This window comes from Leptothrix discophora, from assembly GCF_030705305.1.
GTDB lineage: Bacteria > Pseudomonadota > Gammaproteobacteria > Burkholderiales > Burkholderiaceae_C > Sphaerotilus > Sphaerotilus discophorus.
Genome location: NZ_JAUZEE010000007.1, coordinates 1 through 55243 on the forward strand (window position 1 = coordinate 1; position 55243 = coordinate 55243).

Consider the following 55243-nt stretch of genomic DNA (forward strand, 5'->3'; position numbering starts at 1 on the left):
CTGGGACCTGAGCGCCGGCCGTGCCGGGGTCAAGGTGACTTTGGCGGACGCTTACGTCCGGTGCGCCACGTGTCGTGGTGCGCATGAAAAAGGGCCGGCAGAGCCGGCCCTTCGGGCGTTGCAGGCCACATGCCCGGGAGGGCTGTCGCCAGACGCGGGCTTATTCAGCCGCGGTCGGCACTTCGGCGCTGGTGTCTTCGCGGTCCACCAGTTCGACGAAGGCCATCGGCGCGTTGTCGCCGACGCGGAAACCCATCTTCAGGATGCGGGTGTAGCCGCCCGGACGCGCCTTGAAGCGCGGACCCAGCACGTCAAACAGCTTGACCACGTTGTCGCGGTTGCGCAGGCGATCGAACGCCAGGCGACGATTGGCGACGGTCGGCTCCTTGGCCAGCGTGATCAGCGGCTCGACGACGCGACGCAGTTCCTTGGCCTTGGGGACCGTGGTCTTGATGGCCTCGTGCTCGATGAGCGAGTTGGCCATGTTGCGCAGCATCGCCTGACGGTGGGCGGAGGTGCGGTTGAGTTTGCGGAGGCCGTTGCCGTGACGCATGGTGCTTTCCTTTCCTTATGAATACCGGCGGCCGGATCAGGTACCGCCGGGTGCACCGGAGGGCGGTCGTTGCCGCCACTCCACTTTCAAAAAATCAACGCTTGTCGAGGCCTTGGGGCGGCCAGTTCTCGAGACGGGCACCCAGGGTGAGGCCACGCGAGGCCAGCACTTCCTTGATCTCGTTGAGCGACTTGCGACCCAGGTTCGGGGTCTTCAGCAGCTCGGTCTCGGTACGCTGGATCAGGTCGCCGATGTAGTAGATGTTCTCGGCCTTCAGGCAGTTCGCCGAACGGACCGTCAGTTCGAGCTCATCGACCGGACGCAGCAGGATCGGGTCGAAGTGCTGGGCGCGCGGCTGCGGCGAATCGATGATCGAGGCGATGTCGCCCGGATCGATCTGCGTGAACACCACCAGCTGCTCGACCAGGATCTTTGCCGAGGCGCGGATGGCCTCTTCCGGCGAGATCGAACCGTTGGTCTCGATCTCCATGACCAGCTTGTCGAGGTCGGTGCGCTGCTCGACGCGGGCGTTCTCGACCGCATAGCTCACGCGCTTGACCGGCGAGAACGAGGCGTCCAGGACGATGCGGCCGATCGACTTGGTCGGCTCGTCCGCATACCGGCGCATGCTGCCGGGCACGTAGCCGCGGCCCTTCTCGACCTTGATCTGCATGTCGAGCTTGCCACCCTGGGCCAGGTGAGCGATCACGTGGTCCGGGTTGATGATCTCGACGTCATGCGGCGTCTGGATGTCGCTGGCCTTGACCGGGCCTTCGCCTTCCTTGCGCAGCACCAGCGTCACTTCGTCGCGGTTGTGCAGACGGAACACCACGCCCTTGAGGTTGAGCATGATGTGGACCACGTCTTCCTGCACACCGTCAACGGTGGAGTACTCGTGCAGCACGCCGGCGATCGTCACTTCGGTGGGCGCGTAGCCGACCATCGACGACAGCAGCACGCGACGCAGCGCGTTGCCCAGCGTGTGCCCGTAGCCACGCTCGAACGGCTCCAGCGTCACCTTGGCACGGTGACCGCCGAGCGGGTCGACGTTGATGGCTTTGGGCTTCAGCAGATTGGTTTGCATCGAAAGTTCCTGTCAATACCCTCGGCTCGTTACACCGATAAGGCTGCGGGACCGACCGCAGGTCCGGATCAGGCCGGGCCCGCGGCAAAGGCAGAACGGCGAAGCGGCCCAGCTGGTCAGACGTCGCGAAGGATGTCTGACCAGGGGCCGCATCGACCGATCAGCGCGAATACAGTTCGACGATCAGCGATTCGTTGATGTCGGCGCCGAACTCGTCGCGGTCGGGGGTCTTCTTGAAGACACCTTCCATCTTGCTGATGTCGACCGAGACCCAGGCAGGCAGGCCGATCGAGTCGGCGAGCTTGAGCGCATCGGCAATGCGCAGCTGCTTGCGGGCCTTCTCGCGAACGGCCACCACGTCACCAGCCTTGACCAGGTAGGACGGGATGTTCACGACTTCGCCGTTGACCGTGACCGACTTGTGCGACACCAGCTGGCGCGCTTCGGCACGGGTGGAGCCGAAGCCCATGCGATAGACGACGTTGTCCAGGCGGGATTCCAGCAAGAACAGCAGGTTCGCGCCGGTGTTGCCCTTGCGGCGCTCGGCTTCGGCGAAGTAGCGGCGGAACTGGCGCTCGAGGACGCCGTACATGCGCTTGACCTTCTGCTTTTCACGCAGCTGCAGACCGAAGTCCGAGGTCCGCGAGCCCGAGGTGCGGCCGTGCTGGCCAGGCTTGGATTCGAACTTCGCCTTGTCGCTGATCGAGCGGCGTGCGCTCTTCAGGAACAGGTCGGTGCCTTCACGGCGGGAAAGTTTGGCCTTCGGGCCGAGGTAACGTGCCACAGTGTTGTCCTTGTGTCAGTGCTGACGCGGCATCGAACGGAGCGACACCACGCGAGTCGGGCTCAACGCATGAACGGACACGACCGTGCGCGCCATGCGAGGCAGCCCGACAGTGGGCTTATCAACGAGACGGCTCCGGGCGCGATCAGGGATCGCTGCACCGCACACCTTCCGGCAAGGAGATACGCGCCTCAATGGAAAATCCGGCGACGCACGAGGGCTTCGCCGGACAGCCGGAAATTATAGACCGGGCAAGCAGCTGGCGGCTGCAGGTCGAATCGAACGATCCGACCGGTCGCGCATCCGGATCAGATGCGGCGACGCTTCTGGGGACGGCAGCCGTTGTGCGGGACCGGCGTCACGTCGGAGATCGACGCGATGCGGATGCCCAGCGAGGCCAGCGCGCGAACCGAAGACTCGCGACCCGGGCCGGGGCCCTTGATCTTGACGTCGAGGTTCTTGATGCCTTGTTCCTGAGCAGCACGACCAGCGACTTCAGCAGCGACCTGCGCAGCGAACGGGGTCGACTTGCGCGAGCCCTTGAAGCCCTGACCACCACTCGAAGCCCACGACAGCGCGTTGCCCTGACGGTCGGTGATCGTGATGATCGTGTTGTTGAAGGACGCGTGCACGTGAGCGACGCCGTCGGCAATGTTCTTGCGAACCTTCTTGCTGACGCGACGAGCTGCGTTGTTGACGGGTGCTTTAGCCATGAATCATGTTCTCCGGGGCGACGCCTCGATTATTTCTTCAGCGCCTGCGGGCCCTTCTTCGGACCCTTTCGGGTGCGGGAGTTGGTGCGCGTGCGCTGGCCGCGAACCGGCAGACCACGGCGATGACGGAAGCCGCGGTAGCAGCCCAGGTCCATCAGTCGCTTGATGTTGATCGAGATCTCGCGGCGCAGGTCACCTTCGATGGTCAGGCGGCCGACCTCGTCGCGGATCTTCTCGAGATCGGCGTCGGTCAGATCCTTCACCTTCTTGTTGAAGGGGATGCTGCAGGCCTCACAGATTTTCTGAGCCGTCGTGCGGCCCACGCCGTAGATCGACGTCAGGCCGATCTCGGTGTGCTTGTGAGGCGGAATGTTGATACCAGCAATACGTGCCATGTGCGTCCTCTATTCGGTGACAGCCCAGGAAGGCTCAGCCCTGGCGCTGCTTGTGGCGCGGGTCGGTGCAAATGACACGGACCACACCCTTGCGGCGGATGATCTTGCAATTGCGGCAGATCTTCTTGACGGATGCGGAGACTTTCATGGTCTTCTCCTTGATCGGCTTAGGCGCTTTTGTCTTCCGGGACTCTACGGCTATCGCTCACTTCGCCCGGAAAACGATGCGAGCACGGGAAAGATCGTACGGTGTCAGCTCCACTGTCACCTTGTCGCCAGGCAGGATGCGGATGTAGTGCATGCGCATCTTGCCGGAGATGTGGCCGAGCACCAGGTGCCCGTTTTCCAGCTTCACTCTGAACGTCGCGTTGGGGAGGTTTTCAACAACCTCTCCATGCATCTGGATGACGTCGTCCTTGGCCATCGCACAACCGACGACTCATCCAGCTTTGAAGCTCGCCTTCTTGAGCAAAGCTTCGTATTGCTGAGACATCACGTAGGACTGCACTTGGGCCCAGAAGTCCATCGTCACGACCACGATGATCAGCAGCGAGGTGCCACCGAAATAGAACGGGACGTTGTACTTCAGAACCAGGAATTCGGGCAGCAGACACACCAGAGTGATGTAGGCCGCACCGCCCAGCGTCAGACGCGCCAGGATCTTGTCGATGTGTCGAGCGGTCTGGTCACCCGGGCGTATGCCAGGGATGAACGCACCGCTTTTCTTCAGGTTCTCTGCGGTCTCACGGCTGTTGAACACCAGTGCCGTGTAGAAGAAGCAGAAGAAGACAATCATGGCCGCGTACAGCAGGACGTAGATCGGCTGACCGGGGGACAGGGCCGACGAGATGTCCTTCAACCAGGTCAGCTTGTCGCCTGTGGCGAACCAGCCGACCACCGTCGCGGGCAGCAGGATGATCGAAGAGGCAAAGATCGGCGGAATCACGCCCGACATGTTGATCTTCAGCGGCAGGTGCGATGACTGGCCGCCATAGACCTTGTTGCCGACCTGACGCTTGGCGTAGTTAACCAGGATTTTGCGCTGGCCGCGTTCGACGAACACCACGGCAAACGTCACGCCGACGACCAGCAGCACGATGAAAAGTGCCACGATGATGCTCATCGAACCCGTGTTCACCAGGTTCAGAAGTCCGCCGATCGCGCTGGGAAGCCCCGCTGCGATGCCCGCGAAGATCAGGATCGAGATGCCGTTGCCCAAACCGCGCTCGGTGATCTGCTCACCCAGCCACATCAGGAACATCGTGCCCGCCGTCAGGCTGGCCATCGCGCCGATCCGGAACATCGGACCGGGGTTGACCACCAAGCCGGCCGAGCCCTCCAAGGCGAGCGCAATGCCCAGCGACTGGAAGATGGCCAGAGCCAGCGTGCCATAGCGCGTGTACTGCGTGATCTTGCGACGACCGGCTTCGCCTTCCTTCTTCAACGCCTCCAGCGTCGGCACCACGTAGCCCATCAGCTGCATGATGATCGATGCAGAGATGTACGGCATGATGCCGAGCGCAAAGACGGTGAAGCGAGACAGCGCACCACCCGAGAACATGTTGAACAGGTTCAGGATGCCGCCTTGTTGGCCCTTGAACAGTTCCGCAAGTTGATCGGGGTTGATGCCCGGAACAGGGATGTGAGCCCCGATCCGATACACCACCAGCGCCAGCAAAAGAAAGACCAGCCGGCGACGGAGGTCACCGAACTTGCCGCTCTTCGCCAGTTGATTCGCGTTGGTTGCCACGGAGTGCCTGTGCTTGCCTGCGTAGGGACGTTCAGTCGACCAGCGAACCGCCAGCGGCTTCGATGATCGCCTTGGCACCGGCAGTGGCGCCGATGCCCTTGAGCACGACCTTTCGGGTCAGCTCGCCAGACTTGACGACCTTGACGTTGCGGACGAGCTCGCCGACCAGGCCGACAGCCTTCAACATGAGCACGTCGACTTCATCGGCGCCCAGCGCATTCAGTTCGCTGAGGTTGATCTCTGCGTTGAACTTCAGCAGGTGCGACTTGAAGCCACGCTTGGGCAGGCGACGCTGCAGCGGCATCTGACCGCCCTCGAAGCCGACCTTGTGGTAGCCGCCAGCACGCGACTTCTGGCCCTTGTGACCACGACCTGCGGTCTTGCCCAGGCCGGAGCCGATGCCACGACCGACGCGACGCTTGGCGTGCTTGGCACCCGTGCTCGGCTTGATCGAATTCAGTTCCATGTCATTCTTCCTTGATGACGCGCGCCGCTCAGAGCACGCGCACCAGGTAGGCGATCTTGTTGATCATGCCGCGCACGGCCGGGGTGTCCTGCAGTTCGGACACGCTGTTCAGCTTGCGCAGGCCCAGGCCACGAACGGTGGCGCGATGCGATTCCTGGGTGCCGATCGGGCTGCGAACCAGTTGCACCTTGAGGGTCTTTTGTTCAGCCATGGTGGGCTCCCGACGCTCAGTTGAAGATCTGTTCGATGGTCAGACCACGCTTGGCCGCGACTTCCGAAGCCGTGGTCATGCGCGACAGCGCGTCGAACGTGGCGCGAACCATGTTGTACGGGTTCGACGAACCGAGGCTCTTCGCCACGATGTCGGTGATGCCCATCACTTCGAAGATCGCGCGCATCGGGCCGCCAGCGATGATGCCGGTACCGGCCGGCGCCGGCGCGAGCAGCACCTTCGCAGCACCGTGTTCGCCGGTCGCGTTGTGCGGTACCGTGCCGTTGCGCAGCGGGACCTTCACGAGATTGCGACGCGCCTGCTCCATTGCCTTGGTCACGGACACCGGCACTTCACGCGCCTTGCCCTTGCCCATGCCAACGCGACCATCGCCGTCGCCGACGACAGTCAGTGCTGCGAAAGCCATGATCCGACCGCCCTTGACCACCTTGGTCACGCGGTTGACCTGGATCATCTTCTCGCGCATCCCATCGTCGCGACCTTCGTCAGCCACCTTGGGTTGAAACTTAGCCATTTGATGTTCCTTGGTTTGCCGACGCGCGGATCAGAACTGCAGACCCGCTTCGCGGGCAGCTTCGGCCAGGGCCTTGACACGACCGTGGTACGCGAAGCCCGAGCGGTCGAAAGCGACCTTCTCGACGCCTGCTGCCTTGGCACGTTCCGCGATGCGCTTGCCAATCACCTGGGCCGCATTGACGTTGCCGCCCTTGCCAGCGCCCAGTTCGGCACGAAAGTCCTTCTCGGCCGTCGAAGCCGAAGCCAGCACCTTGCCGCCGTCGGCGGAAATCACGCTGGCATAGATGTGCAGGTTGCTGCGGAAGACGGTCAGACGCTCCACGCCTTGCAGTGCAATGCGGGCGCGGGTCTGACGGGAGCGACGCAGCCGCTGTTCCTTCTTGTTCAACATGGTGCGGCTCCTTACTTCTTCTTGGTCTCTTTGAGCGTGACCTTCTCATCCGAATAACGGATGCCCTTGCCCTTGTAAGGCTCGGGAGGACGGAAGGCGCGCACCTCGGCAGCGATCTGGCCGACGACCTGGCGATCGGAACCCTTGATCAGGATTTCGGTCTGGGTCGGGCATTCGACCTTGATGCCGGCCGGCATGTCCTTGACGACAGGGTGCGAGAACCCGATCTGCAGGTTGAGCTTCTGGCCCTGGGCCTGGGCGCGGAAGCCCACGCCGACCAGGTTCAGCTTGCGCTCGAAGCCCTTGCTCACGCCGGTGACCATGTTGGCGACCAGCGCCCGCACGGTGCCCGACATCGCGTTCGCTTCGGCCGACTCGTTGGTCGGGGCGAAGGTCAGCTTGCCAGCTTCATTCTTGACTTCGACCAGGGCGTGCGCCGGGCGCACCAGGGTACCAAGGGCACCCTTCACGCTGATCTGGTCCGGGGTGACCGACACGTCCACGCCTTGCGGGACGGCGATCGGCATCTTTCCAACGCGGGACATCTGCTGCTCCTGTCCTTAAGCGACGTAGCAGAGCACTTCGCCGCCGATACCGGCAGCGCGCGCCTTGCGGTCGGTCATGACGCCCTGGGGGGTCGTGACGATGGCCACACCAAGGCCGTTCATGACATGGGGGATGTCGTGACGGCCCTTGTAGATGCGCAGGCCAGGACGGCTGACGCGCTCGATGCGTTCGATCACCGGGCGACCGGCGTAATACTTCAACGCGATCTGCAGCTCGGCCTTGCCGCCCTCTGCCTTGACGGCGAACCCGTCGATGTAACCCTCATCCTTCAAGACCTGCGCGATGGCAGCCTTGAGCTTGGATGACGGCATCACAACGCTGGCCTTCTCGACCATCTGGGCGTTGCGGATGCGGGTCAGCATGTCCGCGATCGGATCACTCATGCTCATGGAATCACTCCTGTTCGTGCCCTGGGGCCGATTTACCAGCTCGCCTTGACGACACCGGGGATGTCGCCGCGGAAGGCCAGTTCACGAATCTTGGTGCGGCCCAGTCCGAACTTGCGGAAGGTGCCACGCGGACGACCGGTGATCTCGCAGCGGCTGCGCAGGCGCGTGGGGTTCGCGTTGCGGGGCAGCTTCTGCAGCGCCAGACGCGCCAGGTAACGCTCGTCTTCCGACTTGCCCTGGTCGTCGATGATGGCCTTCAGTTCCGCGTACTTCTTCGCGAACTTGGCAACCAGCTTCTCGCGCTTTTCTTCACGTTGGATCAAAGAGAGTTTTGCCACCGTGCACCTCAGTTCTTGAACGGGAAGCGGAAGGCCGACAGCAGCGCCTTGCACTCGTCATCGGTCTTGGCCGTCGTCGTGATGCTGATGTTCAGACCACGCAGAGCATCCACCTTGTCGTACTCGATTTCGGGGAAGATGATCTGTTCCTTGACGCCGATGTTGTAGTTGCCGCGACCATCGAACGAACGACCGGAGATGCCGCGGAAGTCACGAACGCGCGGCAGCGCGATGGTGACGAAACGGTCCAGGAATTCGAACATGCGCGCACCACGCAGCGTGACCATGCAGCCGATGGGCACGTTCTCGCGGATCTTGAAACCCGCGATAGCCTTGCGCGACTTGGTGATGACAGGCTTCTGGCCTGCGATCTTGGTCAGGTCGCCGACGGCGTGATCCATGACCTTCTTGTCCGACACCGCTTCCGAGACACCCATGTTCAGGGTGATCTTCTGGAAACGCGGCACTTCCATCACCGACTTGTAGCCGAACTTCTCAACCAGCGACGGCACGACGGTGTCGTTGTAGAAGGCTTGCAGGCGAGCTTGTTGTTGAGCCATTTCAGGTTCCTGCCTCAGGCCTTGATCTCGTCGCCGCTGGACTTGAAGACGCGCACTTTCTTGCCGTCAGCCAGGAGCTTGATGCCCACGCGGTCGGCCTTGCCGGTCGCGGGGTTGAAGATCGCCACATTCGATTGATGAATCGGCATGGTCTTGTCGACGATGCCACCGGTCGTGCCCTTCAGCGGGTTCGGGCGGACGTGCTTCTTGACGACATTGACGCCGTCAACGACCAGATGGTCCTCGTCCACGCGCAGCGAAACCTGGCCGCGCTTGCCCTTGTCGCGACCGGTCAGCACGATGACCTCGTCGCCTTTGCGAATCTTGTTCATGGCCTGTCCTTCGCCGTCGGCTTAGAGCACTTCAGGAGCGAGCGACACGATCTTCATGAAGCGCTCGGTCCGCAGTTCGCGGGTGACCGGGCCGAAGATGCGCGTGCCGATCGGCTCGAGCTTGGCATTGAGCAACACCGCAGCGTTGCCATCGAACTTGACGAGCGAACCGTCCTGGCGGCGCACACCCTTGGCGGTGCGAACGACCACAGCGTTGTAGACCTCGCCCTTCTTGACGCGACCACGCGGCGCAGCTTCCTTGATGCTGACCTTGATCACATCGCCAATACTGGCGTAACGACGCTTCGAACCGCCAAGCACCTTGATGCACATGACGGACTTCGCACCCGTGTTGTCCGCGACGTCGAGTCGCGATTGCATTTGGATCATGTCTATCCCCAACTTGTCCCGCTCTGGCTGCAGCCGAATGGCCACCGCCGCGGTCAGTCTTGGGCCCGTCGTGCAACCTGTTCGAGAACTCGACTCAGGTCGCAGCTGGGGGCGAAACCGACTTGCGCAGCGGGCGGCTAGGCACGCGCTCAAGCCAGCAGAGTCAGCGATTATGCACGAGGCTCGAACGCCGCGTCAACACGCTGTGCAAAAAGATTCGGGGCGGCCGATCCGGAAGGAACGAGCCGCCCCGATGTGATGTCGTGACGAGCCCGCGCAGCGCGCGGCGCGTCACCTGGGCATCAGTCGTAGACCTCGGCGTCCGGGTCGGTGGCCTCCAGCTCGTAGCTGGCCGCCAGCATCGCCAGGCGGGCGATCACGCCGTACATGTAGAACCGGTTGGGCGCGCTCTGACCGGGCTTGGCGCCGACGCGCGGCAGGTGGTGGCTCTCCGCGAAGGCCAGCGGCACGAACTGGGCGCCGGGCGCGTTGAGGTTCTCGTCGATGCCGCGGTCGGCGTGGACGCGGTAGAAGCCGCCCACGACGTAGCGGTCCATCATGTAGACGACGGGTTCGGCGACCGCGTCGTTCATCCGCTCGTAGGTCGGGACGCCTTCCTGGATGATGACTTCGGAGACCTCCTGGCCGTCCTTCACGACGCTCATCTTGTTTCGGGTGCGACGGTTCAGCTCGTCGAGTTCCTTCGGATCGCGCACGGTCATGATGCCCATGCCATAGGTCCCGTTGTCGGCCTTGACGATCACGAACGGCTTCTCGTTGATGCCGTATTCCTTGTACTTGCGGCGGATCTTGGCGATCAGCGCCTCGGCGTTCGACTTGATGCACTCGATGCCGTCACCTTCGCCGAAGTTGACCTTGCCGCACTGCGTGTACATCGGGTTGATCAGCCACGGGTCCATGCCCAGCAGCTTGGCGAACTTCTTGGCCACTTCCTCGTAGGACTGGAAGTGGTTGGTCTTGCGCCGCACCGCCCAGCCGGCATGCAGCGGCGGCAGCAGGTACTGCTCGTGCAGGTCTTCGAGCATGCCGGGGATGCCCGCCGACAGGTCGTTGTTGAGCAGGATGGTGCAGGGATCGAAGCCCTTCAGGCCGAGGCGACGTTGGGTCCGCACCAGCGGCTCCATCAGGAGCTCGCTGCCGTCGGGCAGTGCCACCGGGGTCGGCTTGTCGATCGCCGGATCGAGCGTGCCGAGCCGCACATTCAGGCCGGCCAGCGTGAAGATCTCCTGCAGCCGCGCGACGTTCAGCAGGTAGAACGGGTTGCGCGTGTGCTTCTCGGGGATCAGCAGCAGGTTCTTGGCCTCGGGGCAGATCTTCTCGATCGCCGCCATGGCCGCCTGCACCGCCAGCGGCAGCATCTCGGGCGTCAGGTTGTTCCAGCCGCCCGGATAGAGGTTGGTGTCAACCGGTGCCAGCTTGAAGCCGGCGTTGCGCACGTCGACCGACGAGTAGAACGGTGGCGTGTGCTCCATCCACTCGAGGCGGAACCAGCGCTCGATCGCCGGCATCGACTCCAGGATGCGGGCCTCCAGTTCGTTGATGGGGCCGTTGAGGGCGGTGACGAGGTGGGGAACCATGCGCGTGTCCTGGCGTAGCCGGCGGGTGGAATCGATTCTAAGGATCGACGCATCTGGGGTCGTCGCGCCAAATGAAAAGGGGCCGCCAGCGGCGACCCCTCGATTCAGGCCGGAATCCGGCTCAGATCACTTGTGATACGCGGTCTCGCCGTGCGAGCTGATGTCCAGGCCCTCGCGCTCTTCCTCTTCGGTCACGCGCAGGCCGATCACCAGGTCGACGATCTTGTAGGCGATCACCGACACCACGCCGGAGACGACGATGGTCAGCAGCACGGCCTTGGCCTGGATCCACACCTGCGAGGCGATCGAGTAGGCGTCCGGGGCGACCATGCCCACGGTGACCCAGTCGGCGACGGCGCTCGGGCCGCCCAGGTTCGGCGAGTTGAAGACACCGGTCAGCAGGGCTCCCAGGATGCCGCCGACGCCGTGCACGCCGAACACGTCGAGCGAGTCGTCCGCGCCGAGCATCTTCTTCAGGCCGTTGACGCCCCACAGGCAGGCGAAGCCGGCGATGAAGCCGATCAGGATGCCGCCCAGGATGCCGACGTTGCCGGCGGCCGGGGTGATGGCGACCAGGCCGGCGACTGCACCGGAGGCAGCGCCCAGCATCGAGGCCTTGCCCTTCATCAGGGCCTCGCCGATGCACCAGGCCAGCACGGCCGCCGCGGTGGCGAACAGCGTGTTGACGAAGGCCAGGCCGGCGTAGCCGTTGGCTTCCAGTGCCGAGCCGGCATTGAAGCCGAACCAGCCCACCCACAGCAGCGAGGCACCGACCATCGTCAGCGTCAGCGAGTGCGGCGTGAAGGCTTCCTTGCCGTAGCCGACGCGCTTGCCAACCATGAAGGCGCCGACCAGGCCAGCGACCGCGGCGTTGATGTGCACGACGGTGCCGCCGGCGAAGTCCAGGGCGCCCATCTGCCAGATGTAGCCGGCCTTGCCGTTCATCGCGTCGACGACGTCAGCCGAGGCGTAGGCATCCGGGCCCATCCAGAACCACACCATGTGTGCGACCGGGATGTAGCTGAAGGTGAACCACAGCGCGGTGAACAGCAGCACGGCCGAGAACTTGATGCGCTCGGCGAAGGCACCGACGATCAGGCAGCAGGTGATGCCCGCGAACGTGGCCTGGAAGGCCGCAAACACGATCTCGGGGATGTAGACGCCCTTGCTGAAGGTGGCAGCCGGTGCGAAGGTGCCCGCGACGTTGTCCCAGACGCCCTTCAGGAACAGCCGGTCGAAGCTGCCGAAGAAGGCGTTGCCCTCGGTGAAGGCCAGGCTGTAGCCGTAGATGGCCCACAGCACCAGGATCATCGAGAACGTGACCATCACCTGCATCAGCACGGACAGCATGTTCTTGGCGCGCACCAAGCCGCCGTAGAACAGTGCCAGGCCAGGCACCGTCATCATGATGACGAGCAGCGTGGACAGCAGCATCCAGGCGGTGTCGCCCTTGTTGGGCACCGGTGCGGCGACTGCGGAAGCGGCCTCGGCCACGGCAGAGGCGGCCTCGACAACGGCAGAAGCGGCCGCAGCCGGTTCAGAAGCAGCCTGGGCGAACGCAGCGCCGGTGGATCCCAGCACCGCCAAGCCCAGAGCCAGGGTGGCAAGCAGTTTTTTCATGGTTTTTCTCGGGGTGAGGGAAATCAGAGGGCGTCCTTGCCGGTCTCGCCGGTCCGGATGCGCAGCACCTGCTCAAGGGCGGTGATGAAGATCTTTCCGTCGCCGATCTTCCCGGTGCGCGCGGCGCCCTCGATCGCCTCGATCACGCGGTCGACGATGGCGTCGTCCACGGCGGCTTCGATCTTCACCTTGGGCAGGAAGTCCACGACGTACTCGGCACCCCGGTACAGCTCGGTGTGGCCCTTCTGTCGGCCGAAGCCCTTGACCTCGGTGACGGTGATCCCTTGCACGCCGATGTTGCTGAGGGCTTCGCGCACCTCGTCGAGCTTGAAGGGTTTGATGATGGCGGTGACCATTTTCATGGCGGCCTCCGGAAGGTTGATGGCGTTGGAAGGCGAAAACAGCGGATAGCTGAGCAGCAGCTGAGCCTTCTTTCTGCAGCTTCCATGCCAGCCTTGCGCGGCACACATCGGCGAGCCACCGCCCCAAAGCGGCGCGGCCGTCGCCCCGACCCCAGGCGCGACGCACGGAAGCACCCTCAAACGCACCAGGTCGGTGCAACCCCCATCAGAGGGTGTCAGCAGTTGTGACGGGCTGCCCAGAATCCGGCCCCTCTGCGCCCACCGGGCGCCCCCTGGAGCGCCCCGAGATGACCCTTGCGACCGTCCACAGCCGAGCCCTGCTGGGGCTGCAGGCCCCCGAAGTCACCGTCGAGGTGCATCTGGCCAACGGCCTGCCCAGCTTCACGCTGGTCGGACTGGCCGACACCGAGGTCAAGGAATCACGCGAGCGGGTCCGGGCCGCCGTGCTCAACAGCGGGCTGACCTTCCCGCACGACAAGCGCATCACCGTCAACCTCGGCCCGGCCGACCTGCCCAAGGAAGGCTGCCGCTTCGACCTGCCGATCGCGCTGGGCATCCTCGCGGCCAGCGGCCAGATCGATGCCAGCCGGCTCGACCGCCACGAGTTCGCCGGCGAGCTGTCGCTGGCCGGCGACCTGCGGCCGGTCCACGGCGCGCTGGCCATGGCCCTGGCGATGCGGCGCGCGCCGACCGGCCGCTGCCTGGTGCTGCCCGAGGCCAGTGCACAGGAGGCGGCACGCGTTCCGGACCTGCCGCTGCGCTGCGCACGTCACCTGCTCGACGTGGTCGCCGCGCTGCGCGACGAGGACGACGCGCCACCGCTGGCCGAGCCGCCCGCGCCGATCCCGCAGCCCCCGCCGCGCTGGCCCGACCTGGTCGACGTGCGCGGCCAGGTCGGCGCCCGTCGCGCGCTGGAGATCGCCGCGGCCGGTGCGCACAGCCTGCTGTTCGTCGGTCCACCTGGCACCGGCAAGTCGATGCTGGCCCAGCGTCTGACCGGCCTGCTGCCGCCGATGACCGAGGACGAGGCGCTCGAATCCGCCGCCGTCCTGAGCCTCGCCGGTCCTTTCGACGCCAGCCGCTGGTCGCAACGCACGGTGCGCTCGCCGCACCACAGCGCGTCGTCGGTCGCGCTGGTCGGCGGCGGATCGCCACCGAGGCCGGGCGAGGTCTCGCTCGCGCACCACGGTGTGCTGTTCATGGACGAGCTGCCGGAGTTCCCGCGTGCCGCGCTTGAAGCCCTGCGCGAGCCGCTGGAGAACGGCCGCATCACGATCTCGCGCGCGGCTCGCCAGGCCGAGTTCCCGGCACGCTGCCTGCTGGTCGCGGCCATGAACCCCTGCCCCTGCGGCCACCTGGGCGCCATCCGGCCAGCCTGCCGCTGCACGCCCGAGCAGGTGCGGCGCTACCAGGGCCGCATTTCCGGCCCGCTGCTGGACCGCATCGACCTGCGCGTGGAGGTGCTCGCGCTGGCGCCGCAGGCCTTGTCCGGTCGACGCGACGGCGAGGACAGCACCACCGTCGCGGCGCGCGTGGCCGTCGCCCGGCAGCGCCAGCTCGACCGGCAGGGCTGCACGAATGCCGTCGTCGACGCGGGTCGGCTCGATGACGTCGTCCAGCTGCAGGACGGTGCACGCGAGTTCCTCGACGGCGCAGCCAGCCGGCTCGGCTGGTCCGGCCGCAGCCTGCACCGCGTGCTGCGCGTGGCCCGCACGCTGGCCGACCTGGACGACACGGACGCGATCACGCTGGGTCACGTCGCCGAGGCGATCCAGCTGCGGCGCGGACTGCCGGGCGCCTGAGCCCGTCCCAGGCGGCGGCTGCGGCACACTGCGGGCCGCCTTCAAGTTGCCGACGCCGCTCACCGCCATGCCCGCCCGCCTTCACGTCGACGCCCCGCTGCAAGCCGGCCTCGAATTCGACCTGCCCGCCGGCGCCGCACGCCATGTCCAGGTCCTGCGCCACCAGCCCGGTGACCTGCTGATCCTGTTCAACGGCCAGGGCGGCGAGTGGCAGGCCCGGGTCGTCCGGATGGGCCGCAGCGACGTGCGCGTGCAGGTCGGCGAGCACGACCCGGTCGAGCGCGAGCTGCCGCTGGCGGTGACGCTGGCCGCGGTCATGCCGGCCAATGACCGGTTCGACTGGCTGATCGAGAAGGCGACCGAGCTGGGTGCGGCCGTGATCGAGCCGCTGATGAGCGAGCGCTCGGTGCTGCGCCTGAACGCCGAGCGAGCCGACAAGAAGCGCGCCCACTGGCAGGCCATCGCGGTGGCCGCCGCCGAGCAGTGCGGACGCACCCGCGTGCCGCACATCGCGGCGCCGCGCACGCTGGCGGCCGCACTGGCCGGCCCCGACGGTGGCCCCGACACGGTGACCACCCTGGCGCTGAGCCTGTCCGAGGCCCGCCCGCTGGCCGAACGCCTGGCGCAGGCGCGCGCACGTGCCCCGTCGCCGCTGCCCGCGCTGCGCCTCTACAGCGGCCCGGAGGGCGGCTTCAGCCCCGCCGAGGAAGACGCGCTGCGCCGCGCCGGCGCCTTGCCCACGACGCTCGGACCGCGCGTGCTGCGTGCCGAGACCGCGCCGCTGGCCGCACTGGGTTACATCGGGCTCACAGCCGGTCTGGGCGACTTAGCCGACTGCGGCGATCCGGCAACACCCCCAAAAGCGGGTGTCGGGTTCTCCCGAAGACCTGAACGCCTGCTGCGCGCCTGAAGACGGTGACGCCCTCGCGCCACCGAGACGGATCGCACGACCGTTCGTGACGCTGCATCCGGTCATGCTGAATGCGCATGTAATCGCTTTGTAATCGGCTGGGCGGAAGCTCAAACTGGTTTTGGGGGCATCCCGAGAGCACCGCAACGCGGCGCTGTCGAGATGCCTTTTTCAACCTTGGAGCCTGTCCGATGAACCATCCCGCCATGGTCGGCGTGAGCGTGAATGCGCCCGCCCACGTCAAGAACGCCCAGCTGATTGCCTGGGTCTCCGAGATCGCCGCGCTGACACAACCGGCCGCGATCCACTGGTGCGACGGCTCGCAGGACGAGTACGACCGCCTCTGCCAGAAGCTGGTCGACGCCGGTACCTTCCGCAAGCTCGATCCGGTCAAGCGCCCGAACAGCTTCCTGGCCTGCTCCGACCCGAGCGACGTCGCCCGCGTCGAGGACCGCACCTACATCTGCTCGCAGCAGAAGGAACATGCCGGCCCGACCAACAACTGGATGGCCCCGTCCGAGATGCGCGCGCTGCTTCAGACCGGCGCGGCCGACGGCACGCCGGCGCTGTTCGCCGGCTCGATGCGTGGCCGCACGATGTACGTGGTGCCCTTCTCGATGGGCCCGCTGGGTTCGCCGATCGCGCACATCGGCATCGAGCTGTCCGACAGCCCCTACGTGGCCGTCAACATGCGGATCATGACCCGCATGGGCAAGGCGGTGTACGACGTGCTGGGCGTGGACGGCGAGTTCGTGCCCTGCGTGCACACCGTCGGCGCGCCGCTGACGGCCGGCCAGGACGACGTCGCCTGGCCCTGCAACAAGACCAAGTACATCGTCCACTACCCCGAGACGCGCGAGATCTGGTCCTACGGCTCGGGCTACGGCGGCAACGCGCTGCTGGGCAAGAAGTGCTTCGCGCTGCGCATCGCCTCGACCATGGGCCGTGACCAGGGCTGGCTGGCCGAGCACATGCTCGTGCTGGGCGTGACCTCGCCGGAAGGCCGCAAGAGCCACGTCGCCGCCGCCTTCCCGAGCGCCTGCGGCAAGACCAACTTCGCGATGCTGATCCCGCCGGCCGCGCTGGGCGACTGGAAGGTCACCACCATCGGCGACGACATCGCCTGGATCAAGCCGGGCGCCGACGGCCGCCTCTACGCGATCAACCCGGAAGCCGGCTACTTCGGTGTCGCCCCTGGCACCAACCACCAGACCAACCCGAACTGCATGGCCTCGCTGGACCGCGACGTCATCTTCACCAACGTCGCGCTGACCGACGACGGCGACGTCTGGTGGGAAGGCATGACCGACACCCCGCCGGCCCACCTGATCGACTGGCAGGGCAAGGACTGGACGCCCGAGACCGCGCGACTGCCCGACGGCAAGCTGCGTCCGGCCGCGCACCCGAACGCGCGCTTCACGGTCGCCGCGACCAACAACCCGGCGCTGGACCCGGAGTGGGACAACCCGGCTGGCGTGGCGATCGACGCCTTCATCTTCGGCGGCCGCCGCTCGACCACCGTGCCGCTGGTGACCGAGGCCCGCGACTGGACCGAGGGTGTCTACATGGCCGCGACCATGGGCTCCGAGACCACCGCCGCCGCCGCCGGACAGCAGGGCGTGGTGCGCCGCGATCCGTTCGCGATGCTGCCCTTCATGGGCTACAACATGTCGGACTACTTCCAGCACTGGCTGGACCTGGGCGCGAAGCTGCAGGGCCAGGGCACGAAGCTGCCGGCGATCTTCTGCGTCAACTGGTTCCGCAAGGGCGCGAACGGCAAGTTCGTCTGGCCCGGCTACGGCGACAACATGCGCGTGCTCAAGTGGATGCTGGGCCGCCTCGACGGCAGCGCCGCCGGCACCGAGAACGCCTTCGGCGTCAGCCCGGGCTACGCAGACCTGGACTGGTCCGGCCTGGACTTCAGCGCCGAGCAGTTCCAGAGCGTCATCGGCATCGACCGCGCCGCCTGGCAGCAGGAGATGACGCTGCACGGCGAGCTGTTCCAGCAGCTGGCCCATCACCTGCCGCAAGCCCTGCGCGACACCAAGGCCGCCATCGAGGCGCGCCTGGAGCGCTGACCCGGTCGGCTCGGGGGATGGTGGCCTGGGCCACCGTCGCCGGAAACGACGAAGCCCGCCGAGTTGGCGGGCTTCGTCGTTTCCGGGCAGCGATCGCGTGGGGTGTTGCGTCGTGCCCGTCAGGCCGTTCATCGACCGGCGGTGGTGCGCCGGCCGGTGACGATCAGTTCATGTGGCGACGGGCGATCGCACGCAGGTCGGCGGCGTAGGACGGCTGGGTCGCCTCGTACTGCTCGGCCCAGGCCAGCAGTTCCTGCGCGGTGCGCGGCTCACGCTGGGAGCCCTCGGCCAGCCAGGTGGCGACGGCCGAGGCAGCGCGGGAAGTCCAGCCCGCCACGCGTGCGATCAGCACGTCGATGGGCGAGGCATGGTGGAAGGTCATCGTGTGAGCGGTCATGGATAGCTCCTGGATACGGTGTGTGTGAGGTACGGATCGGTCGGAATCGGGACGGCGGCAACGGGTGTGCGCGGGAACATCCACTCGGCTTCAACGGGGAGGCGTGACCAGGTCTTCCTGGCACGCCCCGCGCTGCACCCGGGGCCGTCGTCTCGGATTCACTGGCCGAGGTGGCGCTGAGCTGCGGCGCGCAGGTCAGCGGCGTAGGAAGGCTGGGTCGCTTCGTACTGGTCAGCCCAGTCGAGCAGTTCCTGCGCCGTGCGCGGCTCGGCCGCAGCGTCGGTCGCGAACAGGTTCGCCACCGAACGCAGGGCGTTGCCGACCGCTGCGCCTGCCTGCGCCATCAGGGCGTCAAAGGCGTTCACGTGCTGGAAGGTCATGGTGGTCACGGTCATTTCTAACTCCTTGGATCTAGGGTTTACCCCAGTGCTTCGCAGTCTAGGGTAAACCCGTGTTATGCGCCAAGCAGCATTTGTGAATCACCATCATTCACGTTGTTTATGATTGCAGGCCGTTCCAGGGGCCGCCATGAACTTCCGCACACTCGACCTGAACCTGCTGCGCGTGTTCGACACGGTGATGGCCGAACGCAACCTGACGCGCGCCGCCGAGCAGCTCGCGATGACGCAGCCGGCCGTGAGCAATGCCCTGCGCCGGCTGCGCGACAGCGTCGGCGAGACGCTCTTCACCCGCAGCGCCTACGGCGTCAAGCCGACGGCGCGGGCCGAGGCGCTGTGGCCGACGGTGCAGCAGGCGCTGACGCTGCTGCGCGAGAACCTCGATCCGAGCCACTACGACCCGCAGGAGCAAGGCCACGAGTTCCTGCTGGCCATGGCCGACGCGACCGCTGCGCTGATCCTGCCGCCGCTGCTGCGCCAGCTGCAGGACGGCCAGGCCCGCGCGGGCCTGCGGGTCCAGCCGCTGGCCACGCGCGATCCGAGCGAACTGCTGGAGCAAGGCGATGCCGACATCGCCATCGGCCACTTCCCGGAGGTCGTCGCGCGCCAGTCCGGCCTGGGGCTGCAGGCGCCGATCCTGCACCGCGAGCTCTACCTGAGCGAGTACGTCTGCGTGATGCGGCGCGGCCATCCGCTGGCCGAGGTCGAGCTGACGCTGGACAACTACTGCGCCGCGCAGCACCTGCTGGTGAGCTTCTCCGGCCGCGGCCAGGGCCTGATCGACGAGGCGCTCGCCGCCGTGCAGCGCCAGCGCCAGCGGGTGCTGACGGTCAACCAGTTCTTCACCGCCGGCCGGGTGGTGGCCGAGACCGACCTGCTGACCGTGCTGCCCAAGGCCTTCCTGCCGGTGACGGGCTCGCAGGGCGAGCTGGTGGTGCGGGCCTTGCCGCTGCCGCTGGCCGCCCTGCACGTCCACATGCTGTGGCATCGGCGGCTGGACCGGCATCCGGCCCAGCAGTGGCTGCGCGACCAGATCCTGACGGTGGTGACGCACACGCCGGCCTGAGCGGCGCGACCGGGTTCAGGCGCGGTCGATGGCCTCAGGCCGCTTCGGCCGGGTCCGCGTAGGGATCGGGAAAACCGAGCGCGGCCAGCACCTCGCGCTCGCGCGCTTCCATGTGCTCGGCCTCGGCCTCGTCGTCCTCGTGGTCGTAGCCCTGCGCGTGCAGCGTGCCGTGCACCAGCAGGTGGGCGTAGTGGGCCAGCAGCGGCTTGCCGGCGGCCTGCGCCTCGGACTCGACCACCGGCGCGCACAGCACCAGGTCGGCGCTGACCACCGGCTCCTGGGTGTAGTCGAAGGTCAGCACGTTGGTGGCGTAGGCCTTGCCGCGGTATTCGGTGTTCAGGCTCAGGCCCTCGTCGGCATCGACGATGCGGACCGTGATCTCGCCGGGCGCCTCCAGCGCGGCGCGGATCCAGCGCTGCACCAGGTGGCGCTTGAGCACCTCGCGGTGGCGCGGATCGGCGAACTGCAGCGACAGCGACAACGTCGGCGCGGCCGCTCGACGGGTGGTGCGCTCAGCGGCCATCGCGGGCTCCGGGCCTGGACGAGCGCGCAGCAGCGGCATCGAGGGCGGCCTCCGCTTCCGCCTCGGCCTGTCGGCGCGCCGAATCGGGCACCGCGTCATAGGCCTCGACGATGCGGGCGACCAGCGGATGGCGCACCACGTCGGCCGAGGTGAAGCGGGTGTGGGCGATGCCGCGCACCCGGCGCAGCACCTGGGCGGCGTCGACCAGGCCGCTCTTGCTGCCCTTGGGCAGGTCGATCTGGCTGATGTCGCCGGTGACGACCGCACGGCTGCCAAAGCCGATGCGGGTCAGGAACATCTTCATCTGCTCGGGCGTGGTGTTCTGCGCCTCGTCGAGGATCACGAAGGCATGGTTGAGCGTGCGTCCGCGCATGAAGGCGAGCGGCGCGATCTCGATCAGGCCCTTCTCGAAGGCCTTGCCGACGCGCTCCAGCCCCATCAGGTCGTACAGCGCGTCATAGAGCGGGCGCAGGTAGGGATCGACCTTCTGTGCCAGGTCGCCGGGCAGGAAACCGAGCCGCTCGCCGGCCTCGACCGCCGGACGTGTGAGCACGATGCGCTGGACCTGGTTGCGCTCCAGCGCGTCGACCGCGCAGGCCACCGCCAGGAAGGTCTTGCCGGTGCCGGCCGGGCCGATGCCGAAGGTGATGTCGTGGCCGAGGATGTGGCGCAGGTACTCGACCTGGTTGGCGGTGCGCCCGACCAGGTCGCTGCGGCGGGTGCGCAGCACGATCTCGTCGGCAGGGCGCTCGACGGCACCGATCACGTCCAGGCCGTCGAGCCGCTCGGGCATCGCGGTGGTGGGCGGCAAGGGCGGCAAGGGCGACAGCGTTGCCGGGGAGGCCGAAGGCGCGGCGGCGGGCGCCTGCATCACCTGGATCAGCTCCAGCTGCAGGCGGGCCGGCTCGATCGGCACGCTGGCCTGGTCGTAGAGCTGCTGCAGCAGCGCCACGGCCCGTTCCGCGCCGCGCTTCGGGCCGTCGACCCGGAAGGACTCATGGCGACGCTGAATGCTGACCTCGAGGGCTGCCTCGATGGTGCGAAGGTTCTGGTCGAGCGAGCCGCAGACATGGGCCAGTCGGCGGTTGTCGGGCGGGATGAAGGCGTGGCGCAGGATCAAGGCAAGCGTGCATCTTTCGGGCTGGGCCCGGAAACGTGATTGTCGCGCCGACGCGGCGGGCGGTGCGCGCCTTCAGAATCGGGCGCTTTCGGCCGAAAGGCTGTCGAGGACGCCCGACAGGGCCTGCAACGCCCGATCGTCACCGAGCCGCCGTTGCCCGTCCATCGCCCGGATCGGCGGTGGGTCATCGTCCCGAAGCCGACCGATCCACCCGCAGCCGACTCCGCCGCCTTGTCCGTGAACCCGTCTCCCGAGACCGTCGTCCTGGCCCCCGAAGTGCCGTCCTCCCGGCCGCCGGCCGAGTCCGCCACGTCGCTGGCCGCGCGTCTGCGCCAGCCGCTGCGCGCCATCGCCCAGAACCTCCACCCGGCCCGCTGGGGACTGCTGCTGACCACCCTGGTGCTGGTCGTCCTGTGGGGCCTGGAGGTCGCCGCCAGCGGCAGCACGGCCGGCAGCGTCCTGCTGACCCAGGCCAGCATGGTCCGCATCGGCAGCGACGGCCGTCCGGTCGAGGCCGAAGCCCGCCCCGTGACGTTGCCGCACCTGCGCGAACGCCCGGCCCGCGACGAGAGCGGCGTGCACGAGTACCGGCTCGCCTTCGCCGCGCCCAGCTCGCCCAGGGCCAGCGCCGGCGAGATGCTGGCGGCCTTCCTGCCGCAGGTCTGCGCATCCTTCGAGGTGCGCCTGAACGGCCAGCTGATCGATGCCCGCGGCAAGCTGGCCGACCCGCATCCGGGCGATTGCTACGAGCCGGCGCTGACGCCGTTGCCGCCCGGCCTGCTCAAGCCCGAGGGCAACCGGCTGGACGTGCGCGTCGCCGGCCAGGCGCTGACCCAAGTGGCCAGCCGCGAACGCGCCGCGCAGCTCGCGCCGGTGCGCATCGGGCCGCATGCGGCGCTCGATCCGCTGCACCGCCAGACACTGGCCTTCAACCTCGGCGCGACCCATGCGCTGGCCACCGTGGCCGCCGTCGTCGGACTGGCCGCGCTGGTGCTGCGGGCGTCGAGCCAGCTGCCCTACTTCGGCTATTTCGGTGCCGCCGCGCTGGGCTGGGCCCTGCTGGCCGCGCTGCTGACGGGTGCCGCGCTGCCGCTGCCGGGCATCTGGACCGAGCTGCTGATCGCCGCCTTCGCCCCGCCGGTCGCCCTCGCCGCGATGCTCTACCTGCTGCGCTACTGCGGCCTGCGGGTGGTCTGGCTGGAAGTGGCCGTGGCGCTGCAGTGCGTGGTCGTGCCGGCCAGCCTGGCACTGGCCGCGCCGGACCGCATCCACAGCGTCGCCCTGCCGTGGGTCACGATCCTGGTGCTGGAGGTGATCGGCGTCGGCATGGTCTTCCTGCAGCGCGCCTGGCGCTATTCGCGCAACGACTTCTGGATCGGCGCGGTCGCGCTGTCGGCCTTCGTCGTGACGATGGCCGCCGAGCTGCTGGGCAGTCCCGGCGCGGTGCTGCTGCCGGGCAAGCACGCGATCAGCGTCGCGCTGGTGGTGATGTTCGCCGGCATGGTCGGCCGCATGCACCAGCTCTTCCAGGGCGCGATCGCCGCTGCCGAGCAGGGCCGCGTGCAGGCCGAGCGCCGGCTGCTGCAGGCCACCGCCGACATGGAGCAGAACTACGGCCAGATGGCCGAGCTGCGGGTCGAGCAGGTCACCGCCAAGGAGCGCAAGCGCATCGCCGCCGACCTGCACGACGACCTCGGCGCCAAGCTGCTGACCATCGTGCACACGGCCGACAACGACCGCATTTCGACGCTGGCGCGCGAGGCGCTCGAGGAGATGCGCCTGTCGGTGCGCGGCCTGACCGGCCGGGCCATGCAGATCGGCGACGCCATCGGCGACTGGCGCAGCGAGCTGATGACGCGCTTCTCGCACGGCGGCGTCGAGCTGGTCTGGAACGCCGCCGACGAGCTGCTGATGAGCGAGCGCGCGATGAGCGCCCGGGCCTATGTGCAGACCACGCGCATCCTGCGCGAGGCCGTGAGCAACGTGCTCAAGCACAGCCGCGCGACACGCTGCGAGATCACGATCCGGCAGGACCACAACGACTTCGAGCTGACCATCGCGGACAACGGCAAGGGCATCCCGACCGAGCTGGACGGCAAGCTCGACCGCGGCCACGGCATGTCGACCATGAAGGGCCGCGCCAAGCAGCTGCAGGGCCAGTGCCTGGTCGAATCCGGCCCGGGCTACGGCACCACGATCCGACTGACCCTGCCGTTGTGATGCATACAACCGATTGCACGTCCCGGACGTCACCACGACGCGACAGCGTCAACGTCGCGCACCGATACTGGGTGAAACTCGAATTCGCGAACCTTGCCCCCTTGCCTCGTCGGCGGAGAGCCCATGAAACAGATCCTGCTGCTTGAAGACCTGCCCGAGATTCGCGCCTACCTGCGGGCGCTGGTGCTCCAGGTCTTCCCCGGCTCGACCGTCATCGAATCGGCCCGCATCGCCGACGCGCTGCAGCAGGTCGTGGCCCACCGGTTCGACCTCGCGATGATCGACCTCGGCCTGCCCGACGGCTCCGGCGTGAAGGTGGTGCAGGCGCTGCGCGACCAGCAGCCCGATGCGCAGTCGGTGGTCGTGACCATCCACGACGACGACGACCACCTGTTCCCCGCGCTGCAGGCCGGCGCCTACGGCTACCTGCTCAAGGAACAGCCGCGCGAGCAGCTGATGGAGCACCTGCAGCGCATCAGCCAGGGCGAGCCGCCGCTGTCGCCGTCGATCGCGCGGCGCATGATTTCCTACTTTTCGGCCCAGGCCAGCCGGCCGGCCGCGCAGCAGCCGGCCGCCTCGGACCAGCTGATGCCCAACGTCCAGCTGACCGAGCGCGAGCGCGAGGTGCTGCTGCGCGTGGCCAAGGGCTTCACGCTGCCGGAGATCGGCACGCAGCTGGGCCTGTCGCGCCACACCATCGCCGACTACGTCAAGCAGATCTACCGCAAGCTCAACGTGAGCTCGCGCGCCGAGGCCGCGCTGGAAGCGCAGCGCCTCGGCCTGTTCAGGCGCTGATCGCACCGGCTGTCGCGGGCCGGGCGGCCGGACCGCCCGCCTATGATCCCGGCCCATGATCGGACGCATCGCCGGCACCCTGGCCGAAAAGACACCGCCGCAGATCCTGGTCGACGTGCACGGCGTCGGCTACGAGATCGACGTGCCCATGAGCACGTTCTACAACCTGCCCGCGCTGGGCGCACCGGTCACGCTGCTGACCCACTTCGTGGTGCGTGAGGACGCCCAGCTGCTCTACGGCTTCCTGAGCGCCGAGGAGCGCGCCACCTTCCGCCTGCTGATCAAGATCGCCGGCATCGGCGCGCGCACCGCGCTGTCCATCCTGTCGGGCCTGAGCGTGGCCGAGCTGTCGCAGGCGGTGACGCGCCAGGAGGCCGGCCGGCTGGTCAAGGTGCCGGGCATCGGCAAGAAGACCGCCGAGCGGCTGCTGCTCGAACTCAAGGGCAAGCTCGGCGCCGACCTCGGCCTGCCGGGCGCGACGCCGATCAGCGACAACCAGGGCGACATCGTCCAGGCCCTGATCGCGCTGGGCTACAACGAGAAGGAGGCCGCGCTGGCGATCAAGCCGCTACCGGCCGACGTCGGCGTGAGCGACGGCATCAAGCTCGCGCTCAAGGCCCTGGCCCGCTGAAGGCCGGTCCCGATAATCGGCCATGGCCATCCAGACCGATTCCTTTGCCACCGCGCCGATGCCCGACCGGCGCATCGTCAGCGCCGCGCCGGCCTCGCCCCAGGAAGACGCGCTCGAGCGCGCGCTGCGCCCCAAGCTGCTCGACGAGTACATCGGCCAGGCCAAGGCGCGCGAGCAGCTGGAGATCTTCATCGGCGCAGCCCGCAAGCGCGGCGAGGCGCTCGACCATGTGCTGCTGTTCGGCCCGCCCGGCCTGGGCAAGACCACGCTGAGCCACATCGTCGCGGCCGAGCTGGGCGTCAACCTGCGCCAGACCAGCGGCCCGGTGCTGGAGAAGCCCAAGGACCTGGCCGCGATCCTGACCAACCTCGAGCGCAACGACGTGCTCTTCATCGACGAGATCCACCGGCTGTCGCCGGTCGTCGAGGAGATCCTCTACCCGGCGCTGGAGGACTACCAGATCGACATCATGATCGGCGAGGGCCCGGCCGCCCGCAGCATCAAGCTCGACCTGCAGCCCTTCACGCTGGTCGGCGCGACCACCCGCGCCGGCATGCTGACCAACCCGCTGCGCGACCGCTTCGGCATCGTCGCGCGACTGGAGTTCTACACGCCCGAGGAGCTGACCCGCATCGTGACGCGCTCGGCCGGCCTGCTGAACGCGCCGATCGACGCGGAGGGCGCGATGGAGATCGCACGGCGCTCGCGCGGCACGCCGCGCATCGCCAACCGGCTGCTGCGCCGGGTGCGCGACTACGCCGAGGTCAAGGCCGACGGCCGCATCGTCAAGGCCATTGCCGACCTGGCGCTGACCATGCTGGACGTCGACCCGAAGGGCTTCGACGTGATGGACCGCAAGCTGCTGGAGGCGGTCGTACACCGCTTCGACGGCGGCCCGGTCGGGCTGGACAACGTCGCCGCCGCGATCGGCGAGGACGCCGGCACGATCGAGGACGTCATCGAGCCCTACCTGATCCAGCAGGGCTACCTGCAGCGCACGCCACGCGGACGCATCGCCACGGTCGCCGCCTACCGCCACCTGGGCGTGACGCCGCCGCGCGGTGGCGGGTCGGCGGCTGGCGACCTGTTCGAGGGCTGATCAGGCGGCGGCGGACCGGCCGCCGTCGCTGCCCTCGTCCAGCGCGGCGCTTGCCAGCGCGTGGCGGGCGCTCAGGCTGTCGAGCGCCGAATGCGGCGTGCCGTCGAGGTGGCTGGTGTCGCCCCAGCCGATCAGCGAGTAGCCGTCCGGCGTGTGCAGCACGCGGTTGATGCTGGCGTTGGCGACCGTCCAGGTGCGCGGCGCGTCCAGGCTCAGGCGGGTGGCGGCGCGGTAAAGGCAATCCATCACCCCGCCATGGCTGACGACCGCGATGCAGCCGCCGCGATGCCGCTCGGCCAGGCGGGCGATGGCGGCGATGCAGCGGGCGTCGAAGTCGACCAGGCGCTCGCCACCCTGCGGGCCGAAGTCCGGATCGCGGCGACGCCAGCGCAGCGTCTCCTCCGGGTAAAGCGCCTCCAGCTCGGCGAAGCTGCGGCCCTCGAAGACGCCGAAGCTGCGCTCGCGCAGCCTCAGGTCGAGCTGCACCGTCAGGCCGCGTGGCCGTGCCAGCGGCAAGGCGGTGGCATGGGCACGTTGCAGGTCGGAGCTGTAGACGGCGTCGATCGCCTCGTCGGCCAGCGACTCGGCCAGCCGCTCGGCCTGCGCCAGGCCGTTGTCGTTGAGCGCGATGTCCAGGAAGCCCTGGATGCGGTTGTCGCGGTTCCAGGCGGTCTCGCCATGGCGGATCGCGAGGATGCGCGTGGTCTGGTCGTGGCCCATCGCTCAGACGCCCCAGACGATCGGCTGATCGGCGGCGTGCGAGCGCTTCATCATCTCGACCAGCGGCCAGGCACGCTGGCGCAGGCCGACCTCGGCGCGGCGCGGCGGGCTGCGGCCCTCGGCCTCGGCGAGTTCCTCGGCGGCGCGCTGGGCGGCCTCCTCGGTGACGATGGCTGCCTCCAGCGCGGCCATCAGCCCGGGCATCGCCGCGACCTCGAAGATGCCTTGTGGCGCGCTTTCGCGGCCCATCACCCGAAGCAGGCGATCGCCCACCGGGGCGGTCATGATCAGGTCGCTGGCGGCCTTGGACTTGAACTTGTAGAGCATGGCGCGATTGTGGGCCGGCCAGGCGGTGGCGACGATGTCAGCGCACCAGCTTCGCGGCGATCTGGTCGGACACGAGCTGCGACACGGCGCGACGGTCCAGGCCCTCGCTGGGCTGGCGCGGCAGCACCTCGACCTCGACGCTCATGCCGCGGGCGCAGACCACCGACCAGATGCTGCCGACCAGCGTGGTGTCGCCCACGAAGGCCACCGCCGGGCTGACCGGATGGCCCGGCTCCGCGTAGCGCAACACCACCGGCTGGACCGGCGTCGCGCCCGGCAGCACGGCCTGCAGCAGGTTGGCGTGGAAGGGCAGCAGCGCGTGGCCGGTGCCGGTGGTGCCTTCCGGGAAGACCGCCACCGTGTCGCCGCCCTGCAGCGCGGCGGCCATCTGGTGCACCACCCGCAGCGCGTCGCGCTTGCTGGCGCGTTCGATGAAGAGCGTGCCGGCCGAGCCGATCAGCCAGCCCAGCAGCGGCCATTCCTTGACGTCCGACTTCGACACGAAGCGGGCCTGCGGGCAGACCGCGTGGATGGCCGCGATGTCCAGCCACGAGATGTGGTTGGCCACGACCAGCTGCGGGCCGGCCTCGAAGCGGCCCATCGGCCGCAGCTGCACGCCCAGCACGCGCAGCAGCTTGGCCGACCACCACTGGATGTGGGCGCAGCGGGTCGCCTCGCTGGCCGCGCCAAACTCGCGCCAGGCCACCCAGGTGCCATGAAGAACATGCACGAAGGTGTGCAGCAGGCGCCAGGCGCCGATCAGTTGTCGCATCGATCAGGTCGGTTCGGGCGTTCGTCGGGTTCAGCCAGCGCGGCGCGGGGCCTCGTGGGCCACCGTGCCGGCGACCAGCGTGGCGCGCACCCGGCCGGGCAGCGCCATGCCGGTGTCGGCGAAGGCGAAGGGCGTGTGCTTGCCCTGGCTGCGCAGCACGTCGGGCGTGACCGCCCAGGTCGCCTCGGGGTCGAAGACGCAGACGTCGGCCACGCCGCCCTCGACCAGCCGGCCAGCGCTGTGCACCAGCGAGCCGAGCGAGTCGCCCAGCACCCGCACCGGCTCGCAGGTGACACGCGCGAGCGTCTGCGCCATGGTCAGGCCCTCGTCGGTGCCCCACTTCAGCGCCAGGCTCAGCAGCAGCTCCAGCCCGGTCGCGCCGGGTTCGGCCTCGGCGAAGGGCACCTGCTTGGCGTCACCCTCGACCGGCGTGTGGTCCGACACCAGCGCGTCGATCGTGCCGTCGGCCAGGCCGGCGCGCAGCGCGTCGCGGTCACGGCCCTGGCGCAGCGGCGGGTTCAGCCGCATGGCCGGGTTGAAGTAGCCGATGTCGACGTCGGTCAGGTGCAGCGAGTTGATGCTGACGTCGGCCGTCACCGGCAGCCCTTCGGCCTTGGCGGCCCGCAACAGGGCGACGCCGGCAGCGCTGGACAGGCGACACAGGTGGACCCGCGCGCCGGTCACCCGCACCAGCTCGAACAGCGTGTGCAGCGCGATGGTCTCGGCCATCACCGGCACGCCCGACAGGCCCATGCGCGTGGCCACGCCACCGCTGGCGGCCACGCCCTTGCCCAGCCACGGGTCCTGCGGCCGCAGCCAGACGGTGTAGCCGTGGGTCGAGGCGTACATCAGCGCACGCTGCAGCACGAGGGTGTCGGTGATCGCGACCTCGGCCTGCGAGAAGCCGACGCAGCCGGCCTCCGTCAGCTCGACCATCTCCGTCAAGGTGGTGCCGCCCAGGCCGCGCGTCAGCGCGCCGAGCGGGAACAGCCGGCACAGGCTGAGCTTGCGGGCCCGGAACTTCAGCATCTCGACCAGGCCGGGCTCGTCCAGCGTCGGGTCGGTGTCGGGCGGGCAGACCAGGCTGGTGACGCCACCGGCGGCGGCCGCGTTCAGCTCGCTCTCGAGCATGCCCTCGTGCTCGTGGCCGGGCTCGCGCAGCCGCGCGGCCAGGTCGACCACGCCGGGGGCGACGATGCAGCCCTGCGCATCGATCACGCGGGCGGCCTGGAAGTCGGGATTCACCGAGCCGATCTGCAGGATGCGACCGGCGGCGATGGCGACGTCGGCCCGCTCGTCGCGGCCGCTGGCGGGGTCGACGACCCGGCCGTTCTTGATGAGGATCTTCATGTCGTTGTCCGCTTGCGGGCTCAGGCCTCGTTGCCGGCGATGATGGACATCACCGCCATGCGCACCGCGATGCCGAAGGTCACCTGCGGCAGGATCACGCTGTGCTCGCCGTCGGCCACGGACGAGTCGATCTCGACGCCGCGGTTGATCGGCCCGGGGTGCATCACGATGCAGTCCGGCGCGGCCAGCGCCAGCTTGGCAGGCGTCAGGCCGTAGCTCTTGAAGTACTCGCCGGCGCTGGGCAGCATCGCGCCGCTCATGCGCTCGTTCTGCAGCCGCAGCATGATGATCACGTCGGCATCCCGGATGCCTTCTTCCATGTCGTGGCAGACCCGCACGCCCATGTCGCGCAGGTCGCCCGGCACGAGGGTCTTGGGGCCGACCGCGCGGATGTCGGGCACGCCCAGCGTGGTCAGCGCATGGATGTCCGATCGCGCCACGCGCGAGTGCACGATGTCGCCGACGACCGCCACGCGCAGCTGCGTGAAGTCCTTCTTGTAGTGACGGATCGTGTACATGTCGAGCAGGCCCTGCGTCGGGTGCGCGTGCCGGCCGTCACCGGCGTTGACCACGTGCACGTGCGGGGCGCAGTGCTGCGCGATCAGGTAGGGCGCGCCGCTCTCGCCGTGGCGGACCACGAACATGTCGGCATGCATCGCGCTCAGGTTGGCGATGGTGTCGAGCAGGCTCTCGCCCTTGGCGGTGCTGCTGCGCGCGATGTCGAGGTTGATGACGTCGGCCGACAGCCGCTTGGCGGCGATCTCGAAGGTGGTGCGGGTGCGCGTGCTGTTCTCGAAGAACAGGTTGAAGACGCTCTTGCCGCGCAGCAGCGGGACCTTCTTGACCTCGCGGTCGTTGACCGCCAGGAAGGTGCTGGCGGTGTCGAGGATGTGCGTCAGCACGGCCTTGGGCAGGCCCTCGATGGACAGCAGGTGGATCAGCTCGCCGTGCGAGTTCAGCTGGGGGTTGCGGCGCGCGAGCATCAGCGCGTCTCCTCGATCTTGAACGAGAAGGAACCGTCGCCGGCGCGTGCCAGCGCCAGCTTCTGCTCCGAGGGGATGGACAGACGGGCGGCCGCGACGGCCGCCTCGATCGGCAGCTGGCGGCCACCGCGGTCGACCAGCACGGCCAGCGTGACGCTGGACGGGCGGCCGAAGTCGAACAGCTCGTTGATGACCGCGCGGATGGTGCGGCCGGTGTAGAGCACGTCGTCGATCAGCACGATCGGCCGGCCGTCGACCGAGAACGGCAGGTGGGTCGCGTCATGGCCGCTGGCCAGGCCGCGCTCGCTGAAGTCGTCGCGGTGCAGCGTGCTGGAGATGACGCCGTGCGGCGTCGCCAGGCCCAGGTCGCGCTGCAGCCGTTCGGCCAGCCAGGCGCCGCCGGACCAGACACCGACCAGCACCGCGTCGCGGCGTTCCTCGGCGGCCAGCAGCTGGCGCACGCCGTGGCGCAGGCCGAGGTAGAGGTCCTCGGCATCCAGGCTCAGGTTCATTCGTGGGACTCCTCGGGGTCGGCGGCCGGTGGGTCGATCGCCGGGTTCGCGGCGGCGGCAGCGGCCTCGCGCTCGCAGGCGTCGAAGTACTGCTGCATCAGCACGGCGGCCGCCGCGGCATCGGCATCGCGGGGCCGCGAGGACAGCACCTCGGTGGTGCTGTAGCGCTCGTCGACCTCGAACACCGGCAGGTTGAAACGGCCGTGCAGCTGGCGCGCGAAGCGCTGCGCGAACCGGGTGTTGTCATGGCCCCGGCCATCGGGATGGCGCGGGATGCCGACCACCAGCGCGTCGGGCTGCCATTGCGCGATCAGCTTGGCGATCAGCGGGAAGCGGGCATCGCCCTCGGCCGCGACGGTGGTCAGCGGCGTGGCCTGGCCGAGCACGCGGTTGCCGCTGGCCACCCCCGTGCGCTTGCGGCCGTAGTCGAAGGCCAGGAACTGCTGCAGCGGCCGGCTGGCCTTGCCATGCACCGTGGCGGGGGTCGGTCCGGGGACGCTCATCGGCGACGCTCCTGGGGGACACGGGCCAGCATCGACGCGGCCGGCCCTCACGCGTGGCCGGCGTCCGACGACAGCATGAGCCGGTCGATGCCGAGCAGGCCGAGGGCGCGCTCGTAGCGCGCCTCGACCGGGGTCTCGAAGATGATGCCGGGGTCGGCCGCGACGGTCAGCCAGCCATTGCGGGCCAGCTCGTCCTCAAGCTGCCCGGCGCCCCAGCCGGCATAGCCCAGCGTGATCAGCACGCGGCGCGGGCCGGCGCCGTGGGACAGCGCTTCCAGCACGTCGCGGCTGGTCGTCATGACCAGGCCACCGGGAATGCTGAGCGTGGAGCTGTAGGCCTCGCCGGCCGACTCGCCGAGCGGCTCATGCAGCACGAAGCCGCGTTCGGTCTGGACCGGGCCGCCGAAGTAGACCGGCTCGTCGGCCAGGTCCTCGCGGTCGAGGCTGAGGTCGACGCGCTCGAACAGGTTCTTCAGCTTGATGTCGATCGGGCGGTTGATCACCAGGCCCAGCGCACCCTTGTCGGAGTGCTCGCAGAGGTAGACCACGGAGCCGGCGAACTGATCGTCGGCCATGCCCGGCATCGCGATCAGGAACTGGTTCGTCAGGTTGATTTCGCGGGCCTCGGGCATGCGCGGATTGTACCGATCACGCACACTGCGGCCCTTCCAAGAACAGCCTGCTCACCCCGTGACGACCGCCCTTGCCCATCCCTGGAGCCGCCCCGCCCACGCCCGCGCGAGCGCGCCGATCGAGCGTGTCGACGCCGCGCTGGTCTGGCTGCGCCGCGACCTGCGGCTCGATGACCATGCCGCGCTGTACCACGCGCTGCGCAGCGCCCGGAAGGTCTGGTGCGTGTTCGTGTTCGACACCACCCTCCTCGACGAGCTGCCGCGCGCCGACCGGCGGGTCGAGTTCATCTGGCACAGCATCGTGGAACTCGATGCCACGCTGCGCCAGCGGGGCGGCGGCCTGCTGGTGCGGCACGGTGACCCCTTCGAGGAGATCCCCGCGCTGGCCCGCGCGCTGGACGTGCAGGCGGTGCACGTCAACCGCGACCACGAACCAGCCGCGATCACGCGCGATGCCCGCGTGCGCGGCGAGCTGGCCCACGCCGGCATCGCGCTGCACAGCCACAAGGACCAGGTGATCTTCGAGGGCGACGAGGTGCTGACCCAGGCCGGCTCGCCCTTCAGCGTCTTCACGCCCTACAAGAACGCCTGGCTGCGCAAGCTCGAACCCTTCTACCTGCGCAGCTACCCGGTGGAACGCCACCTGGGCGCGCTGGCCGCGCCGCCGGTCGCGCTGGACCGGGGCGTGCCGCGCCTGAGCGACCTCGATTTCCTGCCCACCGACATGGCCACGCGGCTGCATCCGGGCGCCTCGGGCGGGGCGACGCTGCTGCTCGACTTCCTCGAACGCATCGACCACTACGGCGACACGCGCGACTTCCCCGCCGTCAAGGGCCCGAGCTACCTGAGCACCCACCTGCGTTTCGGCACGGTGTCGATCCGGCAACTGGCCCGCCATGCCCACGAGCGCCAGGTGGCGGGCTCGCGCGGGGCCGAGGTCTGGCTGTCCGAGCTGATCTGGCGCGACTTCTATCACCAGATCCTGCTGCACCACCCACGTGTCGTGACGCACAGCTTCAAGCCCGAATACGACGCCATCCGCTGGCACCACGGCCACGAGGCCGACGCCTGGTTCGAGGCCTGGTGCGAAGGCCGGACCGGCTACCCGATCGTCGACGCGGCGATGCACCAGCTCAACCAGACCGGCTACATGCACAACCGCCTGCGCATGATCGTGGCGAGCTTCCTGACCAAGGACCTCGGCATCGACTGGCGGCGCGGCGAGGCCTGGTTCGCGCGCCAGCTCAACGACTACGACCTGGCCGCCAACAACGGCGGCTGGCAATGGGCGGCCTCGACCGGCTGCGACGCGCAGCCCTACTTCCGCATCTTCAACCCGGTCAGCCAGAGCCAGCGCTTCGACCCGGACGGCCGCTTCATCCAGCGCTACCTGCCGCGCCTGGCCGGCCTGCAGGGACCGGCGCTGCATGCGCCCTGGCAGGCCCGCCCGATCGACCTGGTCGCCGCCGGCCTGCGCCTGGGCATCGACTACCCGCTGCCGCTGGTCGAGCATGCCGCCGCGCGCGAACGCACGCTGCAGCGCTATGCCGTGGTGCGCAAGGACGGCGGGCCAGCGCCGAAGGCGATGGACGACTGAGCCGGCGCCGCCGTCGTCCGGCGCGTCGTCAGAACAGCACGATGTCGTTCTCGCCGTCGCTCTCGGTGACGGTGCCCGCAGCGACCAGGGCCGCATAGGCCACCACCTGGTCACGGCCATGCGCCTTGGCGTGGTAGACGCCGGTGTCGGCGCGCGAGAACGCGGCCTGCGGCGTGTCGCCGGGGCGCACGTCGACGTAGCCCACGCTGACCGTGACATGCCCCGCGCGCGGGAACTCGTAGGCCGCGACCGCCAGCCGCAGGCGTTCGAAGGCGGCGCGGGCGCCCTCGTCGTCGCTGGCGTCGAGCATGACCACGAACTCCTCGCCGCCGAAGCGGTAGAGCCGGTCCTCGCTGCGCAGCGCACTGCGCATGATGCGGGCGACCAGCACCAGCACCTCGTCGCCGATCAGGTGACCGTGCACGTCGTTGACGCGCTTGAAATGGTCGACGTCGATGACGCCCAGGTACGGGTGGCGCGGCTGGCCCTGGCGACGCTGCTCGCCATCGGCCGCGAACTGGCGGCGCGCCTCCAGCACGGTCGCCTTCAGGAAGGTCTCGTCGAAGCTCTTGCGGTTGAGCAGGCCGGTCAGCGTGTCGCGCTCGCTGTAGTCCAGCAGGTGCATGAAGTTGGCGTGGATGCGCAGCATGCTCGTGGCCACGCGCATGTCGCGCGGCTCGATCGGCTGCGCCAGCACCAGCTCGATCACGCCGCCGCCTTCCAGCTCGCTGTCCATCGGCAGCAGCACGTGGTGCAGCCCGGCAAGGTCCTGTCCCACGTCGACGCGGACCTGCTCGCGCAGGCAGCGCAGGTGTTCCGGGCGGGACGCCGCAGGCGCGTCGGTCGCGTCGGTGGCTTCGGCGGTGGCCGGGTTCGACGCCGTGTCGCCGGTCTGGGCCAGCCGCCGCGTCACACGCTGCCAGCTGCCCCGCTGTGCCACGTCGGCAGCGCTGGCGTCGGCCGCGCCGGACGGGTCGAGCCGCCAGATCGTGACCTCGCGGGCATCGACCAGGTCGACCAGCGCGCTGATCAGCGACTCCTCGACCAGGCCGCGGTCGCGCGAGCGGGTCAGCTCGACGACGTGGTCCAGCGCGCTCGGCTCGGCCAGCGGCCGGGCCGTCGCCGTCGAGGTGAGGCCGTCCACGACCCGCCCCGGCTCAGGCCACGACGCGGCGCTGCGCGCCGGCGTGCTGGCGCAGCACGCCCAGCAGCTCTTCTTCGCTGTAGGGCTTGCCCAGGTAGTGGTTGGCGCCCAGTTCGGCCGCCAGGTCCCGGTGCTTCTTGGCGATGCGCGAGGTGATCATGATCACCGGCAGCGAGGCCAGTTCGGCGTCGCCGCGGATGTTGCGCAGCAGGTCGAAGCCGTCCATGCGCGGCATCTCGATGTCCGACAGCACGGCGACCGGGCGCTCGCCGGTGAGCGTGTCGAGCGCCTCCAGGCCGTCCTTGGCCAGCGCGACGCGGTAGCCCTCGCGTTCGAGCAGGCGCTTGGTGACGCGGCGCACGGTCAGCGAGTCATCGACCACCAGCACCAGCGGCGCGGGCCGATCCACCGGCAGTTCGCTGGCGATCTGGTTGGCCAGCTGGCTCGTGCTCGGCTCGGCGATTGCCAGCTGCATCAGCCGCTGGGCATGGCCGCCATAGACCGCCGCCAGCGCGACCGGGTTGTAGATCAGCGCCACGCCGCCGGCGGGCAGCAGCGTCATGCCGGCCAGACCGGGCATGCGCGAGAGCTGCGGGCCGAGGTTCTTCACCACGACTTCATGGCTGCCCTGGACCTCGTCGACGTGCAGCGCGACGCGCTGCTGGGCCGAGCGCACGATGACCACCGGCAGGGTCCGGCCGGTCTCGATGCCGCGCCCGCTGGCGTCGAGCAGCGCGCCGAGCCAGAAGAACGGCAGCTGCAGGCCGCCGTAGCTGTAGACGCCCTGCTGGTAGGCCGCCTCCAGCGTCAGCGGGGTGGCGCGCTGGACCAGCTCGACGAGGTTGGACGGCACCGCGATCTGGCTCGCGCCGGCGCGCAGGATCACGACCTGCGTGACCACCGTCGTCAGCGGCAGGACCAGCCGCAGGCGGGTGCCGCGGCCCCGCGTGCTGCGGGTCTCGATGCGACCGCCCATCGCGTGCACGTCCGAGCGCACCACGTCCATGCCCACGCCCCGGCCGGACAGCTCGGTCACCACGCTCATGGTCGACAGGCCGGGCACGAAGATCAGGTTGGCGAGGTCCTTCTCGGCCAGCTCGGCCTGGGCGTCGATCACGCCCATCGCGATGGCGCGCTCGCGGATGCGGTCCAGGTCCAGGCCGGCGCCGTCGTCGCGGATCTCGATGCTGACCTCGTTGCCGTCCTGCTGCAGCTCGATGACGATGCTGCCGGTCGGGTCCTTGCCGGCGGCCTCGCGCACGTCGGCGGCCTCGATGCCGTGCGAGACGCAGTTGCGCAGCAGGTGCTCAAAGGCGGCGGTCATGCGGTCGAGCACGCCGCGGTCGACCTCGGTCGAACCGCCCACGATGTCGAAGCGGACCTGCTTGCCGGTCTCCTTGGCCGCCATGCGCACGACCCGGTAGAGGCGCTCGGACAGGCTCTCGAACTCGACCATGCGGGTGCGCAGCAGGTCGCCCTGCAGCTCGCGCGTCAGGCGCGCCTGGACCGCCAGCTCGTCCTCGGTCGACTGCAGCGTGCGCTGCATCGCGCTGCGCACGGTGGCGACGTCGTTGACCGACTCGGCCATCATCCGCGTCAGTTCCTGCAGCCGGGTGTAGCGGTCCAGTTCGAGCGGATCGAACTCCTGCGAGGCGGCTCGCGCGGCCTGCATGCGCGATTCGAGCTGCGTGTCGGCCTGCAGCGTCAGGTCGCGCAGCTGCTGGCCGAGGCGGTCCAGGTTCTCGTTGAGGTCGACCAGCGAGCCGCGCATCGAGCCGACTTCCGACTCCAGGCGGGCCCGCGTGATGCTGACCTCGCCGGCCAGGTTGACCAGCCGGTCGAGCAGCGGCGCGCGCACCCGCACCGGCTGCGCACTGACCGGCGTGCGCTCGGCCGGCAGGACCGGCGCGGGCTCGCCGGCGGCGACGAAGCGCTGCCAGTCGATGCCTTCGGGCGACAGCGTCAGCGCCAGCTCGTCGCTCGACATCGGCACGCCCGGCGGCGGCGCGACGATGCTCCCGTCCAGTGCGCCATAGCCGGTGGTGCGGTAGCCGGTCGCACCGAAGCCGGTGCTGCCAAAGCCGGTCGCGCCAAAGCCGGTCACGCCCAGGGTCGAGCCCGCGTCGCCCAGGCCCATCTGGCCGGTGCCGTAGCCACTGCGCAGCTCGCCCGGCGCGCTGCCGAGGCCGGCCGAGCGGGTGTTCCAGGCGGTACTGTTCTGCAGCAGGCCCATGCTCGTCGCGGGCGCGACGCCATGCGAGCGCCGGACCGAATCGAACACCGCCGCCAGCACGTCGACGCGACGCTGCAGCTCATCCAGGTCGGCCGCGCTGACGGACACGCCCGACAGCTTCTCGACCGCCGACTCGAAGCGGTGCGCCAGCTCGCCCAGCCGCATCGCGCCGGCCAGCCGCGCACTGCCCTTGAAGGTGTGCAGCGTGCGCATGCAGGCGGTGGCCGCACTCGGGTCGGTCGGCGCACGCCGCCATTCGCCGACCTGGCCGGCCAGCTGCGGCAGCAGCTCCTGGGCCTCCTCGTCGAAGATCGGGAACAGCTCGGGATCAACGTGATCGGACTGGTCGATGTCCTCGCCCAGGGCCTCGATCAGCGCGGCCACATCGTCGGGCGGCGTCGGCAGCGCCTGGGGGGCGATCGCGGCCACGTCTGCCTGAACACCGGCCTGAACACCGGCCAGGCCACCAGAAAGGGCGCCGGCAAGGACGCCACCAGCAGGCGCGACGACCGGTTCGGTCACGGGCTCGAAGAACGGCGCATCCTCCGCCAGCCGCTCGCGGGGGCCGGCCAGGCTGGCGTCGAGCACGGTCGGCGCACCGAAGTCGATGCCCAGGTCGATGTCGGGCTGGATCGGGTCAGCTGCCGGGTCGGCCGGGGTCGGTGCCAGCACCTGCGGCTGGCCGTCCGGCGGCAGGTCGACGAACGCCTCGGCGCGGTCTTGCGCGACCGGTTCGAGGTCCAGCGACAGGCCCTGCATCGACGGCAGGTCGGCCAGGGACATCGGCGCCGACCCGGCTTCCGGCAGCGCCATGCCGGCAGGCGGCAGGCCGTCGAAGGCATCCCGCAAGGCCGGGCCGCCCAGCAGCAGCGTCGCTTCAGGATCGAGCGCCGGTCCGGGTGCCGGCAGGCCGTCAAGGTCCAGGTCGAGGTCGACCGGCGGCTCGCCCGTGGCGACGACCTCGGCCAGCAGCGGGACGTCCTGCGGCGCGCCGGTCGCATCGGGTGCGTCGTCCAGGACGGCGGCAGGCGCCGCGTCGGCCGGCTGCAGCGGCTCGGGCTCGATCAGCCAGCCGGTGGGCAGCGTCAGGCCCGCCAGGTCGCTGTCGCCGCCGATGCCGCGCGAGTCCAGCGTCGAGTCGCCCAGACGCGACTCGGGCGAGCGCACCGGCTGGCGCGCGGCGGCCGTTTCCATCCAGGCATGCAGGCGCTGCGACAGTTCCGGCGGCGGGCTGTGCAGGAAGCCGGCGGCGAACTGGTGCAGCAGGCGGCGGATCTCGTCGCTCACGGCGACAAACAGCGCGGCATCGTCGACCTCGCCGGCACCCAGGAACTGCACCCGGTCGAGCGCATGTTCAAGGTCGCGGGCCAGCTGCGACAGGTCGGTGAAGCCGACCGTGGCCGAGCTGCCGGCCAGCGAATGGGCCAGCGCGACGGCGGTGGCGCCCACCGGGCGGTCCAGCTCCAGCGACCACAGCGTCAGCTCGGTGCCGAGGCGGCGCGACAGCTCGTCGGCCTCGTTGAGGTAGATGTTGAACAGCGGGATCTGCAGCCGCAGCGGGCCGACGACCTTGACGTCGTCGTCGCGGCCGAGCAGCGCCATCAGGTCGATCGGCGGCTCGGCCGGCACGGCGGGCGACAGCGCCACGCCGGCCAGCGGCAGGCTGGACGAGGGGCGGAAGTCGGCCAGCCGGATGACCTCGGCACCGGCCGGGCTGACGGCTGCAGGCACGTCGGCATCGGGCACGTCGGCCACGGGCTCGCTTGCCGTCTCGTCCTGTTCCGCCGTGACCGAGGCCAGGTCGACCCCGTCGAGCGCGGCCAGCGCCGCCAGGTCCTGCGCGTCAACCTCGTCGACGGGCTCGGCCGGCAGGTCGAGCGGGGCCATGTCCGGCGTCGAACCCAGCGTCGAATCCAGGGACAGGTCGAGCGGCAGGTCGACCGCGACCGGCGCGTCCTGCGGGCGCTCCCAGGGCTGGGTCAACGTGCCGTCCAGCTCGGCCACCGGCTCGACCGGCGCGGGCTGTTCGGGGGTGGGCAGCTCGGGCGCCGGTGTCAGGTCGACCAGGCCGGCGTCCCAGCCGGTGGTCAGCTCGAAGACCTCGGTCAGCACCGGCACCTCGGGCACGGCCGACAGCATCGTGGCCTCGGCCAGCGGGACCATCAGCGAGGCCGGGTCCTCGTCCTCGATCGCGGCACCGGCGGCCTCCCAGCGGGTCTCGCCGGCATCGCCAGCGTCGCCATCGCGGACAGCCTCGGCAGCCGGCTCGTCGACGAGAACGTCGGCGACCGGCACGTCGGCCATCGCCTCATCGGCCATCGCCTCCCCGGCCATCGGCAGCTCGGCCAGCCCCAGCTCGGCCAGCGCAAGGTCGTCCAGCGGCAGCTCCAGCGGCGTGGCGGCGGCTTCGGGCAACTCCAGGGCCGGGGTCGCGTCGTGGGCCGCCGCATCGATGGGCTCGACGGTCAGGTCGTCCAGCGGCGCCAGGTCGGACATCTCGACCACCGGGCCCACGTCGGGCTCGAGTTCGAGGCTGGCGCTGTCGAACGCGTCGGCCGCCACGGCCTCGGCCTCGACTGGGGCGGCGGCGTCCAGCGGCAGGTCGAGCGGCAGGTCGAGCGGGACATCCGGCGCCACCTCGGGCGGCAGGTCGATCGGTTCTTCCTGGCCGGTCACCAGGCCGGTCGGCTCCCAGGTGGACGTCGACGGCGTCAGCGCGGTCACCAGCGGCGCGGTCGGCGCAAAGGTCGCCCAGTCGGGCGCCGGCGCGAGGGCCGGGGCCTCGGCGAAGGGCTCCAGCGTCGGTCCGGGCGGCTGCGCATGGTCCGGCGCGACGGTGAAGCCGGCACCGTCGAAGTCCAGCACGAGGTCGATCTCGGGCAGCGCGATCGGCTCGGCCGGCAGGTCGTCCAGCGAGGGCCGCGGCACCGGCTGGGTCGCCTGCAGGGTCTCGACCACCGGCGCGGGCGCCTCGTCGATCGGCACTTCCAGATCGACCAGGTCCGACACCGCGCCCAGCTCGCCCAGGGCCGGCGCGTTCGGCTCGGCCGCGCCGGGCAGGTGCACGCGCATCAGCTCGCCGGCCAGGCGCAGCGCGTCGGCCGAGGCGATCACCGGTTCGGGCACGAAGGCCGATGACTCGTGGCGGCTGATGGCGGCGACCCAGGCGGCGAAGTAGGTCAGCGCGTCGCTGGTGTAGGTGCGCAGGTCGGCGCTGGCCGGCGTCTGTTCGGCCAGCACGTGGTTGTAGAGCTGCTCGCTGGCCCAGGCCGCGTCGCCGAAGGCGCCCAGCCCGACCATGCGCGAGCTGCCCTTGAGGGTGTGGAAGGCGCGCCGCACCGTCGTCAGCGCCGACAGGTCGGACGGCGCGTGGTTGAGCGATTCCAGCGCGGCCATGGCCTCGGCCAGCACCTCGGTGGATTCCTCCAGGAAGACGCCGCGCATCTCGTCGTCGTCCTCCAGGCCGGTCGGCGCGAACTCGGCGCGGTCTTCCGGGCCCAGCGACATCGGCCGCGAGATCAGCGGCAGGCCGATCGGGTCCAGCCCCATCGGCGCGGTCGCGGTGGCGACGAAGTCGTCCATCGCCTGGGCGACGTGCTCGCGCGCCGCGTCTTCCGTGTCGTGGCCGGCACCGGCCTCGCGGGCCTGTTCGAGCGCCTCGCGGGCGGATTCCAGCGAGGCGGCCAGCTCGGGCTGGTCGCTGACCTGGGCATCGCGCGACAGCTCGGCGATCTGGTCGGAGACCTGCGCCAGCGGCATCTCGTGGCGGCGCACCGCCTCGGCGATGGCCTGGGCGCGGTCGATCACGTCCGGCGCCATCGTGCTGCGGCCCATCACCGGCGCCAGCACGCCGTTGACCATGTCGAAGCGGAACAGCTGCCGCGTCATCTGCGGCTGCACGCTGAGCATGTCGATCAGGAAACCCAGCGCGCCCAGGTTGCCGGCCAGCCGGTGGAAGGCCGACAGCGTGGCCGGCGAGCGCGGGTCGGCGGCCTCGCCATGCAGCAGCTGCTCGACGTCGGCGCGCATGCGCGCGACCGCCTGCATCGCCGGTGCGATCGTCAGCACCGAGAACACGCCGCGCATGCCGTTGAGCTGCTCGGGCACGGCCGCGAGCAGGCCGCTCTCGCCGGGGCTGCGGAAGAACTGGTCGACCTGGCGTTCGACCTCCGACAGCGTGTTGCGCAGCTCGGTGACGACGCTGCCGAGCGTCTGGCGGTCGGAGACGCGGCGGTACAGCTCCTCCATCCACGGTTCGAGCGGCTGGGCCGGCTGGCCCTGCGCGACGGCGGTGATGCGGCGCGCCATGTCGCGCGCCCGGTCGCCCTGGTCGGGCTGGTCGAGCTCGCCGTCGTCGAGCGCGGCTTCGAGGTAGAGCAGGCTGGTGGCGACTTCCATCGCCAGCTGCGGTGCCGGCGGGCGGCCGGTGCGGGTGGCCTGTTCGGCGGCCAGCGACAGCGCGCCGGCCAGCACGTCACCGTCCGGGTAGAGCCGGCGCATCGAGTCGCCGACCAGGCTGAAGGCCTCGCCCAGGTTGACCAGCCGCTGCGGTTCGGACCCGGCCACGCCGTTCCAGACCTCCTTGGCCGAGGCGATGCGCTTGCGCGCCTGGACGATCAGCGCCGGGTCGTGGCGACCGTAGCGCGCCTCGGCATAGTGGCCGGCGGCCTCGTGGCGCAGCTGGTAGCCGGTCCAGACCGCCTGCAGATAGGGCGAACGCGCCGGGTCGACCGGCAGCGCGCGGGCGCAGAAGAACAGCAGGTCCTGCGCCAAGCGCTCGGAGGCGTCGACCTCGGCCGACTTGACCTTGGCGCGCAGCGCGGCCATGGCACGCGAGCCGGTGCGCTTGACGAACAGGTCCGGGTCGATCAGGCCATGGCCCCAGGCCTCGAAGAAGCCGGCGGCGATGGACCACAGCGTGGCCTCGGCACGGTGGTTGGCCGCCCGGGCACCGATCGCGGCCGAATCGAAGGCCCGCGACAGGCCGGCCGCCGCCTCGACCGAGTTGGCCTTGACCAGCCCCAGCATGCGCCGCTCGACGTCGGCCAGCATGGTGGCGTCGACCGGGTGGCCCACCGAGCCGACCGGCGTGATCGGGCGCCAGCGCCAGTCGTGCGGCCACAGGTCGGCCGGGTGGATGCGCTCGGCGCCGTTGAGTTCGAGCAGCGCGCGCAGCTGCGGGAACAGGCCGACCGCCGGCGCGGGCTTGCCGGCCAGCCGACGGCCCAGGTAGTCCAGCAGCGCGAAGGAGGCCCGCTCGATCGCCTCGACGCCCTTGGCATCGGCCCGCTGCGGGCGCTGCACGAAGCGCTGCACCGCCGCCTCGCTGGCCCGCAGCAGCTGCGCGCCCTCGGCCTCGTTGACCAGCTGCAGCGCACCGACCGCGCCATGCAACTGTTGCCTCGCGTTGCGAAGCACCGCCGGTTCGACGTCCTCCAGGTCGGCGCTGGCGCTGGCCTCGGCCTCGCGCAGGTAGCGCCGCAGACCCTTGTGGGCCTGTTCCAGGCTCTTGCGCAGCTCCTCCAGGACCCACGCCAGGGCACTGAGGTCATCGGCCGGCACGGGGGCGGGTGCGGCGGGGCGTTGCGGGTCCATCGACATCAGATTAACCGAACCGATCTGCTGGGTCAGCCGGCGTCAGCTGATCTTGAAACGAGCCACCGACTGGCGCAGCTCTTCGGCGGTGCGCGACAGCTGGCGCACCAGCTGGGCGGTCGAACGGGTGCCTTCGCCGGTCTGTTCGGTGACCGCGAAGATGTGCTGGATGTTCTGCGCCACGACGGTGGCCGAATCGGACTCGCGTCGGGCCTGTGCGGCGATCTCCTCGATCAGCTCGGCCAGCTGGCGCGAGATGCGGTCGATCTCGGCCAGCGCGGTACCGGCGTTGTCCGACAGCCGCGCGCCTTCGACCACGCCCTGGGTCGAGCGCTCCATGGCACCGACCGCGTCGGCGGTGTCGGTCTGGATGGTCTTGACCAGCACGGCGATCTGGCGGGTCGCGTCGGCCGAGCGTTCGGCCAGCCGCTGCACCTCCTCGGCCACGACCGAGAAGCCACGGCCGGCCTCGCCAGCGGACGCGGCCTGGATGGCGGCGTTCAGCGCCAGCACGTTGGTCTGCTCGGTGATGTCCGAGATCAGCTCGGTGATCTCGCCGATCTCCTGCGACGACTCGCCCAGCCGCTTGATGCGCTTGGAGGTCTCCTGGATCTGGTCGCGCAGCGTGTTCATGCCGGTGATGGTGTCGAGCACCGCCGTCAGGCCGGAGGTCGCCGCCGCGAGCGACTCGCGCGCCACGTCGGCCGACTGTTGCGCCTGGCCTGAGACGCGCTGGATGCGACCGGCCATCTGCAGCACCGCCTCGCCGGTCTCGCGGATCTCGCGCAGCTGCTCGTCGGAGGCCGCCAGCAGCTCGGTCGAGGTGGCTTCGACCTGCTGGGTCGTGTCGGTCACGCGGGCCGCCGTGCCCTGCACCTGCGAGACCAGGTTGCGCAGCTCCTCGACGGTGTAGTTGACCGAGTCGGCGATCGCGCCGGTGATGTCCTCGGTCACGGTGGCCTGCTGGGTCAGGTCGCCCTCGGCGACCGACTGCAGCTCGTTCATCAGCCGAAGAATGGCCGCCTGGTTGGCGTCGTTGACGCGCTTGGCCTCGCGCTCCTGGCGCTCGGCCTCGTGGCGCTGCTGGTCCGACATCGTCGCGCGCTGGCGCTGGTCATGCGTGAAGACCGCCAGCAGGCCCAGGCCGCCGAGGCCGCCCAGCAGCAGCGACACGCCGATCAGGATGACGTTGAACCAGCCCATGCCACCGGCGGCGGACAGCGAGCCCTGCACCTCCTCCAGCCCGGCGCGCAACGCCTCGCTGTCGGTCAGGATGGCCAGCTGGGCATCGCGCGCGGCCACCAGGCCCTGCAGGTTGCCGACGATCACGCCGGCCTGCGCGCGCAGCTGCTCGTGGGCCTTGAGCAGCGCCTCCAGGCGCTCGCGCGAGGCGCCGTCACGGGCGCCGGACAGGCGCAGCTCGGGGCTGCCGTCGAGCAGGCCGCGGGCCAGGTCGTTGAAGGTGTTGAGGTCCTTGCCGAGCAGGAAGACGGCCTCGGGCGAGACGCCCTGCGGGCCGAGCGCCTCGCTGGCCGAGCGGCCGATGCGCTGCGTCAGCATGACCAGCTGGCCGGCTGCGGCGATGTCGGCCGGCGCGCCGTTGGCCTGGACCCGCGCGTTGGCCACCGCCTCGGCCGGATCGAGCAGCTCGACCGACTGCTTGCCGATCGCCCGCAGCGCCTTGCCGACCTGGGTCAGCACCTGTTCCTGCGCCAGCACGACCTGGGCGTTCTTCTCGGCCTTGTCGACCAGCGGCAGCAGCGGCGAGATCAGCGGCTGCGAGGTCAGCGGGGCGGCCTCCAGGCCGGGCAGCGTGCTGCCATCGGACAGGCCGCGCACGTTACGCGCCAGCACCTCGGCCGAGGTCCGCACCTCGGCGAAGGCCGCCGGGTTGCCGACCATGGCCTGCAGCACCGACTTGGCCAGCCGCTGCGACTGCATCAGCGCCTGGCCGGTCGCACCGACCTGGGCGGCGCTGCCGCCGGCCGAACGCACCGCCAGCACGGAAGCGAGCACCAGGCCCAGGACGCCCAGCGCCAGCAGCGCGCCGAGCAGGCGCTGCTGCTGGTCGGCACCGAGGTGGCCGATCAGCGGCAGGCGCACGCCGCCGGCGGCGTTGGTGCGCGGCACCGGGTCGACGCCCGGCATGCGGGTGTTGAGGTAGCTGGAGGCCGCCGCCGATGGGGCCGATTCGCTGATCACCGAGCCGCCGTGGCCGTCGGCCGGACCGTTGGGCAGGCCGATGTCCTGGACGGTGTCGCGGGCGTCGTTGGGGTCGTCGACGATGGAGAGCGCGTCGACGTAGGAGACCTCGTCGGCCAGTTCGCTGTCGTTGCCGCGCCTGTTGGCTCCGCCGCCCTTGAGCTTGTCGAGAAAGGTCATGCCCAGCCTCAGATCAGATCGGTCGCGCCAGCTCGCCGGCCATCGAGGCCAGCGGTGCACGCATCGTGGGGTTCGTCGTCATCGCGGGCCGCTGGTTCACAGGGCCCCCACGATGCGAAGGAAACGTTCGTCGCGGGCCAGCGCGGCCAGCCGCAGCTCGACCCAGATGCGGCCGACGGCATCGCGGTAGCGCGCGCCGACGAAGCCGGGCCGGACCACGCCGTCATCGGGCATCTGCATCAGCTGCGAGGCATTGCGCAGACCGGCCAGGTGGTCCACGCGCAGGGCCACGTTGACGTCCAGCGACGGGTTGAAGGCGACCACGCGGTCCTGCTCGCTGCCCTCGGCCGGTTCGGCCCCGGCGCTCGGGCCACGCAGGCCCAGGTAGCGGCCCAGGTCGACCACGCCGGACAGGACGCCTCGCAGGTTGGCCACGCCCAGGTACCACGGCGCCGCGTGCGGCACCTTCACCAGCGCACCGCACTGGAAGATCTCGCCCGCCTCGGACAACGGGAACAGGAAGCCGCAGCCGCCCGACTCGACCGCCAGCCACGACTGCAGCCGCTCCTGGGTCTTGACCTCGTGGAGCCGCTCGGCGAGCCGGCCCTGCAGTTCGCGCAGCGCTTCCTTGTTGGCCATGTCGTGGGGTCGGTGTCGTGGGGTCGGTGCGTCGCGTCAGCCGAAGGCGCGGATCTTCTGCACCAGCTCGTCGGGATCGACCGGCTTGACGACGTAGTCGCGCGCGCCCTGGCGCATGCCCCAGACCTTGTCGGTCTCCTGGTCCTTGCTGGTGCACATGATCACCGGCACGTCGGCGTACTGCGGGTTGCGGGTGATGGTGCGGGTCAGCTGAAAACCGTTGACGCCGGGCATCACGACATCCATCAGGATCAGGTCGGGCTTTTCCTCGACGATGCGGCGCAGCGCCTCGTCGCCGCTCTCGGCGGTGCGCACGCGAAAGCCCTGGCGCGTCAGCACGTCAGACAGGAAATGCAGTTCCGTCTTCGAGTCATCCACCAGGAGGATGTTGTGGATCGCCATGGCGCAGGGTCCCTTGCGTGGTTTCGGGGGTCGGCGGTCGTCGGTGCGGGGGCTGGCCTGCGGTCGAACCCTGACCCGGCTGCCGCGGACTGCCTCAGGCCGGGGCGCGGCGGTGCAGCGCGACCGCCTGCAGCAGCTGGTCCTTGGTGAAGGGCTTGGTCAGGTAGTCCTGCGAGCCCACCATGCGGCCCCGCGCCTTGTCGAACAGGCCGTCCTTGGACGACAGCATGATCACCGGCACGCTGGCGAACTCGGCGTTGCGCTTGATGATGGCGCAGGTCTGGTAGCCGTCCAGCCGAGGCATCAGGATGTCGCAGAAGATCAGGTCAGGCCGGTGGTCGCTGACCTTGGCCAGGGCATCGAAGCCGTCCTCGGCCAGCACGACCTCGCAGCCGCCCTGCTTCAGGAAGATTTCGGCGCTGCGCCGGATCGTGTTGCTGTCGTCGATGACCAGCACCCGGGTGACCTGGGGGTCGCGGGTCGCGCCCGTGGCACCGGAGGGGAACTGCGCAACCGCGGAATCCAGGCTCATGAACGCCTCCCGATGTGTGGTCTCAGACCTGAACCATCTCGAAGTCTTCCTTGCGTGCACCGCACTCGGGACAGACCCAGTTCATCGGCACGTCGGCCCAACGGGTACCCGGGGCAATGTCGTGATCCGGGTCACCGGCGGCCTCGTCGTAAATCCAGCCGCAGATCAGGCACATCCAGGTTTGAGTTGCGCTCACAGCGTGCTATCAGCTTGTCTACAATGATCCAGATTCTAGCGACACGACTTGCCCAAAAAGCGAGCTTTTGTCGGCACCTAGACAACATTTCTCAGGAAGTGCTGGAGCTTTTTCCGGCGCACGCCGGCGCAGCCCGGGTCATGCTGATCAGCCCAGCCCGGCCCTCCGGTCGGCGGCCAGATTCCGAGCCCCCTTTCCCGCGCAGGACGCCATGAACCCTCCCGACACCGAAGCCCCCACCGACCCGAACGACGATCAGGTCTCGGGCCCGGTCTGCGTCATGTGTTTCAACGCCAGCGACGCCAGCGGCGCCGGTGGCGTCTCCGGCGACATCACCACCGTTGCCGCGATGGGTGGCCATGCGCTGCCGGTCATCACGACCATCGTGATGCGCGACACCGCCGAAGTCTTCGACCACACCCCGATCGATCCCGAGACCGTCGTCGAGCAGGCCCGCAGCGTGCTGGAAGACCTGACCATCGGCGGCTGGAAGGTCGGCTTCCTCGGCACGGCGGAGTCGGTCGGCGCGGTCGCCGAGGTGCTGTCGGACTACCCCGACGTGCCGCTTGTCACCTACGTGCCCTCGCTGTCCTGGATCGACGACGAGGACGCCGCCCAGAGCTACCACGACGCGCTGCGCGAGCTGGTGCTGCCGCAGACCGAGGTGCTGGTCGGCAACCAGAAGACGCTGACCGATTTCCTGCTGCCCGACTGGGATGCCGAGCGCCCGCCCTCGGCGCGCGAGCTGGCCGTCGCCGCCGGCGAACTCGGCGCCAGCCACGTCCTGGTGACCGGCGTGCAGCTGCCCAACAACTTCGTCGACAACGTGCTGGCCTCGCCGCAGGGCGCCATCACCGGCGAGAAGTTCGAGCGCTTCGAGACCAGCTTCGTCGGCGCCGGCGACACCCTGTCGTCCGCGCTGGCCACGCTGCTGGCGACCGGCCAGGAGCTGCACCTCGCGGTGTCCGAGGCGCTGGCCTTCCTCGACCAGGCGCTCGACGCCGGCTTCCGTCCCGGCATGGGCAGCGTCATCCCCGACCGCTTCTTCTGGGCCCTGCCGCCCGAGGACGAAGACGAGGAAGGCGCCGAGGCCAACGGCACCGACACCGGCGAGGACGGCGACGCCACCGTGCCGCCGTCGCGCAACATCCACTGAACCACCGGCTGCGGGCGCCCTGCCCGCCCGATGACGACCCTCGCGACGGCTGGCAGCCGTCGCGCCCGTTTTGGAGCCCCACTCGATGACCTCCGTGAGCCACGCACCCCACACCAACGCCGGCCTGTTCGAGCGCGCCCAGCGCACCATCCCCGGCGGCGTCAACTCGCCGGTGCGCGCCTTCCGCGCCGTCGGCGGCACGCCGCGCTTCATCGCGCGGGCGCAGGGTGCCTACATGTGGGACGCCGAGGGCCAGCGCTACATCGACTACATCGGCTCCTGGGGTCCGATGATCCTGGGCCACGGCCACCCGGCCGTGCTGGAGGCGGTGCAGCGCGCCGCCACCGAAGGCTTCAGCTTCGGCGCGCCGACCGAGCGCGAGGTCGAACTGGCCGAGGCCATCGTCGCGGCCGTGCCCAGCATCGAGCAGGTCCGCCTGGTCAGTTCCGGCACCGAGGCCGGCATGACCGCGATCCGCCTGGCGCGCGGCGCCACCGGCCGCAGCAAGATCATCAAGTTCGAGGGCTGCTACCACGGCCATGCCGACGCGCTGCTGGTCAAGGCCGGCTCGGGCCTGGCGACCTTCGGCCACCCGACCAGCGCGGGCGTGCCGGCCGAGGTGGTGCAGCACACCCTGGTCCTCGAATACAACAACCTCGAGCAGATCGAGGCCGCCTTCTCGGCCCACGGCGGCGAGATCGCCTGCGTGATGATCGAGCCGATCGCCGGCAACATGAACTTCGTGCGCGCCCAGGTGCCCTTCGTGAAGCGCATCCGCGAACTGTGCGACCACCACGGCGCGCTCTTCATCTTCGACGAGGTGATGACCGGCTTCCGCGTCGCGCTGGGCAGCGCCCAGAGCCTGTACGCCCAGGCCATCCCCGGCTTCCGGCCCGACATCAGCGTGTTCGGCAAGGTCATCGGCGGCGGCATGCCGCTGGCGGCCTTCGGTGCGTCGCGCAAGATCATGGGCCTGCTCGCGCCGCTCGGCCCGGTCTACCAGGCCGGCACGCTCAGCGGCAACCCGATCGCCACCGCCTGCGGCCTGGCGACGCTGCACGAGATCAGCCAGCCCGGCTTCTTCGAGGACCTGTCGCGCAAGACCCGCCGCCTGGTCGACGGCCTGGTGGCCGGTGCGCAGGAGGCCGGCGTGCCCTTCGCGGCCGACTGCCAGGGCGGCATGTTCGGCTTCTTCTTCGGCCCCGATCTGCCGCAGAACTACAACGCGGTGATGGCGACCGACAAGGAGCGCTTCAACCGCGTCTTCCACGGCCTGCTCGACCGCGGCGTCTACCTCGCCCCGGCGCTCTACGAGGCCGGCTTCGTCAGCGCCGCCCACACCGATGCCGACATCGACGCCACCATCGCCGCCGCCCGCGAGGCGCTGAAGGCGTGAGCGGGCCCATGTCGACCCCGAACGAGCTGCCGCAGCAGCCGCGCGCGCTGCACCGCACCGGTCCCTGCGAGTTCGGCGGCCTGCCCGCCGTGCACCTGCGATCGCCCGACGGCGCCCAGGCCACCGTTCTGCTGCAGGGTGCGCACGTGGTCTCCTGGATTCCGGCCGGCGACGAGGAGCAGCTCTACCTGTCGCCCGACTCCGCGCTGGACGGCCACACCGCGGTGCGCGGCGGCGTGCCGGTGGTGTTCCCGCAGTTCAGCGAGATGGGCCCGCTGCCGCGCCACGGCTTCGCGCGCACCCGCACCTGGACGCTGGAAGAAGCGACGGTGCGCGGCGAGCACGCCTTTGCCGTGCTGACGCTGCAGGACGACGCCGAGACCCGCGCCGTGTGGCCGCATGGCTGGTCGCTGGAGCTGACCGTCAGCGTCGACCGCCGCCGCATCGAGATGGAGTTCGCGGTGATCAACCGCGGCGACACGCCGTTCGAGTTCCAGGCCGCGCTGCACACCTACCTGGCCTGCGCCGACGTGCGCCGCGCCCAGCTCGAAGGCCTGCTGGACCAGAACTACCACGACAAGGTGCTGGACCAGCCGCGCCAGCAGTGGATCGACGTCGTCACCATTGCCCAGGAGCTGGACCGCATCTACTGGGAATCGCCGCGCCAGCTGATGCTGCGCGAGGTCGGCCGCAAGGTCGAGATCCGCCAGACCGCCTTCGAGGACACCGTCGTCTGGAACCCCGGCCCCGAGCGCAGCGCCGAGTTGCCCGACCTGCCGGACGACGGCTGGCTGGGCCTGCTCTGCGTCGAGGCTGCCCAGATCGGCAACCCGGTGCGCCTCGCCCCCGGCGAGGAATGGGCCGGCATGCAGACGATCGAGGTCCAGGCCTGAGGCGGGTTCAAAGCCCGGTACGAAGCCAGGCGTGATGGGAGGGCGGTTCAGCCGGCCGAGCGCCGGGCCGCCCCAAGTCGACCAACGAGGCCGCAGCCTGGGCTTCTTGTCCGGCCGAGCGCCGGGCCGCCCCAAGCCGGCCGGCACCCCCACGGGGGGTGGCTGCGGTACACCGCAGCCGGGGGCTGTCAGTCCCCCAGGCAGACGCCGATGTCGCGCGCGCAGACCACCAGCGGGTGGTCTGGCGGCACGGTGCGGTTGCGGCCGGCAACCTCCGACAGCGGCACCGTGACCATCTCGCCGCGCTGCAGCGACACCATGCGGTGGAACTCGCCGCGCCGGATCGCCTGCGCGGCCGCGTGGCCGTAGCGCGTCGCGAGCACGCGGTCGAAGGGCGTCGGGCTGCCGCCGCGCTGCACATGGCCCAGTACCGTCGCCCGCACGTCCGAGCGCACGCCCAGCGCCGGCAAGCGGGCCTCCAGCTGCGCGCGCAGCACATGGCCGACGCCGCCCAGCCGCAGCGGATCGGGGCTGTCGGCGATCGTGCGTTCGACCGTCAGCCCAGCACCCTTCGCGCAGGCGCCTTCGGCGATGCAGATGACGGTGTAGCGCTGCCGGCCGGCCCGTTCGGCGCAGAAGGCGGCGACGCGGTCCGGGTCGTAGGCGATCTCCGGCAGCAGGATCACGTCGGCCGCGCCGGCGATGCCGGCCTCCAGCGCGATCCAGCCGGCGTAGCGGCCCATGGTCTCGACCACCATCACCCGGCCGTGGCTCTGGCCGGTGGTCTGCACCCGCTCCAGCGCCTCGGTGACGATGGCCACGGCGGTGTCGAAGCCGAAGCTGCGCTCGTTGCAGGCGATGTCGTTGTCGATGGTCTTGGGCACGCCCACGACCGGCAAGCCCATGTCGCTGAGCCGCCCGGCGATCGTCATGGTCCCGTCGCCCCCGATCGCCACCAGCGCCTGCAGCCCGATCGTGTCGCGGGCATAGGCCAGCACCTCGGCCGACACGTCACGGCCCTGGAAGCTGAACGGACTGGCGGTGTTGCTGGTCCCCAGCAGCGTCCCCCCGGTCGCCAGGATCCCGCTGACGCCGCGCCAGTCCAGCGGCCGGACGCGCCGCTCGATCAGGCCGAGGAAGCCATCCTCGATGCCGATGACCTCGGCGCCGCACTGGTGGATCAGCGACTTGGTGACGGCGCGGATGACCGCATTCAGCCCCGGGCAGTCACCGCCGCCAGTGAGGATGCCGATGCGAGGGGTGGGCGTCGACGTCATGTGGGAGGCTCCGAAAGAGGTTGATTGGAGGTTGCGTCAAGCGGGTTTCTCGCACATCGGCGTGCGGGTGGCGAGCGGTCGAGACCCCTCCCCCGACTCCTAGAATCCTCGGATGCACATCCACATCCTCGGCATCTGCGGCACCTTCATGGGGGGCCTGGCGGCGCTGGCGCGGGAGGCGGGTCATCGGGTGACCGGCTGCGACGCGAATGTCTATCCGCCGATGAGCGACCAGCTGCGCGCGCTCGGCATCGAGCTGATCGAGGGCTGGGACCCGGCGCAGATGGCGCTGGAGCCGGATCTCTACGTGATCGGCAACGTCGTCAGCCGGGGCAACCCGCTGATGGAGGCCATCCTCGACGCCGGTGCGCGCTACACCAGCGGGCCGCAGTGGCTGGCCGACCATGTGCTGGCCGGGCGCCATGTGCTGGCCGTCGCCGGCACGCACGGCAAGACCACCACCACGTCCATGCTGGCCTGGATCCTCGACGTGGCCGGGCTGCAGCCGGGCTTCCTGGTCGGCGGGGTGCCGCAGAACTTCGGGGTGTCGGCGAGGCTCGGCGCAGTGGCGAGCGTGGGGGCCCCGTTCGTCATTGAAGCGGACGAGTACGACACCGCCTTCTTCGACAAGCGCAGCAAGTTCGTGCACTACCGGCCGCGCACCGCCGTGCTGAACAACCTGGAGCATGACCACGCCGACATCTTCCCGGACCTGGCGGCCATCGAGACGCAGTTCCATCACCTGGTGCGGACCGTGCCGCGGGCCGGGCGCCTGGTGGTGAACCAGCGCGAGGACAGCCTGCAGCGCGTGCTCGAGCGCGGTTGCTGGTCCGAGGTCGCCTGGTTCGGCGCCCGAAAGGAGACACCCGGCGCGCTGCGCGCCCGTGGCGAGCCGCATGCCTTCGACGTGCTGCGCGGCAGCCTGAAGGTGGCGCGGGTCGAGTGGTCGCTGCTGGGCGAGCACAACCAGCTCAACGCGCTGGCGGCGATCGCGGCGGCCGAGTCGGTCGGCGTGACGCCGGAGGCGGCCGGGGCCGCGCTGGGTCGCTTCGAGAACGTGCGCCGCCGCCTGGAACTGCGCGGCGAAGCTGGCGGCATCAAGGTCTACGACGACTTCGCGCACCACCCGACCGCCATCCGCACCACCGTCAACGGCCTGCGCCGCAAGGTCGGGCTGGACCGCATCCTGGCGGTCTTCGAGCCGCGCTCGAACACGATGAAGCTCGGCACCATGGCCGCGCTGCTGCCCTGGGCACTGGAAGAGGCCGACCTGAGCTTCTGCCACAGCGCCGGCCTGGGCTGGGATGCCGCCGCCGCGCTGGCGCCGCTGGGCGAACAGGTGCAGGTGCATGACCAGATCGACCGGCTGATCGCCGCCGTCGTGAAGGCCGCCCGGCCCGGCGACCACGTGCTGTGCATGAGCAACGGCGGCTTCGGCGGCATCCACCAGAAGCTGCTGGACGCGCTGGCGCAGCGGCGCAGCTGAGCGTCAAGCGGCCGACGACCCGAGCGATGCCCGCGCCGACCCACCTGCTCTACCTGCATGGCTTCCGGTCCTCGCCGCAGTCGATCAAGGCGCGACGCATGGCCCGCTGGGCCGCCGAGCGCGCGCCGGGGCTGACCTTCTGGTGCCCGCAGCTGCCGCCCTCGCCGGCCGAGGCCATCGCGCTGATCGAGGCGGGCATCGCCGGCTGGCCGGCCGGGCGCAGCGCGGTCATCGGCAGCTCGCTGGGCGGCTGGTACGCCACCGTCGTGGCCGAGCGCCACGGCTGGCCGGCGGTGCTGCTCAACCCAGCCGTGGAGCCGGCCCGCGACCTCGCGAAGCACATCGGCGAGCAGACCAGCTGGCATGACCCGCAGGACCCGCAGCAAGGCTTCTTCTTCCGCGCCGAGTTCATCGACGAGCTGCGCGCGCTGCAGCCGCCCGAGCCGCTGACCCGGCCATCGCGCTACCACGCCGTCATCGCCACCGGCGACGAGGTGCTGGACTGGCGCGAGATGCGGGCGCGCTACCCCGTGTCGGCCGGCTGCTCCGGCGTGCTGGTCGACGGCAGCGACCACGCGCTGGGCGACTTCGAGGACCACCTGCCCGACCTGCTGGCCTTCCTCGGCTTCGACCCGGCGACCTGATTTCCCACCCGTCCCACAACCCCGAACCCCAGCCACCATGCGTCTGCAGAACAAGGTCTCCATCATCACCGGCGCGGCCCAGGGCATCGGCCTGGCCACTGCGCTGAAGTTCGCCCGCGAAGGCGCCGTCGTCGTGGTCGTCGACATGAAGCCCGAGGCCGTCGAGGCGGCCGTCGCGCCATGCCGGGCGGCCGGTGCGCAGGCCGTCGGCCATGCGGTCGACGTGACCGACCGGGCGGCGGTCGACGCGATGGTGGCCGCCGTGCGCGAGCAGTTCGGCCGCATCGACGTGCTGGTCAACAACGCCGGCATCACCCGCGACGCGCGGCTGCAGAAGATGACGATCGAGCAGTTCGACGCCGTCATCGACGTCAACCTGCGGGCGGTCTTCCACTGCTCGCAGGCGGTCACCGACACCATGGTCGAGCAGGGCTCGGGCGTGATCCTGCTGGCCAGCAGCGTGGTCGGCATCTACGGCAACTACGGCCAGACCAACTACGCGGCCAGCAAGTTCGGCGTGATCGGCTTTGCCAAGACCTGGAGCCGCGAGCTGGGCCCGAAGGGCATCCGCGTCAACGCGGTCGCGCCGGGCTTCATCGAGACGCCGATCCTCGCGACCATCCCCGACAAGCTGGTCACCCAGATGCGCGCCGAGGTACCGCTGCGCCGGCTCGGCCAGCCCGAGGAGATCGCCAGCGTCTATGCCTTCCTGGCCAGCGACGAGGCCAGCTACGTCAACGGCGCCGTGATCGAGGTGGCAGGCGGCTTGACGGTTTGACGCCCACCCTGGGCGCAGCGTTCGCTGGCTGAATACGCAGGCATTCGTCACGGGCGGCAGGGGCGGCCGGTCATGCCGCCCCTGCCACAATCCGCGCCCTATGCCTTCGACTTACGCCCTGTTCGATGAAGCCGGCAAGTTCCTTGCCGGTCGTGTCCTTTCCGAAGCCGAAAGCTCGCTGCAGGTCGAGCTCGACTCGGGCAAGCGCGTCAAGGTCAAGGCCGCCAACGTGATGCTGCGCTTCGACAAGCCGGCACCGGCCGAGCTGCTGGCCGAGGGTCAGCGCCTGGCCGAGACCATCGACCTGGACCTGGCCTGGGAGTTCGCGCCGGAGGAGGACTTCGGCTTCGCCGACTTTGCCCGCGACTACTTCGACGCCAGCGCCGGCACGGCCCAGCAGGCCGCCGCGCTGTTCCGCCTGCACGGTGCGCCGCACTACTTCCGCCGCGCCGGCAAGGGCCAGTTCCGCAAGGCGCCGGAGGAGATCGTCAAGGCCGCCCTGCTGGGCATCGAGCGCAAGGCCCAGCAGGCCGCGCAGATGGCGGCCTGGGCCGAGCAGCTGATCGCCGGCGAGTGCCCGCAGCCGGTGCGCGTGCAGCTCTACAAGATCCTGTTCAAGCCCGACAAGAACGCGCCGGAATACAAGGCCGTGGTCGACGCCGCCAAGCGTGCCCAGCGTGCGCCGCTGGACCTGCTGCTGGCGGCCGGAGCGATCGACAGTCCCTACCAGTTCCACTGGCGCCGCTTCCTGTTCGACCAGTTCCCCAAGGGCCCGGGCTTCCCGGCCGGGCTGGTCGCGCCGGCCATCACCGCCGAGCTGCCGCTGGCGCCGGTGCGGGCCTTCTCGATCGACGACTCGTCGACCACCGAGATCGACGATGCGCTGTCCTTCCAGGGCCTGGGCAGCGGCACCGTCGTGATGGGCATCCACATCGCCGCGCCGGGCCTGGCGATCACGCCGGATTCGGCCGTCGACAAGGTCGCGCGGGACCGCAATTCCACCGTCTACATGCCG

At 69.7% G+C, this 55243-nt stretch carries 57 protein-coding genes (1 of these 57 cut by a window edge); 16 read left to right on the forward strand and 41 right to left on the reverse strand.

The features are described from left to right. Window positions 1-160: 160 nt before the first annotated feature. From rplQ to Q8X39_RS13560, 21 genes are all read right to left on the reverse strand, one after another. On the reverse strand, window positions 161-553 hold the full coding sequence (rplQ, locus tag Q8X39_RS13460; protein WP_305750198.1) for a 50S ribosomal protein L17: 393 nt from the start codon (window positions 551-553) through the stop codon (window positions 161-163). Window positions 554-647: 94 nt separating this feature from the next. Next, on the reverse strand, window positions 648-1637 hold the full coding sequence (locus Q8X39_RS13465; RefSeq protein WP_305750199.1) for a DNA-directed RNA polymerase subunit alpha: 990 nt from the start codon (window positions 1635-1637) through the stop codon (window positions 648-650). A gap of 160 nt (window positions 1638-1797) precedes the next feature. After that, window positions 1798-2421, reverse strand: a complete 624-nt coding sequence (gene rpsD / locus Q8X39_RS13470; RefSeq protein ID WP_305750200.1) for a 30S ribosomal protein S4 — start codon at window positions 2419-2421, stop codon at window positions 1798-1800. Window positions 2422-2729: 308 nt separating this feature from the next. Next, the gene (gene rpsK, locus Q8X39_RS13475) at window positions 2730-3134 is read right to left on the reverse strand and encodes a 30S ribosomal protein S11 (RefSeq protein WP_012348925.1); all 405 of its coding nucleotides are present in this window, start codon (window positions 3132-3134) and stop codon (window positions 2730-2732) included. Between the two features lie 29 nt (window positions 3135-3163). Then, on the reverse strand, window positions 3164-3529 hold the full coding sequence (gene rpsM, locus Q8X39_RS13480; RefSeq protein WP_130481958.1) for a 30S ribosomal protein S13: 366 nt from the start codon (window positions 3527-3529) through the stop codon (window positions 3164-3166). A 34-nt stretch (window positions 3530-3563) separates the two neighbouring features. Continuing rightward, complete coding sequence (gene rpmJ / locus Q8X39_RS13485; RefSeq protein WP_012348927.1) at window positions 3564-3677, reverse strand: 50S ribosomal protein L36; 114 nt, start codon at window positions 3675-3677, stop codon at window positions 3564-3566. Between the two features lie 57 nt (window positions 3678-3734). Next, window positions 3735-3953 carry a translation initiation factor IF-1 gene (infA, locus tag Q8X39_RS13490; protein ID WP_305750201.1) on the reverse strand — a complete coding sequence of 73 codons (219 nt, stop codon included), beginning with the start codon at window positions 3951-3953 and terminating at the stop codon, window positions 3735-3737. A gap of 15 nt (window positions 3954-3968) precedes the next feature. Beyond that, window positions 3969-5279 (reverse strand): preprotein translocase subunit SecY, encoded by a 1311-nt coding sequence (gene secY, locus Q8X39_RS13495; protein ID WP_305750202.1) that lies wholly within the window; start codon window positions 5277-5279, stop codon window positions 3969-3971. A 31-nt stretch (window positions 5280-5310) separates the two neighbouring features. Next, entirely contained in the window at window positions 5311-5745 is a 435-nt protein-coding gene (rplO, locus tag Q8X39_RS13500) for a 50S ribosomal protein L15 (RefSeq protein WP_305750203.1), read from the reverse strand. A 28-nt stretch (window positions 5746-5773) separates the two neighbouring features. Then, window positions 5774-5956, reverse strand: a complete 183-nt coding sequence (gene rpmD / locus Q8X39_RS13505) for a 50S ribosomal protein L30 (RefSeq protein WP_305750204.1) — start codon at window positions 5954-5956, stop codon at window positions 5774-5776. A gap of 16 nt (window positions 5957-5972) precedes the next feature. Beyond that, window positions 5973-6491 (reverse strand): 30S ribosomal protein S5, encoded by a 519-nt coding sequence (gene rpsE / locus Q8X39_RS13510; protein ID WP_305750205.1) that lies wholly within the window; start codon window positions 6489-6491, stop codon window positions 5973-5975. Between the two features lie 30 nt (window positions 6492-6521). Beyond that, complete coding sequence (gene rplR, locus Q8X39_RS13515; protein WP_305750206.1) at window positions 6522-6884, reverse strand: 50S ribosomal protein L18; 363 nt, start codon at window positions 6882-6884, stop codon at window positions 6522-6524. 11 nt (window positions 6885-6895) lie between these two features. Further along, window positions 6896-7429 carry a 50S ribosomal protein L6 gene (rplF, locus tag Q8X39_RS13520; protein ID WP_305750207.1) on the reverse strand — a complete coding sequence of 178 codons (534 nt, stop codon included), beginning with the start codon at window positions 7427-7429 and terminating at the stop codon, window positions 6896-6898. Window positions 7430-7444: 15 nt separating this feature from the next. Next, entirely contained in the window at window positions 7445-7840 is a 396-nt protein-coding gene (gene rpsH, locus Q8X39_RS13525; protein ID WP_305750208.1) for a 30S ribosomal protein S8, read from the reverse strand. A 32-nt stretch (window positions 7841-7872) separates the two neighbouring features. After that, entirely contained in the window at window positions 7873-8178 is a 306-nt protein-coding gene (gene rpsN, locus Q8X39_RS13530; protein WP_305750209.1) for a 30S ribosomal protein S14, read from the reverse strand. Between the two features lie 8 nt (window positions 8179-8186). Then, entirely contained in the window at window positions 8187-8738 is a 552-nt protein-coding gene (gene rplE / locus Q8X39_RS13535) for a 50S ribosomal protein L5 (RefSeq protein WP_305750210.1), read from the reverse strand. Between the two features lie 14 nt (window positions 8739-8752). Beyond that, window positions 8753-9070, reverse strand: coding sequence for a 50S ribosomal protein L24 (rplX, locus tag Q8X39_RS13540; RefSeq protein ID WP_305750211.1), 318 nt, complete (start codon window positions 9068-9070; stop codon window positions 8753-8755). A gap of 21 nt (window positions 9071-9091) precedes the next feature. Then, complete coding sequence (rplN, locus tag Q8X39_RS13545) at window positions 9092-9460, reverse strand: 50S ribosomal protein L14 (RefSeq protein WP_130481970.1); 369 nt, start codon at window positions 9458-9460, stop codon at window positions 9092-9094. Window positions 9461-9762: 302 nt separating this feature from the next. After that, window positions 9763-11058 carry a glutamate--cysteine ligase gene (gene gshA / locus Q8X39_RS13550; RefSeq protein WP_305750212.1) on the reverse strand — a complete coding sequence of 432 codons (1296 nt, stop codon included), beginning with the start codon at window positions 11056-11058 and terminating at the stop codon, window positions 9763-9765. A gap of 126 nt (window positions 11059-11184) precedes the next feature. Continuing rightward, complete coding sequence (locus tag Q8X39_RS13555; RefSeq protein ID WP_305750213.1) at window positions 11185-12678, reverse strand: ammonium transporter; 1494 nt, start codon at window positions 12676-12678, stop codon at window positions 11185-11187. A gap of 23 nt (window positions 12679-12701) precedes the next feature. Continuing rightward, complete coding sequence (locus tag Q8X39_RS13560) at window positions 12702-13040, reverse strand: P-II family nitrogen regulator (protein ID WP_130481973.1); 339 nt, start codon at window positions 13038-13040, stop codon at window positions 12702-12704. 287 nt (window positions 13041-13327) lie between these two features. Here Q8X39_RS13560 and Q8X39_RS13565 point away from each other — a divergent pair, with 287 nt between their 5' ends. From Q8X39_RS13565 to Q8X39_RS13575, 3 genes are all read left to right on the forward strand, one after another. After that, window positions 13328-14842: a YifB family Mg chelatase-like AAA ATPase gene (locus tag Q8X39_RS13565; protein WP_305750214.1), complete on the forward strand. Its 1515-nt coding sequence runs from the start codon at window positions 13328-13330 to the stop codon at window positions 14840-14842. Between the two features lie 67 nt (window positions 14843-14909). Beyond that, window positions 14910-15752 carry a 16S rRNA (uracil(1498)-N(3))-methyltransferase gene (locus Q8X39_RS13570; RefSeq protein ID WP_305750215.1) on the forward strand — a complete coding sequence of 281 codons (843 nt, stop codon included), beginning with the start codon at window positions 14910-14912 and terminating at the stop codon, window positions 15750-15752. A gap of 191 nt (window positions 15753-15943) precedes the next feature. Continuing rightward, window positions 15944-17830: a phosphoenolpyruvate carboxykinase (GTP) gene (locus Q8X39_RS13575; RefSeq protein WP_305750216.1), complete on the forward strand. Its 1887-nt coding sequence runs from the start codon at window positions 15944-15946 to the stop codon at window positions 17828-17830. A gap of 163 nt (window positions 17831-17993) precedes the next feature. On the opposite strand, the gene Q8X39_RS13580 is transcribed toward Q8X39_RS13575, so the two are convergent. After that, window positions 17994-18227 (reverse strand): hypothetical protein, encoded by a 234-nt coding sequence (locus tag Q8X39_RS13580; RefSeq protein ID WP_305750217.1) that lies wholly within the window; start codon window positions 18225-18227, stop codon window positions 17994-17996. A gap of 158 nt (window positions 18228-18385) precedes the next feature. Next, window positions 18386-18622 (reverse strand): hypothetical protein, encoded by a 237-nt coding sequence (locus Q8X39_RS13585; RefSeq protein ID WP_305750218.1) that lies wholly within the window; start codon window positions 18620-18622, stop codon window positions 18386-18388. 133 nt (window positions 18623-18755) lie between these two features. On the opposite strand from Q8X39_RS13585, the gene Q8X39_RS13590 reads away from it, so the two are divergent. Beyond that, entirely contained in the window at window positions 18756-19691 is a 936-nt protein-coding gene (locus tag Q8X39_RS13590; RefSeq protein ID WP_305750219.1) for a LysR family transcriptional regulator, read from the forward strand. A gap of 34 nt (window positions 19692-19725) precedes the next feature. On the opposite strand, the gene ybeY is transcribed toward Q8X39_RS13590, so the two are convergent. Both ybeY and Q8X39_RS13600 read right to left on the reverse strand, forming a co-directional pair. Continuing rightward, a complete protein-coding gene (ybeY, locus tag Q8X39_RS13595) occupies window positions 19726-20214 on the reverse strand; it encodes an rRNA maturation RNase YbeY (RefSeq protein WP_305750220.1) in 489 nt (162 codons plus the stop codon). Next, complete coding sequence (locus Q8X39_RS13600; RefSeq protein WP_305750221.1) at window positions 20204-21334, reverse strand: PhoH family protein; 1131 nt, start codon at window positions 21332-21334, stop codon at window positions 20204-20206. Before Q8X39_RS13600 ends, ybeY begins: the two co-directional genes overlap by 11 nt. A gap of 237 nt (window positions 21335-21571) precedes the next feature. Here Q8X39_RS13600 and Q8X39_RS13605 point away from each other — a divergent pair, with 237 nt between their 5' ends. The 4 genes from Q8X39_RS13605 (at window position 21572) to ruvB (ending at window position 26079) form a co-directional block, all read left to right on the forward strand. After that, window positions 21572-23554: a sensor histidine kinase gene (locus tag Q8X39_RS13605; protein WP_305750222.1), complete on the forward strand. Its 1983-nt coding sequence runs from the start codon at window positions 21572-21574 to the stop codon at window positions 23552-23554. A 123-nt stretch (window positions 23555-23677) separates the two neighbouring features. Next, window positions 23678-24349 (forward strand): response regulator, encoded by a 672-nt coding sequence (locus Q8X39_RS13610; protein ID WP_305750223.1) that lies wholly within the window; start codon window positions 23678-23680, stop codon window positions 24347-24349. Between the two features lie 55 nt (window positions 24350-24404). Then, window positions 24405-24980 (forward strand): Holliday junction branch migration protein RuvA, encoded by a 576-nt coding sequence (gene ruvA, locus Q8X39_RS13615; protein WP_305750224.1) that lies wholly within the window; start codon window positions 24405-24407, stop codon window positions 24978-24980. Between the two features lie 22 nt (window positions 24981-25002). Beyond that, window positions 25003-26079 (forward strand): Holliday junction branch migration DNA helicase RuvB, encoded by a 1077-nt coding sequence (gene ruvB, locus Q8X39_RS13620; protein WP_305750225.1) that lies wholly within the window; start codon window positions 25003-25005, stop codon window positions 26077-26079. Here ruvB and Q8X39_RS13625 read toward each other — a convergent pair whose 3' ends face one another. Genes Q8X39_RS13625 through Q8X39_RS13660 form a run of 8 tightly spaced genes read right to left on the reverse strand, consistent with a single transcriptional unit; the run spans window position 26080 to window position 31878 of the window. Beyond that, window positions 26080-26799, reverse strand: a complete 720-nt coding sequence (locus tag Q8X39_RS13625) for a histidine phosphatase family protein (protein ID WP_305750226.1) — start codon at window positions 26797-26799, stop codon at window positions 26080-26082. Window positions 26800-26802: 3 nt separating this feature from the next. Then, the gene (locus Q8X39_RS13630; RefSeq protein ID WP_305750227.1) at window positions 26803-27126 is read right to left on the reverse strand and encodes a DUF1840 domain-containing protein; all 324 of its coding nucleotides are present in this window, start codon (window positions 27124-27126) and stop codon (window positions 26803-26805) included. 37 nt (window positions 27127-27163) lie between these two features. Then, on the reverse strand, window positions 27164-27898 hold the full coding sequence (locus Q8X39_RS13635; protein WP_305750228.1) for a lysophospholipid acyltransferase family protein: 735 nt from the start codon (window positions 27896-27898) through the stop codon (window positions 27164-27166). A 30-nt stretch (window positions 27899-27928) separates the two neighbouring features. Further along, window positions 27929-29248, reverse strand: a complete 1320-nt coding sequence (locus Q8X39_RS13640) for a dihydroorotase (protein ID WP_305750229.1) — start codon at window positions 29246-29248, stop codon at window positions 27929-27931. A gap of 20 nt (window positions 29249-29268) precedes the next feature. Continuing rightward, window positions 29269-30231 (reverse strand): aspartate carbamoyltransferase catalytic subunit, encoded by a 963-nt coding sequence (locus tag Q8X39_RS13645; protein WP_305750230.1) that lies wholly within the window; start codon window positions 30229-30231, stop codon window positions 29269-29271. Then, complete coding sequence (gene pyrR, locus Q8X39_RS13650; protein WP_305750231.1) at window positions 30231-30743, reverse strand: bifunctional pyr operon transcriptional regulator/uracil phosphoribosyltransferase PyrR; 513 nt, start codon at window positions 30741-30743, stop codon at window positions 30231-30233. The genes Q8X39_RS13645 and pyrR overlap by 1 nt, the downstream gene beginning before the upstream one ends. Beyond that, window positions 30740-31246, reverse strand: coding sequence for a Holliday junction resolvase RuvX (ruvX, locus tag Q8X39_RS13655; protein ID WP_305750232.1), 507 nt, complete (start codon window positions 31244-31246; stop codon window positions 30740-30742). Before ruvX ends, pyrR begins: the two co-directional genes overlap by 4 nt. A 47-nt stretch (window positions 31247-31293) precedes the next feature. Further along, entirely contained in the window at window positions 31294-31878 is a 585-nt protein-coding gene (locus tag Q8X39_RS13660; RefSeq protein ID WP_305750233.1) for a YqgE/AlgH family protein, read from the reverse strand. Window positions 31879-31996: 118 nt separating this feature from the next. On the opposite strand from Q8X39_RS13660, the gene Q8X39_RS13665 reads away from it, so the two are divergent. After that, window positions 31997-33475, forward strand: a complete 1479-nt coding sequence (locus tag Q8X39_RS13665) for a cryptochrome/photolyase family protein (protein ID WP_305750425.1) — start codon at window positions 31997-31999, stop codon at window positions 33473-33475. A gap of 28 nt (window positions 33476-33503) precedes the next feature. Here Q8X39_RS13665 and Q8X39_RS13670 read toward each other — a convergent pair whose 3' ends face one another. The 7 genes from Q8X39_RS13670 to Q8X39_RS13700 all read right to left on the reverse strand — a co-directional run bounded on the left by Q8X39_RS13670 (window position 33504) and on the right by Q8X39_RS13700 (window position 46577). Next, a complete protein-coding gene (locus Q8X39_RS13670) occupies window positions 33504-34619 on the reverse strand; it encodes a GGDEF domain-containing protein (RefSeq protein WP_305750234.1) in 1116 nt (371 codons plus the stop codon). 13 nt (window positions 34620-34632) lie between these two features. Then, window positions 34633-42447: a hybrid sensor histidine kinase/response regulator gene (locus tag Q8X39_RS13675; RefSeq protein WP_305750235.1), complete on the reverse strand. Its 7815-nt coding sequence runs from the start codon at window positions 42445-42447 to the stop codon at window positions 34633-34635. 42 nt (window positions 42448-42489) lie between these two features. Next, entirely contained in the window at window positions 42490-44829 is a 2340-nt protein-coding gene (locus Q8X39_RS13680; RefSeq protein ID WP_305750236.1) for a methyl-accepting chemotaxis protein, read from the reverse strand. A gap of 96 nt (window positions 44830-44925) precedes the next feature. Then, complete coding sequence (locus tag Q8X39_RS13685; RefSeq protein ID WP_305750237.1) at window positions 44926-45468, reverse strand: chemotaxis protein CheW; 543 nt, start codon at window positions 45466-45468, stop codon at window positions 44926-44928. A 36-nt stretch (window positions 45469-45504) separates the two neighbouring features. Next, window positions 45505-45870: a response regulator gene (locus tag Q8X39_RS13690; protein WP_305750238.1), complete on the reverse strand. Its 366-nt coding sequence runs from the start codon at window positions 45868-45870 to the stop codon at window positions 45505-45507. A 94-nt stretch (window positions 45871-45964) separates the two neighbouring features. Further along, window positions 45965-46402 carry a response regulator gene (locus Q8X39_RS13695; RefSeq protein ID WP_305750239.1) on the reverse strand — a complete coding sequence of 146 codons (438 nt, stop codon included), beginning with the start codon at window positions 46400-46402 and terminating at the stop codon, window positions 45965-45967. Between the two features lie 22 nt (window positions 46403-46424). Further along, the gene (locus Q8X39_RS13700; protein ID WP_130481998.1) at window positions 46425-46577 is read right to left on the reverse strand and encodes a rubredoxin; all 153 of its coding nucleotides are present in this window, start codon (window positions 46575-46577) and stop codon (window positions 46425-46427) included. A 232-nt stretch (window positions 46578-46809) separates the two neighbouring features. Between Q8X39_RS13700 and thiD the strand changes: the two genes are divergently transcribed. The 3 genes from thiD (at window position 46810) to Q8X39_RS13715 (ending at window position 50043) form a co-directional block, all read left to right on the forward strand. Further along, window positions 46810-47754, forward strand: coding sequence for a bifunctional hydroxymethylpyrimidine kinase/phosphomethylpyrimidine kinase (gene thiD, locus Q8X39_RS13705; RefSeq protein WP_305750240.1), 945 nt, complete (start codon window positions 46810-46812; stop codon window positions 47752-47754). Between the two features lie 94 nt (window positions 47755-47848). Then, window positions 47849-49150, forward strand: coding sequence for a glutamate-1-semialdehyde 2,1-aminomutase (gene hemL, locus Q8X39_RS13710; protein WP_305750241.1), 1302 nt, complete (start codon window positions 47849-47851; stop codon window positions 49148-49150). A gap of 8 nt (window positions 49151-49158) precedes the next feature. Continuing rightward, window positions 49159-50043, forward strand: a complete 885-nt coding sequence (locus Q8X39_RS13715) for a D-hexose-6-phosphate mutarotase (RefSeq protein ID WP_305750242.1) — start codon at window positions 49159-49161, stop codon at window positions 50041-50043. 188 nt (window positions 50044-50231) lie between these two features. Here the strand turns inward: Q8X39_RS13715 and Q8X39_RS13720 are convergent, their stop codons facing one another. After that, entirely contained in the window at window positions 50232-51320 is a 1089-nt protein-coding gene (locus Q8X39_RS13720) for a 6-phosphofructokinase (protein WP_305750243.1), read from the reverse strand. A gap of 112 nt (window positions 51321-51432) precedes the next feature. Here Q8X39_RS13720 and mpl point away from each other — a divergent pair, with 112 nt between their 5' ends. From mpl to Q8X39_RS13740, 4 genes are all read left to right on the forward strand, one after another. After that, the gene (gene mpl / locus Q8X39_RS13725) at window positions 51433-52806 is read left to right on the forward strand and encodes a UDP-N-acetylmuramate:L-alanyl-gamma-D-glutamyl-meso-diaminopimelate ligase (RefSeq protein WP_305750244.1); all 1374 of its coding nucleotides are present in this window, start codon (window positions 51433-51435) and stop codon (window positions 52804-52806) included. A gap of 26 nt (window positions 52807-52832) precedes the next feature. Continuing rightward, window positions 52833-53450 (forward strand): YqiA/YcfP family alpha/beta fold hydrolase, encoded by a 618-nt coding sequence (locus tag Q8X39_RS13730; protein WP_305750245.1) that lies wholly within the window; start codon window positions 52833-52835, stop codon window positions 53448-53450. Window positions 53451-53487: 37 nt separating this feature from the next. Further along, window positions 53488-54228 carry a 3-oxoacyl-ACP reductase FabG gene (gene fabG / locus Q8X39_RS13735; protein ID WP_305750246.1) on the forward strand — a complete coding sequence of 247 codons (741 nt, stop codon included), beginning with the start codon at window positions 53488-53490 and terminating at the stop codon, window positions 54226-54228. A gap of 100 nt (window positions 54229-54328) precedes the next feature. After that, on the forward strand, window positions 54329-55243 hold the 5' portion of the coding sequence (locus Q8X39_RS13740; RefSeq protein WP_305750247.1) for a ribonuclease catalytic domain-containing protein. It continues 1164 nt past the right edge of the window; the window shows 915 of its 2079 coding nt (coding positions 1-915); the start codon lies at window positions 54329-54331; the stop codon falls past the right edge of the window.

What these genes read in the sequence shown, in the direction of transcription:
- ruvX (WP_305750232.1), bottom strand. Translation starts at nt 31,246, where the DNA reads ATGAGCGTCCCCGGACCGACCCCCGCCACGGTGCATGGCAAGGCCAGC.
- Q8X39_RS13630 (WP_305750227.1), bottom strand. Translation starts at nt 27,126, where the DNA reads ATGCTCTACAAGTTCAAGTCCAAGGCCGCCAGCGACCTGATCATGACC.
- rpmD (WP_305750204.1), bottom strand. Translation starts at nt 5,956, where the DNA reads ATGGCTGAACAAAAGACCCTCAAGGTGCAACTGGTTCGCAGCCCGATC.
- Q8X39_RS13640 (WP_305750229.1), bottom strand. Translation starts at nt 29,248, where the DNA reads ATGAAGATCCTCATCAAGAACGGCCGGGTCGTCGACCCCGCCAGCGGC.
- Q8X39_RS13570 (WP_305750215.1), top strand. Translation starts at nt 14,910, where the DNA reads ATGCCCGCCCGCCTTCACGTCGACGCCCCGCTGCAAGCCGGCCTCGAA.
- rplO (WP_305750203.1), bottom strand. Translation starts at nt 5,745, where the DNA reads ATGGAACTGAATTCGATCAAGCCGAGCACGGGTGCCAAGCACGCCAAG.
- thiD (WP_305750240.1), top strand. Translation starts at nt 46,810, where the DNA reads ATGAACCCTCCCGACACCGAAGCCCCCACCGACCCGAACGACGATCAG.
- ruvA (WP_305750224.1), top strand. Translation starts at nt 24,405, where the DNA reads ATGATCGGACGCATCGCCGGCACCCTGGCCGAAAAGACACCGCCGCAG.
- rplF (WP_305750207.1), bottom strand. Translation starts at nt 7,429, where the DNA reads ATGTCCCGCGTTGGAAAGATGCCGATCGCCGTCCCGCAAGGCGTGGAC.
- rpsM (WP_130481958.1), bottom strand. Translation starts at nt 3,529, where the DNA reads ATGGCACGTATTGCTGGTATCAACATTCCGCCTCACAAGCACACCGAG.
- Q8X39_RS13675 (WP_305750235.1), bottom strand. Translation starts at nt 42,447, where the DNA reads ATGGACCCGCAACGCCCCGCCGCACCCGCCCCCGTGCCGGCCGATGAC.
- rplQ (WP_305750198.1), bottom strand. Translation starts at nt 553, where the DNA reads ATGCGTCACGGCAACGGCCTCCGCAAACTCAACCGCACCTCCGCCCAC.
- Q8X39_RS13625 (WP_305750226.1), bottom strand. Translation starts at nt 26,799, where the DNA reads ATGGGCCACGACCAGACCACGCGCATCCTCGCGATCCGCCATGGCGAG.
- Q8X39_RS13715 (WP_305750242.1), top strand. Translation starts at nt 49,159, where the DNA reads ATGTCGACCCCGAACGAGCTGCCGCAGCAGCCGCGCGCGCTGCACCGC.
- Q8X39_RS13590 (WP_305750219.1), top strand. Translation starts at nt 18,756, where the DNA reads ATGAACTTCCGCACACTCGACCTGAACCTGCTGCGCGTGTTCGACACG.
- gshA (WP_305750212.1), bottom strand. Translation starts at nt 11,058, where the DNA reads ATGGTTCCCCACCTCGTCACCGCCCTCAACGGCCCCATCAACGAACTG.
- fabG (WP_305750246.1), top strand. Translation starts at nt 53,488, where the DNA reads ATGCGTCTGCAGAACAAGGTCTCCATCATCACCGGCGCGGCCCAGGGC.
- Q8X39_RS13730 (WP_305750245.1), top strand. Translation starts at nt 52,833, where the DNA reads ATGCCCGCGCCGACCCACCTGCTCTACCTGCATGGCTTCCGGTCCTCG.
- infA (WP_305750201.1), bottom strand. Translation starts at nt 3,953, where the DNA reads ATGGCCAAGGACGACGTCATCCAGATGCATGGAGAGGTTGTTGAAAAC.
- rpsK (WP_012348925.1), bottom strand. Translation starts at nt 3,134, where the DNA reads ATGGCTAAAGCACCCGTCAACAACGCAGCTCGTCGCGTCAGCAAGAAG.
- Q8X39_RS13560 (WP_130481973.1), bottom strand. Translation starts at nt 13,040, where the DNA reads ATGAAAATGGTCACCGCCATCATCAAACCCTTCAAGCTCGACGAGGTG.
- Q8X39_RS13610 (WP_305750223.1), top strand. Translation starts at nt 23,678, where the DNA reads ATGAAACAGATCCTGCTGCTTGAAGACCTGCCCGAGATTCGCGCCTAC.
- Q8X39_RS13580 (WP_305750217.1), bottom strand. Translation starts at nt 18,227, where the DNA reads ATGACCGCTCACACGATGACCTTCCACCATGCCTCGCCCATCGACGTG.
- rplR (WP_305750206.1), bottom strand. Translation starts at nt 6,884, where the DNA reads ATGTTGAACAAGAAGGAACAGCGGCTGCGTCGCTCCCGTCAGACCCGC.
- rplX (WP_305750211.1), bottom strand. Translation starts at nt 9,070, where the DNA reads ATGAACAAGATTCGCAAAGGCGACGAGGTCATCGTGCTGACCGGTCGC.
- rpmJ (WP_012348927.1), bottom strand. Translation starts at nt 3,677, where the DNA reads ATGAAAGTCTCCGCATCCGTCAAGAAGATCTGCCGCAATTGCAAGATC.
- rpsE (WP_305750205.1), bottom strand. Translation starts at nt 6,491, where the DNA reads ATGGCTAAGTTTCAACCCAAGGTGGCTGACGAAGGTCGCGACGATGGG.
- rpsH (WP_305750208.1), bottom strand. Translation starts at nt 7,840, where the DNA reads ATGAGCATGAGTGATCCGATCGCGGACATGCTGACCCGCATCCGCAAC.
- Q8X39_RS13555 (WP_305750213.1), bottom strand. Translation starts at nt 12,678, where the DNA reads ATGAAAAAACTGCTTGCCACCCTGGCTCTGGGCTTGGCGGTGCTGGGA.
- ruvB (WP_305750225.1), top strand. Translation starts at nt 25,003, where the DNA reads ATGGCCATCCAGACCGATTCCTTTGCCACCGCGCCGATGCCCGACCGG.
- Q8X39_RS13700 (WP_130481998.1), bottom strand. Translation starts at nt 46,577, where the DNA reads ATGTGCCTGATCTGCGGCTGGATTTACGACGAGGCCGCCGGTGACCCG.
- Q8X39_RS13565 (WP_305750214.1), top strand. Translation starts at nt 13,328, where the DNA reads ATGACCCTTGCGACCGTCCACAGCCGAGCCCTGCTGGGGCTGCAGGCC.
- Q8X39_RS13645 (WP_305750230.1), bottom strand. Translation starts at nt 30,231, where the DNA reads ATGCTCGCGCGCCGCAACCCCCAGCTGAACTCGCACGGCGAGCTGATC.
- Q8X39_RS13635 (WP_305750228.1), bottom strand. Translation starts at nt 27,898, where the DNA reads ATGCGACAACTGATCGGCGCCTGGCGCCTGCTGCACACCTTCGTGCAT.
- mpl (WP_305750244.1), top strand. Translation starts at nt 51,433, where the DNA reads ATGCACATCCACATCCTCGGCATCTGCGGCACCTTCATGGGGGGCCTG.
- Q8X39_RS13720 (WP_305750243.1), bottom strand. Translation starts at nt 51,320, where the DNA reads ATGACGTCGACGCCCACCCCTCGCATCGGCATCCTCACTGGCGGCGGT.
- rplE (WP_305750210.1), bottom strand. Translation starts at nt 8,738, where the DNA reads ATGGCTCAACAACAAGCTCGCCTGCAAGCCTTCTACAACGACACCGTC.
- Q8X39_RS13685 (WP_305750237.1), bottom strand. Translation starts at nt 45,468, where the DNA reads ATGGCCAACAAGGAAGCGCTGCGCGAACTGCAGGGCCGGCTCGCCGAG.
- Q8X39_RS13660 (WP_305750233.1), bottom strand. Translation starts at nt 31,878, where the DNA reads ATGCCCGAGGCCCGCGAAATCAACCTGACGAACCAGTTCCTGATCGCG.
- rplN (WP_130481970.1), bottom strand. Translation starts at nt 9,460, where the DNA reads ATGATCCAAATGCAATCGCGACTCGACGTCGCGGACAACACGGGTGCG.
- pyrR (WP_305750231.1), bottom strand. Translation starts at nt 30,743, where the DNA reads ATGAACCTGAGCCTGGATGCCGAGGACCTCTACCTCGGCCTGCGCCAC.
- Q8X39_RS13575 (WP_305750216.1), top strand. Translation starts at nt 15,944, where the DNA reads ATGAACCATCCCGCCATGGTCGGCGTGAGCGTGAATGCGCCCGCCCAC.
- Q8X39_RS13465 (WP_305750199.1), bottom strand. Translation starts at nt 1,637, where the DNA reads ATGCAAACCAATCTGCTGAAGCCCAAAGCCATCAACGTCGACCCGCTC.
- Q8X39_RS13695 (WP_305750239.1), bottom strand. Translation starts at nt 46,402, where the DNA reads ATGAGCCTGGATTCCGCGGTTGCGCAGTTCCCCTCCGGTGCCACGGGC.
- Q8X39_RS13585 (WP_305750218.1), bottom strand. Translation starts at nt 18,622, where the DNA reads ATGACCGTGACCACCATGACCTTCCAGCACGTGAACGCCTTTGACGCC.
- Q8X39_RS13690 (WP_305750238.1), bottom strand. Translation starts at nt 45,870, where the DNA reads ATGGCGATCCACAACATCCTCCTGGTGGATGACTCGAAGACGGAACTG.
- Q8X39_RS13680 (WP_305750236.1), bottom strand. Translation starts at nt 44,829, where the DNA reads ATGACCTTTCTCGACAAGCTCAAGGGCGGCGGAGCCAACAGGCGCGGC.
- ybeY (WP_305750220.1), bottom strand. Translation starts at nt 20,214, where the DNA reads ATGGCCGCTGAGCGCACCACCCGTCGAGCGGCCGCGCCGACGTTGTCG.